Origin of the sequence: Lentzea sp. NPDC006480 (assembly GCF_040611995.1) — a bacterium.
Classification (GTDB): Bacteria; Actinomycetota; Actinomycetes; order Mycobacteriales; family Pseudonocardiaceae; genus Lentzea.
This window is the reverse complement of record NZ_JBEXPJ010000039.1, coordinates 1-55,602: the sequence shown is the minus strand read 5'-3', so window position 1 is coordinate 55,602 and position 55,602 is coordinate 1. Positions and strand designations below refer to the sequence as shown.

The following is a 55,602-nucleotide window of genomic DNA, read 5'->3' as shown; positions in this document are numbered from 1 at the left end:
GGTGGTGAGCTGGACAAGGTGGTGCTCGCCCACGACCTGGTGGCTTCCACGGATCGGCGCCTGGACCAGCGGTTCGTGCTGCAGGGGTTGGCCCGGCGGTATCCGGAGTGCTGGGCGTACGCGGTGGACGGCCTGGTGGGCGCGACGCCGGAGTTGCTGCTGCGCCGGACCGGGTCGGTCGTGGACTCGCGGGTGCTGGCCGGGACGACCTGGCCGCACGACGGGGTTTCGGACGAGGAGCTCGCTGCCGCGTTGATGTCGTCGGAGAAGAACCTCGAAGAGCACGACTACGCCATCACGTCGCTCGCGGACACGTTGCGGCCCTTTTGCACAACGATGTCAGTCGAGGGCCCTTCGGTTCTGCGGCTGCCCAACGTGTCGCACCTGTCTTCTGACGTGATCGGCACCCTTGAGTCGTCGGTGTCGTTGCTGCACCTCGGGGAGGCTGTGCACCCGACGGCCGCCGTGGGTGGGACGCCCCGGCTGGACGCGACGACGTTGATCTCGCAGCTGGAAGGCATGGACCGCGGCCGGTACGCGGGACCCGTCGGGTGGATCGACGGGAACGGGGACGGCGAGCTCGGGATCGCGTTGCGGTGCGCGCAGATCACCGGGTCGACGGCGCGGCTGTTCGCGGGGTGCGGGCTGGTGGCGGACTCGGATCCGGACATCGAGGTGCAGGAGGCGCACGCCAAGATGCGGCCGATGCGCGAGGCCCTGGAAGGCCTCTAGGGGTTCAGAACGCTTGCGATGAAGGCTGCCTTGCCTTCGGTGTAAGCCTCGCGGTCGTGTCCGCTGCGCTCGGACAGGTCGCGCTTCAGGTTCTCGTACTGGTGCGCGAGGTCCTGGCCGGCGCGGAGGGCGTCGCGGAAGCGGATCTGGTCGGCCCACCGCGGGTGGCCTGCCTGGATCAGGTGCAGGTGGGCTTCGCGGCGCTGTCCTGACTGGTCGGGCTTGACGAAGAAGCGGCGCCAGGGACGCTGGTCCAGCTCCGGAGGCACGTACGCCCAGCCGTTGGCGATCAGGCGATCGGACGCTCGCGCTGCGACGGTGTCCAGATCGGTCACGGAGGCCTGGAGGTCCACGATCGGCTTCGCGGCGAGGCCGGGTACCGAGGTCGAGCCGACGTGCTCGACTCCGTCGACCAGCCACGGTGCGAGCAGGCTCTTCAGGTGGTCGCGCTCAGCCGCTGCCCGGACCGTCCAGCGAGGGTCGTGCGGACGAACTTCCGCCCGCTCGTACGCCCAGGCAGGCGCTTCCTCGCTCATCCAGCCCACCCGTTTTCGGTCCGGAACGCGCTGACGCAGGGGTCCCCCCTTGCTGGGAACCCCTGCGTCATAACGTACTCAGCAGGTCTGACAGTCAGGCGCGGTCAGACGAGCGGTTACTTGTGCGCGTCCAGCAGCTCGTGCGTCAGCTGGATCTTGGCGCGCGACTTCGGCTCAGCCGCCTTGGCCGGAGCAGAGGCCACGGACAGCGACTTGGCGGAGACGTCAGCGGTGCGGCCCGGAGCCTCGGCCGGCTTGCCCTTGGTGAAGAGCCACGTCTGGAACAGCTGGTCCAGCTGCTGGCCCGACACCCGCTCGGCCACCGCGATGAACTCCTCGATCGTGGCGTCGGAGTACTTCTTCTCCGCCGTCCACGTCTTCAGGATCTCGAAGAACTTCGCGTCACCCACGGCCACGCGCAGGGCGTGCAGGGTCAGGGCACCGCGGTCGTACACGGCGCCGTCGAACACCTTGTCGGCGCCGGGGTCGCCGGGCAGGACCTGCCAGAACGGGTCGTCGGCCGGGTACAGGTCGTAGGTGAAGTCGGCGTTCTCCTGGGCCGTGCCCTCACCGATGTGCTCGGACCAGAGGAACTCCATGTACGACGCGAAGCCCTCGTTCAGCCAGATGTCTCGCCAGTGGTGGACCGACGTCGAGTCGCCGAACCACTGGTGGCCGAGCTCGTGGGCGATGACGTAGGTGTTGGCACCGCGGCGGAAGAAGGCCGTGTCGTAGTTCGGGCGGGTCTGGTTCTCCAGCGCGTAGCCCAGGCCAGGGGTGGCGACGCCGCCCTGCGCCTCGAACGGGTACGGGCCGACGTTCTCCGCGAGGAACTCGATGACCTCGGGGGTGCGCTCGATGCTGGCCTTGGCGGCGTCGGCGTTCTCGCCGAGGCGCTCGGAGTACGCGTTGTACACCGGCTGGCCGTTCGGTGCCGTGGACTGGCGGATCTCGAACTGGCCGATCGTCAGGAACGTCAGGTAGGTCGCCTGCGGCTTGGTGCTGCGCCAGTTCCAGCGCGTGTAGCCGTTGATCTGGCGGGTCTGGCCGACGAAGGTGCCGTTCGAGATCGCCTCGACGCCGTTCGGCACGGCGACGTTGACGTCGAAGGTGGCCTTGTCGGTCGGGTGGTCGTTGGACGGGAACCACCAGGAGGCGATCTCCGGCTCACCGATGGCCAGGGCGCCGTCGGGAGTCTTGGTCCACGCCGTGAAGCCGTTGCGGTCCTTCACCGTGGAGGGCGAGTCCGCGTAGGTGACGACGATCGTCAGGTCCTGGCCCTTGCGCACGCCGCCGCGCGGGGTGAGGGTCAGCTCGCCGTTGTCGGAGACGAACGTGGACGGCACGTTGTTCACCCGGACCGACTTCACCTTGAGCAGGAAGTCGAGGTTGAACTGCGTGAGGTCCTCGGTCGCCTTGGCGAGGATCGTCGTGGTGCCCGACAGCTGGTCGCCGTTCGGGTTGTAGTTGAGCCTGATGTCGTAGTGGGAGACGTCGTATCCGCCGTTGCCGTACGTCGGGTAGTACGGGTCGCCGGCACCGGGTGCACCCGGAGACGCCGCCAGCGCCGTCCCCGCGAAGAGCGTCATCGCGGCCGCGGACGCCACCGCGGCCGTCGCCTTGGATCTGATCGACATGCGCGGGACGCTATCCACAGCTCGGGGTGCGAACCACCGACTTACGTAGGTTTCCTACCTGCTGAAAATGGTTGACACAGTCGACTTGAGACGTTGGTGCAACGCGCGCAGTTCGTCTCTTTTTGCCTGCACTTCCACCACTTGGAGGCCTTTTGGCCGCGCAAGTGCGCTACGGAACTCCTCCGGCCCGTCCACTGTGGAGTGCGGAATTCGGTAGCCCGCGCACAAAGCGGCCAAATCCGTCCCGTGCGGGGTGCCGAATATCCTTTCGAAACTTCGGCTGTGCTCGGGTGCTCCCTGTTCCAGCAATGAAAAGATCCCGCCGCCGTCGTCGTTGAGGACGACGATCGTGAGGTCCGGCCGGTGGTCGGCCAGCAGGCCGTTGCTGTCGTGCAGGAACGTCAGGTCGCCCATCAGCGCATATGCCGGACCGTCGTGAACCACAGCGAGCCCGATGGCCGTGGACACGCTGCCATCGATGCCCGCCGCACCCCGGTTCGCGTGGATCGTGATGTCCGAACGGCGCTCGCCCGCGTGGTCGACGTCGCGGATCGGGTTCGACGAGCCGACGAACACCAACGCACCCGATGGCACCGCCTGCGTGAGGTCGCGCGCAACGTGCAGACCGGTCGGCCACGGTTCAGCGTCCAGCAGGTCGTCCACGGCCTCGCTGACGCTCTTCACCGCGCTCTGCCACGCCTGCAGCCACTCCCCGTCGTGCTCCGCCGGTTCAGGCAGCCAGGTCGAGGCACGCGATGCGGTGAACTGCGTGTCCGGCCACTGCGCCTGGTCACCGACGGCGTGCACGATCGCGGTCTGCTTCAGCACCGACTGCTGGCCGCGCGACAACGTCACCCGGCCCACGACGAGCACCGCGTCCGGCCGCAGGTGCGCCGGCAGGCCCGCGCTGAGCAGCAACGAGCCGTGCCGCAGGCCACCGGGTGCGGTCGGCTCGGCGATCACCGGCCAGCCGAGCTGAGAGGCCTTGAGCAACCGCTCCGGGCGGTCGTCCCCGAGCAGCACCAGTGTGCGCGGCGGCAGTTCGGAAGGCCTGGTCTCGACCGTGAACGTGCGGTCCGTCGCGGTCCACGGAGTCCGGTCCGACGACGGCCACGAGGAGTCGTCCGGGGTCAGCGGCGGCCGGAACGGCACGTTGACGTGCACCGGACCGGGAGTCGCGATCGCGCGGCAGACCAACGAGCGCGTGGTGGGCTCGTCGGCGCCCTCCGGCATGTGCAGCGTCGGGATGCCGAGCAGGTCGTGCTGGTTGATCGTCTGGCTGGCCCCGGTGCGGTAGAGGTCGACCGGGCGGTCGGCGGTCAGCGCGATCAACGGGACGTTCGTCAGCTGCGCCTCGACGACCGCGGGGTGCAGGTTCGCGACCGCCGTGCCGCTGGTGCAGGTCACGACCGCGGGCCGGCCCGTCTTCGCGAGGCCCAGCGCCAGGAACCCGCCGCTGCGCTCGTCGATCCGCACGTGCACCGTGAGCAGGCCTTTCTGCTCGGCCTGGTGCAGCGCGAACGACAGCGGGGCGTTGCGCGAACCGGGGCACAGCACGACGTGCCGGACGCCGTTGCGCACCAGCTCGTCGACGATCACCCTCGCGTGCGCACTTGACCCGTTCATCCGTCGATTGTCTCAGTGGCCGTCGCTACGCTGCTGAGAACCAGGGGGTGGGGAATGACCGAAGCGCCTGAACCGCGCAACGAGGTCAGCGGCCAGGTCTCAGGAAACGCGTGGCAGATAGGTCACGTGCACGGTGACCTCAACCACACCGTGCACAACACCAAGCACGCGCCGGCTCAGCCCGAAGAGGCGGAGCTGGACATCTGGCTCGTGCTCGCGGGTGTGCTCGCCGTCGTGAGCGGCCTCTTCCTGATCGGCGGAGCTCTCCTCTACGGGGATCAGCCGCCTCGACTGGTCGGCGTGGGCGTCGTGCTCGACGGCGGCGGCTTGACCGGACCGGCCAGGGGCGCCGCCTGCTGGCTCGGGATCTGGCAGGTGTGGACGGCGTCGGACCTGTTCTCCCGCAAGAAGCAGGTGCGCCGGCGCGATCGGCACCCTGCCCAGATCGCCCTGTGGCTGTCGTACGTCCCGATCTGCCTGGCGCTCGGCACGCCGGCCCAGTGGATCTGGTGCTGCCTCATCTCGACCGCCGCGGCGCTGATCTGCCTGCTGCGCCGTCCACGAGCGCCGCGTCCGGGTCGACGACTGATCGCCGCGGTGGTCGGAGTCATCGCGTTCGTCACGTGGTTCCTGCCCGAGGCGCGCGGCCTCTGGAGCAACGAGGTCGACGCCTCGGTGCTGGGCGCGCTCGCGGGCACGCCGCTGTTGCTCGTGATCATCGCGGTGCCGGTGCACGCCGTGCTGACCGCTCCCGCGGTGAACGCCGGTCGCACGTTGCGCAGCTGGTCGATCTGCCTGCTCCTGAAGCTCGCGGTCACGTGGGTGGTCATGTCGCAGTGGCACGTGCAGGTCCCGGCCGGGTCAACCGTGTTCTCGTCGTTCCTGCCCACCATCGGAGTCGTCGCGATGCTGCTCGCGTCGTCGAGCATCCGGGAGCGGGTCTCAGCGCCGGACGCCTAGAGTCTCGGACCGTGGCAGATCAGGAGCTCTTCGACCCGTCGCTGTGGAAGCCGATTGAGGGCTTCGACTTCACCGACATCACCTACCACCGCGCGCTCGACCAGGGCACGGTCCGCATCGCGTTCAACCGGCCGGAGGTCCGCAACGCGTTCCGGCCGCACACCGTGGACGAGCTGTACCGGGCGCTCGACCACGCGCGGATGTCGTCCGACGTGGGCTGCGTGCTGCTGACCGGCAACGGGCCGGCGCCGAAGGACGGCGTCTGGGCGTTCTGCAGTGGCGGTGACCAGCGGATTCGCGGGCGCAGCGGGTACCAGTACGCGTCCGGTGAGACGGCCGAGACGGTGGACCCGGCGAGGGCGGGGCGGCTGCACATCCTGGAGTGCCAGCGGCTGATCAGGTTCATGCCGAAGGTCGTCATCGCGGTCGTGCCCGGCTGGGCCGCGGGCGGTGGCCACAGCCTGCACGTGGTGTGCGACCTCACGCTCGCCAGCCGGGAGCACGCCAAGTTCAAGCAGACCGACGCGGACGTCGGCTCGTTCGACGGCGGCTACGGCTCGGCGTACCTGGCACGGCAGGTCGGCCAGAAGTTCGCGCGCGAGATCTTCTTCCTCGGCCGCACGTACTCCGCCGAGGACATGTTCAAGATGGGCGCTGTCAACGAGGTCGTGCCGCACGCCGAGCTGGAGACCAGGGCACTGGAGTGGGCCCGCGAGATCAACGGCAAGTCGCCGACCGCCCAGCGGATGCTCAAGTACGCGTTCAACCTGATCGATGACGGTCTGGTGGGACAGCAGATCTTCGCCGGCGAGACGACCCGGCTCGCGTACATGACCGACGAGGCCGTCGAGGGCCGCGACGCGTTCCTGGAGAAGCGCGACCCCGACTGGTCGAACTACCCGTACTACTTCTGAGCGGGATCTGATGCTCGACGAACTGCGCGCGGCGCTCGACGGTGGCGAACCGCTGGTGGACGGCCCGCTCGACGGCTGGGAGAAGCGGGCCGTGCTCGGCGTGCCCACCTCCGGGTCGACGGGCGAGCCGAAGACCGTGCTGCTCGACGCTGCGGCGCTGACGACCTCGGCGGAAGCCACCCACGAGCGGCTCGGCGGCCCCGGCACGTGGCTGCTGGCGTTGCCCACCAGCCACATCGCCGGGGTCCAGGTGCTCGTGCGGTCGATCGTCGCGGGCACCACACCCGGCGTGCTCGACATGTCGAAGGGCTTCCGCGCCATGGGTTTCGCGCAGGCCGCCCGGCCGGTGCTGGCCCAGCCAGGACGCCACTACACCGCCCTGGTGCCGACGCAGCTGTCCCGGCTCGTGGTGACCGAGGGGCCGGGGCTCGAGGCGCTGCGGCAGTTCGACGGCGTGCTGATCGGCGGCGCCGCCACACCGCCGAAGCTGTTGCAGCAGGCGCGCGCCCTCGGCGTGCAGGTCGTCACCACGTACGGCATGAGCGAGACGGCCGGTGGGTGTGTGTACGACGGTGAGCCGCTGCGGGACGTCTCAGTGCGCACGGACGACCTGATCGAGATCAGCGGACCCGTGCTGGCGCTGGGATACCGGGGCACCGCGGAACCGTTCGGCGAGTGGTTCCGCACCGGCGATCTCGGGCGGCTGCGCGACGGGCGGCTGGAGGTGCTGGGCCGCGCGGACGACGTGATCGTCACGGGCGGCGAGAAGGTGCCGCCGATCCTGGTCGAGCGGGCTCTGGCGAACGTCGAGGGCGTCCTGGAGGCGTGTGTCGTCGGGGTGCCGGACGACGAGTGGGGCATGGTCGTCGCGGCCGCCGTGGTGGTGCGCGGTGACGAGCCGGCGCTGGATGCTTTGAAGGCCGCTGTCGTGGACGGCGTGGGCCGCGCCGCCGTGCCGAAACTGGTGCGGTTCGTGTCCGAGCTGCCGTTGCGCGGACCGGGCAAAGTCGACAGAACAGCGGTTCTCGACTCTTTTAGGTGAACCTTTACCGCTGAGGACAACTCTCCCCCGCGAAGCGCGCGGACCCAGCCGCGTGCGCTAGCGATGGGGGTTTTCTCATGCGCTACCTGTTACCGCTGGTCGTCGGCGCCTGCATGGTCGTCGGACTGGCGTCCCCTGCCCAGGCGGCCGGCAACGAGTGGTCCGCCGACCTCGGCTACCAGCTCGTGTCGTGGGGCGGTTCCCCGCGGACGGGCCTGATCGAGCTGGAACCGCACAGACTCGCCCAGCCCGCCAACACGGTCACGGCGGCGGTGACCGGCGACGGCGTGGCCGACGTGCGCGGTCTGCGGCCGGACGGCCAGTGGACCGAGTGGCTGGAGGCGCCGGCCACGTTGCCGGTGACCACGGACACCATCCAGACGCGCGTGGTGCTGAGCAGTGGCAAGGCAGAACGCGTGAAGCTGACGGCGTCGAACAAGCCTGCGGCGGCAGAAGACATTTCCATTGCCGCTGCTGGACGTGCGTACCGCGTGTACGCGACGCGTGAGGGCCTCGTCGGCGGCAACACGGCCAACGGCCACACGATCCGTTCGCGCGACCACTTCGTCGCGTTGCCGTCGCGCCGTGGCTTGGCGCCCAACAACTCCGGCAGCTACAGCGTGCAGGTGTGTGCCTCGAACGGTCGTTGCGAGTGGGCTCCGGTGTGGGACGTCGGCCCGTGGAACACCAAGGACGACTACTGGAACCCGTCCACCACGCGCGAGATGTGGAAGGACCTGCCGCAGGGCAAGCCGGAAGCGCAGGCCGCGTACGAGAACAACTACAACGGCGGCAAGGACCAGTACGGCCGTGAGGTCGCGAACCCGGCCGGCATCGACCTCGCCGACGGCGTGTTCTGGGACGGCCTCAAGCTGACCACCAACTCCTGGGTGACCGTGACGTACCTGTGGACCGGCTCCGGTCCTGTCGGGACGGTCCGCACGGCCGCGGCGAACGGCACGGTGAACGTCCGCAGCGGCGCGAACTCCTCGACGGCGCAGGTGGGTCTGGCCGCGAACTACGCCCAGGTGCGGGTCACCTGCCAGCTGACCGGCGAGTCCGTGACCGGCACGCAGGGCACGTCGAACATCTGGTACCGCGTCGCGTCCGGCAAGCACGTCGCCAAGGCGTACGTGGCCGGTGTGTCCGGAGCGCCCACCTGCTGATAGGCCCGTTGGCGGGTCCTCAGTAGCCATAGCGGAGGATGGAGGCATGGCCTCAGTCGTCCAGTGGATCCAGGGGACCCGCCCGCGCACCCTGCCGAACTCGATCGCGCCCGTGATCGTGGGAGCGGCGGCGGCACACCACATCGACGAGTTCAACGCGCTCTACACCGTGCTCGCCCTGGTGGTCTCGATCGCGCTGCAGATCGGCGTGAACTACGCCAACGACTACTCCGACGGCATCCGCGGCACCGACGACAACCGGGTGGGGCCGTTCCGCCTCACCGGTTCCGGTGCCGCCGAGCCGGCCAAGGTCCGGCTGGCGGCGTTCATCTCGCTCGGTGTCGGCGCGCTCGCGGGAATCGCCCTGGTGGCCCTGTCCGGGCACTGGTGGATGATCGCGTTCGGTGCTGTGTGCATTGCCGGAGCGTGGTTCTACACCGGCGGCAAGCGTCCGTACGGCTACGCGGGACTCGGCGAGATCGCGGTGTTCCTGTTCTTCGGACCGGCCGCGGTGCTGGGCACGCTGTACGTGCAGACCGGTGAGATCACCGGCATCGGCATCGGCGCGTCCATCGCGATGGGGTCGATCTCGGCGGCCGTGCTGGTGGCGAACAACCTGCGCGACATCCCAACGGATGCCGTGTCGGGCAAGCGAACCCTGGCCGTGGTGCTGGGCGACAAGGACACCCGCAGGCTCTACCTCGCGCTGGTGGCGGTGCCGTTCCTGATCGCGCTGGGGATGACCGTGCGGGTGCCGTACGCGTTGCTCGGGTTCCTCGCGGCGCCGATCCTGCTGCCCGCGGTGCGCCGGGTAGCAGCCGGGCGTAGCGGGCGCGACCTGATCCCGGTGCTGCAGTTCACCGGGATCGCGATGCTCGCCTGGGCCGTGCTGGTCAGCGTCGGGTTGTTCCTCGACTGACCGCGCTCACCAGGCGTCCTCGGTGAACTGGGTCGGCTCGTCGTCTTCGGAACGCGCGGGCTTGCGCGGCGGTGGTGGCGGTGCCGTCTCGCCCTTGATCAGTGCGTCGAGCGTGGCCCGGTCGGCCTCGAGTGCTTCGCGCACAAGGGGATCGTGGCTCGCCTCGCCGGTGAGGACCTGACGCCAGCTGAGCCCGGCACCCCGGGCGATGCGGTCGGCCAGCTGCCGCATCGCCGGTGACGCGTCGCTCGACTTGGCGAACTGCATCACCCTGCGAACGTCCTCCGTGGACGGTTCTCTGGTCTTCAGGCTCTGCCGGGCAGACCGCATGGCGCGGTCCACGTCGGCGACCGCACCCGTCAGGAAGTCCTCCGCCGCGGCGATGTCCGGTGTCCGCCAGGCCGTCATCACCACTTGTCCTCCGCGAAGATGTCGGGGTCGTTCTCGTCGCCGTCGTCACCCCTGCCTCTGCGCGGCTTCTGCGCGTCCATGATCTCGTCGGCGGTCATGCCCTCCTGCAGCATCTGGAACGCCTGCTTCATCTTCTTGACGTTCTCCTGCTGCATGGCCTGCACGTCGGGGTCCTGGGCGGCCTTGCCGGAGACCACGTCCTCCCAGGAGAACTCTCCGGAGTCCACCTTGCGCTTCAACGCTTTCAGCTGCGGCGGCGCGTCCTTCTCCTGCGCCGCGCGCTCGACCTGCTGGGCGATCGCCTTGAAGTCGACCGGCGGAACCGGCGGCAGCGGCGTGTCCTTCAGCCTGGCCGCGAGGTCCTGCGCCTCCTTGAAGCGCGCGTCGACCTGGGCCTCGGCCGCGCGCAGCTCCGCGGACTTCCAGCTGTCGTTGGGGGTCGTCATCAGTTCTCGCTCCCGAAAAGACCACGCCGGACCTGCCGGACCTCGTCGCGGACGTCGCTCAGCTCGGCGCGTGCGGCGACCGCACGCCACTGCCGGTAGTCCACTTCGGTCAGTCCGAGCTGGTGCGCCACCTCGTAGTTCTCGCCGAGGTAGTGCAGGACGGCCTGGTCGGCCTGGATGCCGATGATCTCGAACTCCGCGTTCCTGAAGGTGCAGAGCTTGCGCAGGTAGGCGAGCTCCTGCACCGCGGCGTCCGGGACCTCCAGCACGCCCTCGGTGAAGTCCGGCGGTGCGGGCTGGCCGGCGAGCGGGTGCAGCGTCAGGAGGCCGGGCCGCGGCCCGAAGTCGACGTCGAAGCCCTGCCCGCGGAAGCTCGCGACCAGTCCACGCCGGACCGTCGGCCGCAGCGGAACCGGTGCCTGCCAATACCTTCCGGGACCGAAGGCGACGTCGCCGATCGGGTACCAGCCGATCTGGCGGTTGATGTACTTGCCGACCGCCCTGCCGTCACCGTTGGGGTCGAACCGCCAGAGCTCGGTGCCCGCCGGCAGCTCGCTGAGCTCCATGACGTACTCGGGGATCGGCTCCTCGCTGGGCGTGTAACCGGTGCCGGTGAACGGCACGGGGTAGACGCGGGTGGTGCCCATCTTCTGCGCGCCTTCGAGCGTGGGACCGCCGAAGCTGGTCTCGAAGATCTGCGTGGTGTGGGCGAGGAACCGCAGCACGTACTGGCTGCCCTTGGGCCAGCCCTCGACCTTGTCGACCCCGAACTTCTCCGCGAACTGGTCCGCGGTGCCCTGCGGGAAGTCCTGACCGCGCGTCACGAACCCCGCGGTGCGGTGCGGCTCGAACCGGCCGGGCACCACGACGTTGCCGAGATGGAGCTGCGCGATCGCGGGGTGCACGATCTTCTGCAGGATCGTCTCCGGCCCGATACCGGCCGCCTTCTGCACGGCCTGTGGGGTGCTCATCCGGGGTTCTTCTCCTTCCACCGCGCCAGGTGGTCGATGCGGTCGACCTGCACGTCCTCGAGCTCGTCCGGGCTGAAAGTCTTGCGGAAGCCGTTGTACTGGTCGCCCTCGAGCCCGTTGTCCTCCGCCCAGACCTGCGACGGCCCGACGTAGTCCGCGCCCATCGTGCCGTCCCGGTTCGGGTACAGGACGAACGGCTGGCCACGCCACTTCCCGGTGAACTCGTCGCGGTACCAGGCGTCGATCTCGGCGATCGGCACCCGCTTGACGCTCAGGTCCTCGTAGTGCGTGAACCCCTCGTCCGTCGCGTACTTCTCGCCGGGGATCTTGACGATCTCGATCGTGCCCCGCGACTCGACGCCGGCGAAGTAGGTTTCGCCCTGGTACTCGACTACTTCACGGGTGTGCTGGACCACGACGCCTCGCTCTCCCCGAGCTGGTACCAGCCGCGGCCTCGCTCGTACACGGCGTGCAGACGTTCCTGGCCGTCCTTGACCTCCCAGATCTCCGCGCGGTCCGGCAGAGCAGCGGGCTTCGCGACCCACTCCGGCACACCGCCACCGGTCGACCCGGTACCGGTGAACGGGTCCCGCCCACGCTTCACCTCGGTGGCACCGCCCGCGTCCGCCATCGTCTGGGCAGCCTTGTCCCAGCGCTCCTTCTCGCCCGGCTCCTGGTAGTACCGGTGCTCCTGGCCAGGCCTGCCTTCCGCCTCCTCGCCGAAGTCGCGATCGGTCTTCTCCGGGCCACCGTAGGGAACGGTCGCGGTCTTCGCCTGGTCGTCCGTCATGTGGTAGCGCAGCTGCATCGCGGACTCGGCCTTGTCCTTGATCGGCGTCCAGCCCTCGCCCTTGTCGTCGAGCGCCAGCCCCTCGCGCAACCCCATCGGCTTGTTGATGTCGTGCACGTCCTCGGCCCTGGCGATGCTGCCGGCGACCGTGTTCTGCCGCTGTGCGTCCGTGGACGTCGGGTCGTCGTGGTGCTTCAGGTACCCGTCGACCGCGTTCGGGTGCAGCACCTTGGTGACGAGGTCGCCGGACTCGACCTTGATCTGGTTGCGGACGCTGGCGACCTCGTGCGCCTCGGCCGGGGTCAGGTCCGCGGACAGCTTCTTGCTGAGGTCGATGTAGCGCTCGCGGTCCGCCGGGTCCGGGTAGATCTGCTCCAGCTGGTGCTTGTACCCGTCACCGGATGCCGCCATGGCCGCGTGGTCGAAGGCGGGCGTGAGGTCGTGCCCCTTCGGCGACCGCGGCGTGTCGTCGCCCGACCCGCCGTCGCCGCTCCCGGTCCCGTCCTGGCCGTCGTGGCTGCCGTGGCCGTTGGACGCGTCGGTGTCGTGCTTGGGGTCGGCGTCGTGCCTGGAGTCGGCGTCGTGGTCGGCGGGGGTGGTGTCCGGGTGGTGGTCGTCATGGGTCTTGGCACCGTCGGCGTCGCTGGCGGCGGTGTCGTGGCCCTTGTCGTCGTGCGGCTTGCCGTCAGCGTCGTGAGGCTTGTCCTGGCCGTCGTGCGGCTTGCCGTCGGCGTCGTGCGGCTTGCCATCCGTGTCGTGCGGCTTGCCGTCCGCGTCATGGGGCTTGGGCTGGCCGTCGTGCGGCTTGCCATCCGTGTCGTGCGGCTTGGTGCCGGCGTCATGCGGGGTCGTGTCGTGGGGCTTGGTGTCCGTCGAGCCGCTGGGCGTCGTGTCGTGCGGACGCGGACCCGACTGGTCGTGCGGCGTCCCGTCGTGGGGATGGGTGCCACCGTCGTGAGGGGTCGTGTCGTGCGGACGCGGACCCGGCGACGAGTCGTGCGGCGTGGTGCCGGACGGGGTCGTGTCGTGGGGGCGCGGCGTGGACGGGTCGTGCGGCGTCGTGCCACCTGAGCCGTTGGGCGTGGGGTGGTCCGTGCCCGTGGTCGGGCTCTGGTGTCCCGGAGGCGAAGGCAAGCCGCCACCGCTGCTCGGGCTCTCGTGCCCAGGAGGCGACGGAAGACCGCCACCGGAGCTGGGAGACGCGTGCCCGGGAGGCGAAGGCAGGCCGCCGCTCGGACTCTGGTGCCCAGGAGGCGACGGGAGGCCGCCGCCGGAGTTCGGGGTGGTGTGGCCGGGAGGTGTGGGGAGGCCGCCACCGGAGTTCGGGGTGGTGTGGCCGGGAGGTGTGGGGAGGCCGCCGCCGGAGTTCGGGGTGGGGTGGCCGTTGCCGGTGCCTGAGGGGGCCGGGGCCGTTGCCGTGCCGCTGTTGGCGGTCGGGTGGGTGGGCAGGCTGCCGGAACCGCCCGGTGTCGGGTGGGTGCCGCCTGTGCCTGGCTGGTGGTTGCCCGAGTTCGGGGCCGTGGGCAGGCCGCCGGAGTTCGGGGTCGGGTGCGTGCCCGCCGAACCTGGCGTCGGGTGCGAACCCGCGGACCCCGAGCCCGTGCCCGTGCCGCCTGGGCGCGAGCCGGGAGCGGTCGGGGTGCCGGAGTTCCCTTGGCCCGGCGCCGTCGGCAGGCCCGAGCCGTGGCTGGGAGGCGTCGGAAGGCCGGCAGCCGGCTTGGGCTGGCCCGAAGGCGCGCCCGAGGGAGTGGTCGGCCAGGCCGAGCCTGCGGAGGAGCCTGGACGGGAACCAGAGCTGCGGGAGGAGTCGCCACCACCGGCGCCGCCCATCGGGGGTGCGCCCATGGGCATGGCGCCGCCCATCGGGGTCTGGTGATGCGACGGCGGGGCGGCTGCGGGGGCAGCGCCGGCCGCGTGGGTCGTGTCGACGCGCGGAGGAGCGGCAGGACCGCCGTGACTGCCCGCAGGCGAGCCGGCCGAACCAGCGTGACCGCCGGTCGGAACGCCACCAGAGCCGCCACCCGTGGGCACTCCGCCAGAGCCCCCGCCCGTGGGCACTCCGCCAGAACCGCCGGAACCGGCCCCGGAACCCGAGCCCAACGTGGGCGGCGCGGACACCGACGGGCCCGCGGTGGCGGCGTGCGTGGCGGGCGCGTCCGGACCGCCGTGCACGGTCGGCGTCGCCGCGACCGGGGCACCACCGGGAGCAACGGATGTCACGGCTGCCGGCTTCGTGCCGTCGGAGCCTGGCGGCGCGGAGACCTCACGCACCTTCGAGCCGATGTCGTGGCCCCGGTCCGCGATCTCCGAAGCGGAGTCCTTGATCGACGTCATGTCGTCGCGGATGTCGTTGATCGAGTTGCGGACGTCGCGGCCCGCCTCCGCCACCTCCTGGGTGGCGTTCATGGCCTCGGCCAGCGAGTCGGCGTCCTTCAGCTTGCCGATCGCCGAGAAGACCCGGCCCACGGCGTCGAACAACGACTTCACGTCGGCGATGAGCTTCTGGACCGTGTCGATGATGTCCATGACACGGCGGTAGATCTGGTAGGCGTTCCAGACCATCTCGGCGGCCTTGATCCAACCGGCCACCGGGATCCAGACGGTGGCGGCCGCCTCCAAGAGCTTGTTGACCAGGTAGTCCAACAGCCGTGCGGCCTGCTTGCCCAGCGCCTCGGCACCGGAAGCGACCGTGTCGAAGCCCTTCGCGATCAGCTGCGCGACGCCCATCTCCGCGAACAGCGCGGCCTTCCAGCCCAGCGCGATGTACTTCTCGTGGGCACGAGCAGCGTCGCCGTCCCAGTGCGAACGAACCTTGCCGACCGCGTCGGTCAGGTTGTACGAGACGTCGTTCATCGCGTTGCCGACCATGCGCCACGCGTCGCCGTCGGCCCGGATCTTCGTCCAGTCACCGGTGATCGGCGTGATGATCGTGGCGACCAGCGACTCGCCGGTGACGGCCTCGAAGACCCAGTTGACCGCCTGCACGCCCCAGCCCTGGTCGGCGAGGACGTCGTTCAGGGAGGCCTTGTCGATCTCGGGCTGCTTCAGGGACGCGGCGACCGGCCGCGGGTCCTGGTAGGTGGCGGTCACGTGAGGATCCTGTTGAAGATCGCGAGCTGGGCCCGCTCGACGGCGTCGTAGACCTCAGCGGTCGAGTCCACCGCGGACGCCGTGCCCTCCAGCTTGGACTTGCCGAAGTCGAGCGTCTCGTCGAACAGCGCGCGCACGACGTCGACGCCCGGTTGCAGCAACGTCAGCAGGCCGGTGAAGCCCGCCTTGTCGCACGCCGTGGCGTGGACGTACTTGCGGATCGTCTCGAACTCCTGCGCTTCGGTGCGCAGATACTCGGCGTACGCGCGCAGCTCGGCTGCGTCTGTGAACAGCGACGACACGGGGTCCCCCTGCGGACTCAAGTGCTCAGGTCACGCTGTGACGCAGGACTCCCGTCACCAGTTCCCCGTGCGGTGGAAGTTGTTCAGGCGTTCAAGACACGGGTCGAGATCCATGTCCTGTGCGGATACCCATGAGTCGTCGTAGTAGGTGTTCGCGTAACGCTCGCCACCGTCGCACAACAAAGTCACCACGCTCCCGCGCGTGCGAGACTGCCGCATCTCGGCCACGATCTGGAACGCACCCCAGAGATTTGTTCCGGTCGACCCGCCCACGCGCCGCCCGAGCAGGTCCTCCACGTACCGGGCGGTCGCCACGGACGCCGCGTCCGGCACCTTGATCATGCGGTCGATCACCTGGCCGATGAACGACGGCTCCACCCGCGGGCGTCCGATGCCCTCGATCCGTGAGCCGCGCGTGCCCACCAGTTCCGGCGCGCTGTCCCGCCACGCGTCGAAGAACACCGAGAACTCGGGGTCGACGACGGCCAGCCGCGTGCCGAGCTTCTGGTAGTGGATGTACCGGCCGATCGTGGCCGACGTGCCGCCCGTGCCCGCCCCGACGACGATCCAGTCCGGCTCCGGCGAGGGCTCGAGCCGCATCTGCTCGAAGATCGACTCGGCGATGTTGTTGTTGCCGCGCCAGTCCGTCGCGCGCTCGGCGTGCGTGAACTGGTCCATGAAGTGCCCGCCGAGCTCGGACGCCAGCCGCCGCGACTCGTCGTAGATCGCCGACGGCTCGTCGACGAAGTGGCACCTGCCGCCCTGCCGCTCGATCAGCACGACCTTCTCGGCCGAGGTCGAACGGGGCATCACCGCGATGAACGGCAGTCCCAGCAACCGCGCGAAGTACGCCTCGGAGACCGCCGTCGACCCGGACGACGCCTCGATCACGGGCGTGCCACCGGTGATCCAGCCGTTGCAGATCGCGTAGAGGAACAACGACCGCGCCAGCCGGTGCTTCAACGAACCGGTGGGGTGCGTCGACTCGTCCTTCAGGTAGAGGTCGATGCCCCAGTCGAGCGGCAGCGGGTAGCGCAGCAGGTGGGTGTCCGCGCTGCGGTTCGCGTCGGCCTCGATGATCGAGACGGCTTCGCGCACCCAATGCCTGGTCCTGCTGCAAACACGGTCAACGGAGGTACTCACAGCGGCACGATAACCGCGCGAACGTCCTAAGCCTGGGTGAGAGGACCTTCGTCACCACGCAGCTCGGCGCGCAGCTTGTCGCGCTCGGCCTGCCGCACCGCCTGGCGCTCGTTCAGCCCGACCGCCACCCGCTGCCGCAGCCCCTTGAACAGGAACAGCGACGCCGGCAGCGCCACGACCACGCCGACGGCCAGCGCGGGGAGCAAAGGAACCTTGAACAGCAGGAGCGCGCCCGTCACCACCGCGACGACGCCGAGGCGAGCGAGGACGTAGAGCGTCACATCTCGAGCGAGCACCCGTTCAGGTTACGTCGGCCTCTTCGTCGCCGGTGTTCGGCCGCCCCTCGAACCGCGTGGACAGCACGACGGTCGTGCGCGTACGGGCCACGCCGGGGATGCGCCGCAGCCGGCCGAGAGCCCGTTCCAGGTCGTCCACCGTGGCCACCCGGACCTTCACGATGAACGACTCGTCGCCCGCCACCCGGTAGCAGGACTCGACCTCGATGAGCTCGCCCAGCGCGACCGCGACCTCGTTGTCGTCCGCGATGTCGGTGGGGTGGATGCCGATCAGCGCGGTCACGCCCAGACCGACCGCGCTGGGGTCGACGACCGCGTGATACCCGACGATCACGCCGCTGGACTCGAGCTTGCCGACCCGCTCGTGCACGGCGGAGGCGGACAGGCCGACCTGCCTGCCGAGCTCGGCGTAGGTGGCCCGGCCGTTGGCCCGCAGTGCGGCGATGATCTGTCGATCAAGAGCATCCACCCGCGACACCCTATGCCCTGGCCGCACGCGGGGGCCCCGCGTGTCCCTGAGGGTAACGCGGGGCTCCCGCGTTACCTCAAGCATGTCCGGTTTGGCGTGGTCGTCCCTTACTACCTCTTTACCAAAAAACAAGCGTTCGAGTACCTGATGGGTCAGATGCCACGATCAGACCGGAACGTCTGATCTGAGGAGGACGAGTGACTGCAGCCACCGAGCGGCTCTTGACGCCTGGGGAAGTCGCCAATCTGTTCCGGGTCGACCCGAAGACCGTGACCCGATGGGCCACCGCTGGTCGCATCGGCTCGATTCGCACGCCTGGAGGACATCGCAGGTTCCGTGAGACCGAGGTGAAGGCTCTGCTTTCGGAGCTCACCACCGAGGCGACTGAACCCGTCCGCCACTGAAACCGTAGTAATCCCTGTGCCGCGGGTAATCTCGTGGCAAAGGGAGGTGGCGACCAGATGATCTACCTGCTGGCGGTGATCGGTGCGCTCACCGTGGCTGTGCTGGTGTGGCGAGCCTTCGCCCCACAGCATTCGGAGTACACCCCGGGCCGCAAGGTGATCGCGCCTGACGACGACCCGGAGTTCCTGCGCAAGCTCGACGAGCAGCGCAAACGCGACGAGTGACCGGAAAAGGGGCCCTGAGCTCAGGGCCCCTTTCGCCGTGTCGCGCAACCGCCTGATCAGGTGTTCGGGAAGTCGTCCGCCACGACGGCGCCGAGCTCCAGCAACGCCAGGCGGGTCTCCGGCGCGAGCCGGTCCAGCGCGATCTCCGCGCCTTCTTCGAGGTGCTCGTCGAACGGCAGCCGGACAACCGCGCGGCATCGCTGCTGGAAGTGCGCGGCGAGCTTGTCGAGGTCGACCTTGCCCGACTTCGGGCGCACCGAGTTGATCACGCAGACGGACTTCGCGACCAGGTCGCGGTACCCGTGCGCCTCCAGCCAGTCGAGCGTGGCCGCGGACGTCTGCGCGCCGTCGACCGAGCCGGACGACACCAGCACCAGCTGGTCCGCCTCGTCCAGCACGCCCCTCATCGCGGAGTGCATCAAGCCGGTGCCGCAGTCGGTGAGCACGATGTTGTAGAAGTGCTCCAGCAACGCCACGGTGCGGCGGTAGTCGTCCTCGCTGAACGCCTCCGACACGGCCGGGTCCTGCTCGGACGCCAGCACCTCGAGACGGGCCGGTGACTGCGAGGTGTAAGCGCGGATGTCGCTGTACTTCGTGATCCGCGAGGCGTCGCGCAGCAGGTGCCGCACGGTCGCCGTGGTCTCCCGCGGGATCTTCAACGCCAGCGTGCCGCGGTCCGGGTTCGCGTCGACCGCGATCACCCTGTCCCCGCGCAGCGACGAGAACGTCGAGCCCAGCGTCGTGGTCGTCGTGGTCTTGCCGACGCCGCCCTTGAGCGACAGCATCGCGATCTTGTAGCACCCGCGCAGCGGCTGGTTGATCCGCGCGATCAGCTCGCGGCGGCGGATGTCGGCAGCGCTCTCACCGAGGTTGACCGCACCACCGGTGATCGAGTGCAGGGACTTGCGCCAGCCGGACGCCGGCGGCCGCTTCTCCTGCTTGATCAGCTGCTGCGACGACACTTCCTGCGCCTGCGAGCGGTACTGCTGGTTCGGGAAGTTGTTCGGGTACTGCGCGCCGGCGAACTGCCCGTACTGGGCCGTGTTCGGGGGCATGTTGTGAGGTCCGGACGGACCGCCGCCGACCGGATGAGCACCCGACTGGCCGCCGCCCACCTGGTACGGCCCGGAGCCGTCCACGGAGTACGCGCCGGACTGCGTGCCCGGCACCGGGTACGGGCCGCTGGCGTTGCCGGGCACCTGGTAGGAGCCGGACGCGTGGCCGGGCACCTGGTACAGGTCGGGCTGGTACTGGTCCACCTGGGGACCACCCACGTGGTGCGGGCCTGATTGACCGCCGCTGACGTGCTGCGGACCGGACTGCTGCGGGTCGAGGTAGGCCGTCTGCGGGTCGACGTACTGCGGGCCGGAGCCCTGTTCCTCACCCGGTGGTTGCCAATTCACCGCTGTGGCCCTCCCTGAGCAAGAGGGACCAGGACTTCCCCGACCCCCAGGTTGCGACGGTACGCAACCAGCACCGGTTCCATCGACCTGGGGGCTAACTCGTTAGAGACCCGCGTAAGAATGCAACCCGCTGGTGACCAAGTTGATGAAGAACAGGTTGAACACGTTCAGCGCGAAGCCCGCGATGTTGATCCAGGCGGCTCCGCGACCACGCCAGCCCGCCGTCGCGCGCGCGTGCAGATACGCCGCGTAGACCACCCAGCAGACGAACGCGACCGTCTCCTTCGGGTCCCAGCCCCAGAACCGGCCCCACGCGGCCTCGGCCCAGATCGCGCCGCAGATGATGCCCGCGGTGAACAGCGGGAACGCCAGCACCGTCGTCCGGTACGACATCCGGTCCAGCACGTCGGCCGATGGCAGCTTCGGGAAGCGCTCGCCGTCGGTGTCCTTGAGCAGGTAGAGGATCGACGTCACACCCGGCACGAGCAGCACGCCGGACGAGATCGAGATCACCGAGACGTGGATGACCAGCCAGTACGACCGCAATGCGGGCTGGACCGGCGCCGACTCGGCGTAGAGGACGGTGCCGCCGAGGAACAGCAGGACCAGGATCGGCGTCAGCACGAACGCGCCGAGGCGGCGGATCGGGAACTTCGCCATCAGCACGATCCACGTCACGACCGCGGCGAGGCACAGCAGCGACATGTACTCGTACATGTTGCCCCAGGGCGCGCGCCCGGCGGACAGACCGCGCATCACCAGCGAACCCAGGTGCAGCAGCGCGCCGAGCACGGTCAGCGCGGCGCCCATGCGGCCGATGCGTTCAGTGCGGGACAGCTCGCTCTTCGGCTGCTTCGGCTCGTCGGTGATGATGCCCGGGATCGGCGCACCGGCTCCGACCAGCGCCTCCGCCTTCTTGCGCGGCGCACGCGCGAACGCCTGCTCGACCGCGTACAGCATGATCGCGAAGAGGTAGACGCCCAGCGCGCTGCGGTACAGCCAGTCGCTGTAGGTCGCGAGGGTCTCGTTGACCGGCATCAGGACTTCTCCCCACTAGCGTCACTGCTCAGGACCGCGCGGGCCAGCCGCGTGAACTCCTCGCCGTATCCTGCCTGGTCAGTGCGGGCCAGCCCGCCGACCTCGACCAACGTACGCCCGTCTTCCTGAGGGGTCGCACGCACCCACACCCGGCGGCGCTTGACGGTCAGCGAGACCCCCAGGCCGAGGATGATCAGGATGGCGAACACCAGCACGTACCCCTGCGTCGGGTCGTGCGAGACCTGCAACGACACCCAGTCGTTCACGGAGTCGAACCGGACCTTGGTGCCGTCGTCGAGCGTGAGCTCCTCGCCGAGCGCGAGGTTCTTGCGCGCGACCTTCTGCAACCGGCCCTGGTCGACCATCTTCGTGTCGATCGAGAAGATCGACTGGCCGCGGCCGTCGTCCACGCCGAGGTCGCCGCGGTACACGTCGACCGCGACCATCGGGTTGTTCAGCGCGGGGAACTTCGAGTTCAGGATGCTGCCGTGCAGCAACGGCGTCGGCGCCAGCAGTCCGGTCACCGCGATCTGCCCCTTGCGGCGCTGCTCGGAGTCCGTGACGCCGGGCGGGTCGAACTTGGTCGCGCCTTCGGACGACAGCGTCAGCTGGTCCGTCGGCAGCCACTGGATGCCCTGGGTGCGCTTCTCCCCGTTCGGGAACGTCACCGTGAACGTCGGCGTGTACCCGTGGCCCAGCAGGTAAAGCCGGTCGCCGTCCGTCCGCAGTGGATGGTTGACCTGCAGCGTGTACGGCTCCCACTTGTTCGCCGCGAGGTCCTCGCCCGACTGGTACCTGATGTCCGCCTTGAAGCCGACGGGCTGCCCGTTGTCGAGGTAGTCGGCGGAGAACTTGCCGATCTCCACGCAGAACGGCGTGAGATCCGTGCCGTCCACCCGCAGCCCCGGCCGGAACTGGTCGTAGTTGAAGATGCCGCCGTTGCAGAACTGGCCGCCGTCGGCCTGGACGATGACCTGGCCCTCGTAGCTGAACATCTTGCCCAGCGCGAACGACACCAGCAGCCCGAGCAACGCGAAGTGGAAGAGCAGGTTCCCGGTCTCGCGCAGGTACCCGCGCTCGGCGCTGACCGTGCCGTCGCCGGTGTCCATCCGCCACCCGCGCATGGCCTTCCGCGCCCTGCCGACCGCCTCTTCCGGCGTCACGTCGAGCACGGCCTGAGCGTGGTGCGGCATCCGCGACAGGTTCCGCGGCGTCAGCACCGGCCGCGCGCGCATCTGCTTGAAGTACTCCCACAAGCGCGGCAGCAGACACCCGACGAGCGACGTGAACAGCAACAGGTAGATGGCCGCGAACCACGGCGTCGCGTACACCTCGAAGAACCCGAGCTTCTGCAGGAGCTCGCCCCACCAGCCGTGCTCGGCGACGTACTTGTCGACCTTGGCCGCGTTCAACGACAGCTGCGGCAGCAACGCCCCCGGCATGGCGGCGAGCGCCAGCAGGAACAGCAGAGTCAGCGCGGTCCTCATCGAGGTGAGGCCGCGCCACGTGTTGCGCAGGAAGGCGATCACTAGAGCGGCAACTCCACGACGTCGACGAACGAGTAGCGCAGCCACCCGACGAACTCACCCCAGAGCCCGGTGACCAATGCGATCCCGACTCCGATCAGCAACACGCCACCGAAGATCTGCACCTGCCTGGCATGCGCACGCAGCCACTTCGTCACCCCGAGCGCCCACCGCGCCCCGAGCGCCAGCACCACGAACGGCAACCCGAGCCCCAAGCAGTACGCGAGCACCAGCACGGCCCCGCGCACCGTCGACGACCCGGCCTCGGTGCTCCGCGCCACCGCCAGCACCCCGGCCAGCGTCGGCCCGAGACACGGCGTCCACCCCAACGCGAACACGGCCCCGAGCAACGGCGCCCCGACGAGCCCCACCTTCGGCTTGGTGTGGAACCGCACGTCCTTCTGCAGCGCCGGCACCAGCCCGATGAACACGAGCCCCATCAGAATCGTGACCACGCCACCGATCCGCTGGAACAGATCAGCGTTGAGCACCAACGCGTCCGTGACCCCGAGGATCGTCATCGAGGCCAGCACGAACACGACCGTGAACCCGAGCACGAACAGCAGCGAGGCGCCAGCCACGCGCATCCGCCCGGCCTTCGCCGGTTCGTTCGCGTCAACCCGAGGCGCCTCGGCTCCAACGAGCCCGGCGAGGTACGCCAGGTATCCGGGCACGAGCGGCACCACGCAAGGCGACGCGAACGAGATGAACCCGGCGAGCAGAGCAACCCCGGTGGCCAGCAGCAACGGCCCGGAGATCGCCAGATCGGTGGGGTTCACACACCTCAGAGTAGGTAGTTGCCCAGATCACCCGCCCACCGGCATCACCTTTTGCATCCACCACACCTGCTCCGAAGTACCGACGATTGCCGCCTTGTGGGTGACATCACGGTTGCTTAGCGTCAGCACATGCATCGTTCCCGGCTGCTCCTCCCTGCGCTGACCGTGACCGCGCTGGCCCTGTTCGCCCAGTCGCCGGTCGGCGGCGCAGCCCCGGCAATGGAATGGCGCGAGGTCTTCAACGAGGACGGCTCCATCACCCAGGCCCTGTCCCCGAAAGCCCCTGCCGAGAAATCCTCGGGCTTCAAGGCCCTCGCCGCAGCCGAGGTCATCCAGGTCCACACCGCCACCGCGACCAACGGCGACCCGAACAACTCCTTCGACCTGGTCTTCGTGGGCGACGGCTACACAGCGGCCGACCTCGACACCTACGCCGCCAACGTGAAGAGCAAGTGGGACGAACTCTCCTCCGTAGAACCTTTCGCGGAGTACAAGGAGTACTTCAACGTCTGGCAGGTAAACGTCATCTCGAACGAGTCCGGCGTCGACCACGACCCGACCAAAGGCCTCCTCAAGGACACCGCCCTGGACATGGGCTTCTGGTGCCAGGGCCGCGACCCGAACACCGAACGCCTCCTCTGCGTGAACGAAACCAAGGCCAAGGAATACGCCGCCTTGGCCCCTCAAGCCGACCAGGTGATCGCCCTCGGCAACACCTCGAAATACGGCGGCGCAGGCGGCTCAGTGGCCACCGCGGCGGGTTCCAACGCCCAAGCAGGCCAAATCGCCATCCACGAACTGGGCCATTCGATCGGCGGCCTGGCCGACGAGTACGACTACCCCTACGCCGCCTACACCGGCTCCGAGCCACGCGAAATCAACGTGACCAAGGACCCGACCGGCGCCAAGTGGGGCGAATACCTCGGCCAGCCCTCCCCGGACGGCGGCGTGATCGCCCCGGTCGAGGGTGCGCGCTACTACAAAACGGGCCTCTACCGCCCGACCGCGAACTCAATCATGCGAACCCTGGGCAAGCAGTTCAACTCGATCGGCCGAGACGCCATGATCAAGGCCTTCAAAGCCAAAATCCCGTCTTTGACCGCGGCCCCACCGGCCAACTAGAACCACGCGCAAGGCCCGGCTCACCAGCGAGCCGGGCCTTGTTCATTCCTCAGCCAGCTCATCCAGAACAGGCTGGACATCAGAAGCCAACACCGGCACCAAGAACACAGCCGCGACCTTGTGATCCTTGTCCACCACGAACGTGGACGGCACAGTATTAGCCGGCAGCCCCTTGAACACATTGATGAACGACCGCGACGACCCGTCATAAATGGACGGATACGTCAACGACCGATCCCGCATGAAGTCCCGCGGATGCGACTTCGCAGTCTCCTTGACGTCGACCCCGACAACCTGGGTCCCAGCATCAAAAATCTTCTGCATCTCAGGCGCCTCAGTCCGGCAAGGACCACACCAAGCGCCCCAAATGTTGATCACAACGGGCTTACCCGTGTAATCAGAGAGCTTGACGGTCTTCCCGTCCTCCATGAGGGACTCGCCCTCAAGCCCCTTCAACGGCTTCCGATCAGCCCCGGAGTACCGAATCTTCACCTGCCCACCAGGCGCAACCAGGTAGAAGTCTCCTGCCCCAACCTGAGCGGCGTCCTTGCCAACCGTGCACCCAGAAACCAGCAGCAGCAGAACCAGAAGCCGTTTCATGCCCCAGTCACCCGAGGATTGGTGGCCCCGACCGGCTCGGAGTAAGCAATCCGCACCAGCTGCTCACCCTCGAAGATCAGGGAAGTCAACGAGGCCAGCGAACACTCCCGCTTCCGAGGGTCGTGCCACATCCGCTTCCCCTCCAAAAACCGCCGCACCGTCCAAATCGGCAACTGGTGCGACACGCAGACGGCCTCGTGCCCCTCAGCCTCGGACCGAGCCTTCTGCACCGCTCCGAGCATCCGATGAGCGATCTCGATGTACGGCTCGCCCCAGGAGGGCTTGAACGGGTTGATCAACTTGGGCCAGTGCTGAGGCGACCGCAGGGCCCCGTCCCCGACCGCGACCTTCAACCCCTCGAACTGGTTGTCAGCCTCGATCAACCGCTCATCAGTGGCCAACTCCAGCCGGTGCGAGTCGGCGATGGGCGCGGCAGTCTGCTGTGCACGCTCCAAAGGCGACGCAACGACGTGCACGATGTCGTTCTCCGCCAACGACTCCGCCACGGTCAGCGCCTGCTTCACGCCGCGCTCGGACAACCGGAACCCGGGAATCCGTCCGTAAAGGATCCCGGTCGGGTTGTGAACCTCACCGTGACGGAGCAGGTGGACAACAGTGCGGGTCACTGGCGGGCCTCCTTGGCAGCGCGAGCCGCGAAAGGCAACGCGTCAGCGATCACAGCGAACTCCTCTTCGCCCATGGCGGCGTTCACGAACCAGGCCTCGAAGGCCGACGGCGGCGCGTAGACGCCTCGTTCCAGCAATGCGTGGAAGAACGGCGGGAAGCGCCACGTCTCACAGGCCTGCGCGCCCGCGTAGTCCTTCACCTCTGCAGAACCGAAGAACACGCTCACCAGGTTCCCGGCGAACTGCACCCGGTGCTCGACCCCGGCCTCGGTCAACGCCGCGGTGAACAGCGCGCCCAACCGGGTCGCGTTGCGGTTGAGCGCCGCGTAGACCTCGTCGTCAGCCGCACGCAGCGTCGCGAGCCCAGCCGCCACCGCGACGGGGTTACCGGACAACGTGCCCGCCTGGTAGACGGGGCCGGACGGCGCGAGGCGGGCCATCACGTCCGCGCGACCACCGAAAGCGGCCGCCGGCAGACCACCCGACATGACCTTGCCGAACGTGTAGAGGTCACCGCGCACGCGCTCCAGGCCGAACCAGCCCGCACGCGAGACGCGGAACCCGGTCATGACCTCGTCCATGATCAGCAACGCGCCGTCGGCGTCGCAGATCTCGCGCAGCCCGGCGTTGAAGTCCGGACCGGGCGCGACGGCACCCATGTTGCCCGCCGCCGCCTCGGTGATCACGCACGCGATCTCGCCGGGGTTCTCCGCGAAGGCGGCCCGCACGGCGTCGATGTCGTTGTACGGCAGCACGATCGTGTCCTCGGCCTGCGCGCCCGTGACACCTGGCGACGAAGGCAGGCCCAGCGTCGCGACACCCGAGCCGGCCTGAGCCAGCAGGGCGTCGACGTGACCGTGGTAGCAGCCGGCGAACTTGATGACCTTGCGCCGCTCGGTGAAGCCACGCGCGAGGCGGATCGCGCTCATCGTGGCCTCGGTGCCCGAGTTGACCAGGCGGACCTGCCGGACCGGTTCGACCCGGTCGATGATCTCGGCCGCGAGCTCGATCTCACCCTCGGTGGGCGTGCCGAACGACAGCCCGGACTCAGCGGCCTTCTGCACGGCGGAAACCACGGCGGGGTGCGCGTGGCCGAGGATCATCGGCCCCCACGAGGACACGAGGTCGACGTACCGATTGCCGTCCGCGTCCCACAGGTGGGGCCCCTCGCCGCGCACCATGAAGCGCGGGGTGCCGCCGACGGAGTGGAACGCCCGCACCGGGGAGTTGACCCCGCCGGGGATCAACTCGGAGGCGCGCTCGAACAGGGCCTGGGATCGACTCGCAGTCACGTACCCCAGTCTCACATGCCGGAGTCGGCGGCTTTCTGCGGCCGGGTGCGCACGGCCAGCACGACCTGCCGCACCGCGTCGAGCGCCAGGATCACGGCCAGCGTGACCGATCCGACGGCGGTGCCGAGCCAGTTGCCGTGGTAGCGCGTGGAGGTCAGGTCGTGGCCGTCGATCGGGTACGAGAGCTTGACCACGCCCCGGTTCCAGCACCACACGGCGAGCCACGCCAGCAGGACGATCGCGACGACCTCGCCCGCGGCGATCAGCCACCGCTTGGGCTGGTGCAGGCTCGGCCCGGCGGGCGGCGCCGCTTCCGGCTCCTCCACGACGGTCTCCTGCTCAGTCACGGCCTCTGTCACGTTGCTCACCCTCTCACGACCTGGCGCAGGGCTGCGAGCAAGGCTTCCGGATCGCGTGCCCATGCCAGCACCACGGTGCCGTCGAGCAGGCGCAACGGCACCGCCGTCGTCCCCTTCGGCACCGACCAGCCGCCGCCGAGCACCCGTGCACCGGTCGGCGCACCGACGTCCCGGCAGGCCTCGATCATCGCGACCGGCAGCTTCTCCCTGCCGAACTGGGCCTCGGAGTCCGTCAGCTCGATGCTGCCGGTCTTGATCCTGCCGTACACCCACAGCACCGCGCCGAGCGTCAGCCCGAGCCCCACGATCGTCCACAGGCCCGCCGAGGCCGGTCCGGTGCTCAGCTCGACCAGATACCCGGCGACGGCGAACGCCGGTCCCCACAGGAGCGGCCACCAGCTGCTGCCGGACTCGCGGTAGAGCGGCACTACCGCACGTACCTGTTCGACGGCGGCAGGAACTGCAGCACCACGGCCGCGACGGTCAGCCCCAGCACGACGATGCTGATCGCGGTACCCGGCTGCCACACCTGCGCCGCCAGCGCGAAGAACATGATCGCGAGCGTCGACAGGAACCCGATCACGCCGAGGACCGTGAGCAGGACGCGCGCCCAGTTCTGCCCGTTGCGCAGCACGATCGCGAACGCCACGTACGGCGCGGCGGCCACGAGCATCAGGAACCCGAAGATCAACGCCAGCGCCCGCACCCCGAACTCGCCGGCCGCGCGGTCCGTCTCCGGATCCTGGGTCAGGAAGAACTCGGTGTTCGTGAGGAACAGCACCGGGAACACCGCGACGGAGAGAACCGCGCCCGCGATCCAGATCCACATCGCCGCCGTGATCGTCGCCGGACGCTGCGGCGGGAGCTCCTGTGGCGCCAGAGGTGCGAGCGGCGGCATGGGAAACCCCATGTTGTTGACCGGGTGCACCTGGTACGCGCCGTGCGGTGGCGCGAACTCGGGCGCGGGCGGCATCGGCAGCCCCAGCTCGCCGACCGACTGCACCTCGTAGGCGCCGGGTGGCTTCGGTTTGTCCGGGTTCGCCCACGGACTGGGGTCCTGCGGATCGGTCACGGCTCACGCACCTCCGCGAACCACTGTGCCGTACGCGCCTGCCACGTGAAGACGACTGCGACCACGATGAGCAGCAGAGTGACCAGGCTCGCAGGGCTGATCCCGACCACCAGCAACCACAGCATGTGCACGATCGCGATGAGCGACAACGCGATCCGGGCCCAGTTCCGGCGCTTGAGGAACACCCTGGTCAGCCAGACGTAGAGGCCCGCGAAGATCACCGCCACGACGGTCAGCGCGACCAGGAACGTCGTCACCTCGCCCGGCGGCTTCTTGCTCAGCCGTTCGATCTCACCGCGCTGGAACCACAGCCCGGCAGCGGTGAACAGCACGAACACCGCGGTCGCGAGCCACACGCCGACCGCGATCCGGACCTGCCTCGGAGCATCGTTCACGACGTCTGCTCGCGCTCGGCCAGGTAGTCGCTCGACTGCCGGAAGTAGAACAGCACCAGACCCGCGATCCCGACCAGCACCGGTGCGATGGCGTAGGCGAACGGGTTCGCGACCATCTGGAAGAACAGGTCGATCAGCAACGCGATCATCAGGCCGGTCCTGCTCTTCTTCAGGCCACCTTTGACCTTGCCCGCGAACCACACGCAGAGCGCGGCGAGAACGACCGTCACGACCAGCGTGACGACCAGAATGCCGTTGAGCGCCGAGGCGATCGACTCCGGGCTGAGCTTCGGGTCCGTGTTGCGCTGGACGAAGGCGTCGATCAACTCCTGCTTGGCGAGCAACGCGTACAACGCGGCAGCCACACTCAACGCAACACCTGTCACAACGAGCCAGTAGCCCGCGGTGATCGTGCCGGGAGTGCCCGATTCCTTCGGAGACGTCACGGTCGGAACCTAGGGCCGCAGGAAGTCGCTGTCCACCGTGACGCGCCTCCTGAAGTGCGCCGACACGCGGTACATCAGCACGATCGCGGTGGTGTCCATCACCGTCGTGACGAACGTGACGCCGAGATCGACCGGCCGCATCTCCACTCCGACGGACGCCGCCACCCCGCTGCCGAACGCGACCAGGCGGAACAGTCCGAACGCGACGGACGCCGCACCCAGCACCGTCAGCACTACACGCGCCCAGTTCCGGCCGCGCGCCATGGTGTTCGCCAGCCGCGTGTACGCGACGAGCATCGCGACGGCGATCAGCAACCCGAACATGATCCCGCCGTTCACGCCGGCGTCGATCTGGTCCTGCCCGAGTGCCGGGTTCTGCCGGCGCGCCTCGGCGATGAGCGTCTCGCGGTCGAAGAGCTGCGCGACGAACCTGACCATCCCGATGCCCGCGCTGGCGATCCACAGCCAGCGCGAGACGTTGATCAACCTCGGGACAGCGGTGTCTACCTGTCCAGCCACCGCGCCGCTTCCACGGCCCAGTACGTCAGGACGATGTCCGCACCCGCACGGCGAATCGACGTGAGCGACTCCAGAATCGAGCGCTCGCGGTCGATCCAGCCGTTCTGCGCGGCGGCCTCGATCATCGCGTACTCACCCGAGATCTGGTACGCCGCAACGGGAACGTCCGAGATCTCGGCAACCGACCGCAGCACGTCCAGGTACAGCAGCGCCGGCTTGACCATGACCATGTCCGCGCCCTCGGCGAGGTCCAGCTGCACCTCGCGCAACGCCTCCCGGCCGTTCGCGGGGTCCTGCTGGTAGGTCTTGCGGTCGCCCGACAGCTGCGACTCGACGGCGTCGCGGAACGGGCCGTAGAACGCCGAGGCGTACTTGGCCGAGTAGGCGAGGATCCCGGTGTCCTGCAGGCCCGCCTGGTCCAGAGCGCCCCGGATGAAGGCGATCTGGCCGTCCATCATGCCGCTGGGACCGACGACGTGAGCACCGGCACGGGCCTGGGCCACGGCCATCTCGCCGTAGACCTCAAGGGTCGCGTCGTTGTCGACCGTGCCGTCGGCGGCGAGCACGCCGCAGTGGCCGTGGTCGGTGAACTCGTCGAGGCAGCAGTCGGACATCAGCACGGTGCTGTCGCCCAGCTCCGCGCGGAGATCGCCCAGTGCCGCGTTGAGAATGCCGTCCGGGTCGGTCGCGCCCGAACCGACAGCATCGCGCTCGGCGGGAACGCCGAACAGCATGATGCCGCCGACACCGGCCTGCACCGCCTCGACCGCGGCCTTCCGCAACGAGTCACGGGTGTGCTGCCGGACGCCCGGCATGCTCGCGATCTCCGCGGGCTCGGCCAGGCCTTCCTTGACGAACATCGGCAGCACGAGCTGCCTCGGGCGCACCTCGGTCTCGCTGACCAGGCGGCGCATGGCGGGCGTCGTGCGCAGACGCCGGGGCCGGTGCAGTGGGTACATCTCTGACTCCCTGACGGAGAGAGTCGAAGGGGCCACTCAAAGGATCTTGAGCGGCCCCGACGGCTTCACTTGTCTAGCTGCGGCGCAGACGCTTGGTCTTGCGCGGAGGAGGCAGCGCTCCCTCGGCGCGCAACCGGGCGGCGTGGGCGGCCAGCGCGTCGACCAGCGCGGGCACGTTCGCCTCCTCGGGCTGCACGTCGACCCGGAGGCCGAACTCCCGCGCCGTCTCGGCGGTCTGCGGGCCGATGCACGCGACGAGCGTGCGGGCGTGCGGCTTGCCCGCGATGCCGACCAGGTTCCGCACGGTCGACGACGAGGTGAAGCACACCGCGTCGAAGCCACCGGACTTGATCATCTCGCGGGTGTCGGCGGGCGGCGGGGCCGCACGCACGGTGCGGTACGCCGTCACGTCGTCGATCTCCCAGCCACGCTCACGAAGGCCCGCGGCCAGCGTCTCGGTGGCGATGTCGGCCCGCGGCAGCAGCACGCGGTCGACCGGGTCCAGGATGTCGTCGTACGGCGGGAAGTCGTTGAGGAGGCCCTCCGACGACTGCTCACCGGACGGCACGAGCTCGGGGATGATGCCGAACGAGCGCACCTTCGCGGCCGTGGCCTCACCGACGCAGGCGATCTTCACGCCGGAGAACGCACGGGCGTCCAGGCCGAACTCGCGGAACTTCTCCCACACGGCGCGGACGGCGTTGGTCGAGGTGAAGACGACCCACTGGTAGCGGCCGTCGACCAGACCCTTTACCGAACGCTCCATCTGCGCAGGGCTGCGGGGCGGCTCGACGGAGATCGTCGGCACCTCGACGGCGATCGCGCCGTGGGAGTGCAGCCGCTCGCTCATCGCGCCGGCCTGCTCCTTGGTCCGCGGGACCAGCACGCGCCAGCCGTACAGCGCCCGCGACTCCCACCAGGAGAGCTTCGACCGTGCAGCGGCGGCGGCACCGACCGTGACGACCAGCGGGCCGCTCAGCTCACCGGCGTCGGCGGCCAGCGAGGCCAGCGTCGTGTCGATGGTGCGCTGCTGGAAGCCGGTGCCCTCGGCGGTCACGGCGACCGGCGTCTGGGACGCCAGGCCGTTCTCGACCAGGTTGGACGCGGCCTCGGCGAGGTGCGAGCCGGTCGCGTGCAGGACGAGCGTGCCGGGCGCGCCGGCGAGGCCTGCCCAGTCGCTCACCGCGCGCACGTCGACCTCGGTGTGCACACCGCCGAGCGCGACACCCGCGTAGGCGGGAACCGCGGTACCGGAAGGCACGCCGGGAACGACGTCGAACGGGATCGTCGACTTCGCGACCGCCTGCGCTTCCTTCACGACCGAGTCGAGAGTCAGCGGGTCGCCCGCGACCAGGCGAACGACTGTCGCGCCGTTGCGCGCCTCGTTCACCAGGTCCTTGGCCACGTCGGCGGACTCCCCGACAGCGGGGCGGACCTCGACTCCCTCGGCCACGGTCGCGAGGACGTCCGAGGGGACGTCTGGATCGGTGACCACGAGCTCCGCACGGGTGAGCAAGTCGTGGGCCCGGACCGTGAGCAGCCCGGTGTCGCCTGGGCCGGAGCCCACGAAGGCGATGCGTCCGGGGGTCTTGCGTGCGCGGGTCATCAGGGCACTCCCCATCGATTACGCCTCTGGACCGCTGAGAACCGCGGCCCCGAGGTCGAGCAACTCGGCGGCCAGCGCCCGGCCGAGTCCCTCAGCTTCGGTCAAGTCACCGGTGGCGGACGCGCGGAGGAGATCGTTCTCCGGCGTCGCTGCGACCCCGCGCAGGGAAAGTCGGTACACGACCTTGCCCTCGTCATCGAGGTCTTCCACCACATCGGCCAGCGCGCCGACCGGCGCGCTGCAGCCCGCTTCGAGCGCGGCCAGCATGGCGCGCTCGGCGGTCACAGCGGCCCGGCTGGCCGAATCGTCCAAAGTGGACTGGATCAGGTGCTCGGCATCGACGTCGTCGATCCGGCACTCGACTGCCAACGCACCCTGCGCGGGTGCGGGAAGCATCTGGATGGGCTCCAGGTTCTCGGTGATCTCGCTCGTGCGACCGAGGCGCGAGATGCCGGCGCGAGCCAGCACCACGGCGTCGAGCTCGCCGTTTTTGACCTTGCCGATGCGGGTGTCCACGTTGCCGCGCAACGGAACGATCGTCAGCCCGAGGCCGAGAGCCTCCAGCTGGGCCGCGCGGCGCGGAGAACCGGTGCCCACAGTGGACCCCGGCGGCAGCTCGCCGAGCGTGAGACCGTCGCGCGCCACCAGGGCGTCACGCGGGTCTTCGCGCTGGGGCACCGCCGCCAGCACCAGCCGGGGGTCCGGCGCCGTCGGGAGGTCCTTGTAGGAGTGGACGGCGATGTCGATCTCGCCGGACGCGAGCGCGTCACGCAGGGCCGACGTGAACACGCCGATGCCGATCTGCGCGATGGGCGCGTCGGACAGGTCGCCCGGCGTCTTGATGACGACGATCTCGACCTGAGCTCCGGCAGCCTTGAGCGCCTCGGCCACGGTCCCCGTCTGCGCGAGCGCCAGTGCGCTGCCTCGGGTACCGATCCGTAGGGTGCGGGTCACCGCGTTTCACCATCCACAGAAGACTTCTTGGTCTGACTGACCGTCCCAGGCGTCTGGGGGTCGAGCCCGAACAGTTCGCGGAGAGCCTCCGCGTAGCCCGTACCACCGGGCGAGGAGGCGAGCTCCTTCACCCTGACGGTCGGCGTGTGCAGGAGCTTGTCTACAACGCGGCGCACCGTCTTGGCCAATTCACCGCGTGTCGCGGCGTCCAGTTCGGGAAGTCGCGAATCAAGGCGGAGCAGCTCGGCGTCGACCACCTCGGCGGCCCGCTTGCGCAGTGCCGTGACGGTCGGGGTGACCTCGGCGGACCGCTGGCTCGCGAGGTAAGCCTTCACCTCGTCGGCGACCAGCCGGGCCGCCATGCGCGCGTCGTGGCCCGCCGGCGCGTCCGAGAGGCGGCGCTGCAGCGTTTCCAGGTCCACCACACGAACGTTCGGCAGCTCGGCCGCGGCCGGGTCGACGTCCTTGGGCAGGCCGAGGTCGCACACGACGAGCGGCCGCTGACGGGCGCTGATCATGTCCGCGCGGACCACCGTGTCGACCGACCCGGTGCACGCGAAGACGATGTCCGCGAGATCCAGTTCGCCGGCCAGCTGGGTCAGGTCGACGGCTGTCGCGGGGACGCCCTCCGACCTCAGTGACGTGGCCAAACGCACACCGTTGGCCTGCGTGCGGTTGGCGATGACGACCTCGCCGACGCCCGCCCTGCGCAGGTGCGCGGCGGCCAGGCCGCCCATCGCTCCGGCGCCGACGAGCAGCGCGCGCTTGCCCACGAGGGTGCCCAGCGCGGCTTCGGCGTCACCGAGGGCCTCGGACACGACCGACGCACCCGCGTGGTCGATACCGGTCTCGGTGTGCACGCGCTTGCCGACGCGCAGCGCGTTCTGAGTGAGTTCGTGGACGGTCTTGCCGACGGTGCCCGCCTCGTCCGCCGCCGCGTACGCACCGCGCAGCTGGCCGAGGATCTGGGACTCGCCGACGACCATCGAGTCGAGGCCCGCCGCGACGGAGAACAGGTGTTCCACGGCAGCGGCGGCGTAATGCACGTAAAAGTGCTCGTAGAGCGACTGCGGGTCGACCTGGGCGTGCTGCGCGAGCACGTCGACGACCTCGGACATGCCGCCGTGGAACGACTCGACGACGGCGTAGACCTCGACCCTGTTGCAGGTCGACAGGACCATCGCCTCGGAGACGCTGGGGGCGGCGAGCAGCTGGCCGAGCACCTTGGGCAGGTTCGGCTCGGCCACGGTGACGCGTTCCAGGACCGGGACTGGGGCGGTGCGGTGCGACAGACCGACTACGAGCACACTCATGTACTCACCACGTCTGCCGGAGCCGTCTGGCTCACGCTCACGGGCGAATCACCATCCCGTCCACACCGAGTCCGTTGTTGCCGACCGAGACGCTGGCAGCTTCATCCGCACGTCGAGCGACGTGGAACGACAGGATCTGCATCTCGACCGCCAAGTCAACCTTGCGCACCTCGACGTTGTCTGGAACCTGAAGGACAACTGGTGCAAAGTTCAGAATGCACTGGACGCCCGCAGATACCAAACGGTCGCAAACCGACTGAGCGGCGGGCGGCGGCGTCGCGATCACGCCGATCGAGACCTCGCGTTCCAGGCAGACCGCGGTGATGTCGTCGATGTGGCTGACGGGAATGCCCCCAACAGGGATTCCTACGAGATCCTCGTCCACGTCGAACAGAGCGGTGACCGGGAAACCGCGGCCGGGGAACCCGCCGTAGTTGGCCAGAGCGTGACCAAGGTTACCGATGCCGACGACCGCGACGGAGTGGTTGCGGGTGAGGCCGAGGATGCGCTCGATGTGGCTCACGAGGACCTCGACGTCGTAGCCGACGCCCCTCGTGCCGTAGCTCCCGATGTAGCTCAGGTCCTTGCGGAGCTTCGCCGCGTTGACACCCGCGGCCTGACTGAGCTCCTCGCTGGAGACCGCCGTGACGCCCTGGTCGGCCATGCCGGACAGCACGCGCAGGTACACGGCGAGCCTGGCCACCGCCGCCTCGGGAATCGCGCGGGCGCGCTCCCTGTCGGCAGGCTCCGCAGGGGTGGTGGTCGTCTCACCTTCGCCCCGCTGTGATGCCACGCTCTCCGACCTCCGGGTGTGCTTCACCGCAGGGACCCCGCGGCATTGGTGACAGTCACACCGTACCGCTTGTGAACGCATGCACAAAGTCGGCGCCGCACACCCCCAGGAACGACGACAGCGCTGGTCACACGGCGTGACCAGCGCTGGATCGGTTCTTGATCACTACGGGGTGAGCACCTTGCCGATCACGAACACGGTGGCGTTCTTGGTCGGGATGTTGCCGCACAGGACCGGCGCGCCGTTCACCGTGAGGTTGTCACCGGATCCCGCGATGGTCACGTCGCTGCCGTTGAGGGTCTTGACCGACTTGGCCGCCTGCAGGCCCTTCGCGTCGTAGCGCATCGGCACCACGTGGTACTGCAGGATCGGCGTCAGGGCGGCCGGGTTGCCCGCCAACTCCTGGAACTTGGCGTCGCCCAGCGCGGCGAAGGCGGGGTCGGCCGGAGCGAACACGGTGATCGACTCCTGCGAGTTCAGCGTGTCGACCAGGTTCGCCGCCTTGACCGCGGCGACCAGCTTGGTGAGCAGCGGGTTGTTGCTCGCCGCCGTGGCCACCGGGTCCTCGGCCATGCCCTGCAGCGAGCCCTTGCCGTCCTGCGGCACGCCCGCACATCCCGGTCCGAAGACGTCGCTGGTCTTGGTCATGCCGTTGCCCATCGCGGCACTGCTGGTGGTGGTCGGCGTGCTCGCCGGGGTGCTCGTGGTGGTACTCGCCTGGTCCATTCCGCTGCACGCGGCGAGGCCTGCGATTGCGAACGCAAATACACCTGCGAGGGTCTTTCGCACTTTCGATCACTCCCTGAATGTTCTTTCGACCTGTCCGCTGAACATTCGGGGTGGATCTGCTTTCGGTTCTACTGAACTGTGAAAGAAATCGAGTGCCACCCGGTCGCGCCATCTGGAATCGGGTCCAGCCGCGCCTGATCCTGGGTGTAGCCGCTTTTGTCGGTCGCTCGGCACTCGACCGTGTGAGTTCCCGGCTTCAGATCGAGTTCCAGGCGCCACATCCGCCACGTGCTGTCGCTGACGTCCGCGCCCAGCTCGGCTTCCTGCCAGGGACCGCCGTCCGCCCTGACCTCGACCTTGGCCACGCCCTTCGGCTGGGCCCAGGCGGTGCCGGCGACGGTCGTCTTGCCCTGGATTCGGCTGAGGCCCTTCGGGCGGTCGATCCGTGACATTGTTTTGATCGGAGCTCTGGCGGCCCAGCCTCGCGGAATCCAGTAGCCCTGCTCTTTGGCGAACGTGGTCACGTTGAGGTCCGTCACCCATTTGGTGGCCGATACGTATCCGTACAGGCCGGGGACCACCAGTCGCGCCGGGAATCCGTGCTCGGCCGGCAGCGGTTCGCCGTTCATGCCGATGGCGATCAGGCCTCGTTCGAGCACGTAGTCGAGAGGGCTGCCCGCGGTGAAGCCGTCGTCGCTGGTGCTGAAGAGCTGGTCGGCGCCTGACTGCACGCCGGCTTCCCGCAGCACGTCGCCGATCTTGATGCCGATGAAGTTGGCATTGCTGATGTACGGGCCGCCCACCTCGTTGGAGACGCAGGTCAGGGTGACGGTTTCCTCGATCAGGTCCCGTTGGCGGATCTCGTCGAAGGTCAGGACCATGGGGCGGTCGACCATGCCGTGGACTCGAAGGGCCCACTCCTCGGCGCGGATCCTGGGCACGCTCAGAGCCGTGTCGATGCGGTAGAAGTCCTTGCCGCTGGTGATGAAGCCGGGGGTGCCGTCCCTGGCGAAGTCGGCGTTGATCGGGATCTCCGGCGCCTTCGTCTTCGGCGTGAGGTCGCCGATGGCCCTCCTGGAGCCCTCGACGTCCGTGCGGCTGCCGAGGAACTGACCTGCGACGCCCGCTGCCACCGCCAGTCCGGCCGTGATCAGGAACCCGCGCCGGGACTGGTCCTCCTGGACCTCTTTGTGCAGGTAGCGGAAGACGTAGACGCCCGCGGCGAGGCTGGCGAGCGGCGCCAGGACGCTGAGCTGGCCGACGTCCGGCCTGCTCAGGACGGCCGCGATGCCCGCCACGCCGAGGACGACCGCGACGACGGTTCCCGGGGTCGCGCTGTTGCGGCTGGCCAGACCTGCCGCGATGCCGATGCCGGCCAGGACGACCGCCATGCCCGTCAGCAGGACGAGCTTGTCGTTCGTGCCGAACGTGCTGACCGCGAACTCCTTCAGCCAGGACGGGGTCAGGTCGATCGCGGCGTTGCCGACGGCGAGGTACGGCGAGGCGCTCGGGCCGACGAACGCCGCCACCAGGTGACCGGCTGCCAAGGCGGCGAGGATGGCCAGCAGTCCGGTCAGTGCGGCCTTGGCGGGCTTCATGGTCCTTATTCGACACCGATTCGGTGTTGGTTCGCGTGAGCTGTAAGGCCCTGGTAATCAGTCCGGGTGACCAGCCGGGCGGCTGACTACTTCACGCGCCGCCGATACGCCAGCGTGGCGGCCACCGCGCCGGCCACGGCACCCGCGCCCAGCACCGAGGGAACGCCGATCTTGGCGGCCTTGCGCCCGGTCCTGAAGTCGCGGATCTCCCAGCCCTTGCGACGCGAGATCTCGCGCAGCTGCGAGTCCGGGTTCACCGCCACGGCCGTGCCCACCACGGAGAGCATCGGGACGTCGTTGGACGAGTCGGAGTAGGCCGTGCAGCGGCGCAGGTCGAGGCCTTCCTTGGCCGCCAGGGAGCGGACGGCCTGGGCCTTGGCCTTGCCGTGCAGGAGGTCGCCCACCAGGCGGCCCGTGTAGACGCCGTCGGCCGATTCGGAGACCGTGCCGAGAGCGCCGGTGAGGCCCAGGCGGCGGGCGATGATCTGGGCCAGTTCGACCGGGGTGGCGGTGACCAGCCAGACGCGCTGACCAGCGTCGAGGTGCATCTGGGCCAGGGCTTGGGTGCCCTTCCAGATGCGGTCGGCCATCAGCTCGTCGTAGATCTCCTCGCCGAGGGAGACGAGCTCGGCGACGCTGCGGCCCGCCACGAAGGAGAGGGCCTGTTCGCGGCTGGCTTTGACCGACTCCGGGTCTTCGCGCCCGCCCACGCGGAACTTCAGCTGTTGCCAGACGAAGCCGGCGAGGTCGGACGAGGAGAAGTACTTGCGCGCGGCCAGGCCGCGGGCGAAGTGGAAGATCGAGGCGCCCATCATCATCGTGTTGTCCACGTCGAAGAAGGCCGCGGCGGTCAGGTCTGTGGGCACCGCGAGCGACGCTTCGAGCTCCGGGGCCGCTGCGGCAGCCTGAATGGCCGCCTCGGCCGATGCCTCGCCGGCCAGCTCGGCCAGCCGGTCGCTCTCCACGTCACGCTTGCCTGCCATGTCCCAAGCCTAGCGATCAGGTCCGGCCGGAAACCCTCGACTCAGCCGAAGCTGATGCCGGGGAGCAGCGGAAGCGAGATGCTGGGCAGCGGGAGGGGCAGCGGGATCGTGATTCCGGGCTTGCCGGAGGTCGGTGGCGTGGTCGTGCCCGGCTTGCCCGCGGACGGCTGGGTCGAGGTGCCCGGCAGCAACGGCTGCGAGGGCGGCGTCGACGGAGTGGCCGAGCCGGACGGGACCGGCTGACCCGAAGGTGTCGGCTGGGCCGAGGACGGGTCGCCGTTCGGTGCGGTGTTCGGGTCGGTCACGACGGTGGCGCACTCGTCCTTGGACGGCAGCGGGCCGAGCGTGTCGGAGGAGCCGCTGACCACGGCGGCGCACCCGGCGCGGGCGGCCAGGTCGTGGGCTCGCTGGGCGATGCTCGCGAGCAGCCACATCGTGGTGTCGGCGTGGGCACCTGCCTCGCCGGGGAGGCGGGGGCGCAGGGTGCCGATCTTCACGTACTGGGCCAGGGCCCAGTCGCGCAGCGCCGGGAGCGCCTTCTCGTCGGACGAGGTGGCGTACGTGGTGAGCTGGCGCGAGCCCTCGATGGCGTCCGCGTTCAGGTCGGACAGGGCCGTGAGCTGCGCGGACTCACCGGAGGCGCGATCGGCCAGCGTCTCCATCTCGGTGGCGCGGGACGCGGCGAACTCCAGGTGCTTCAACGCGCGGGACTCGTCGTCGAACGTCAGGCCGAGCGAGGCGCCTTCCGCGGTGCGTTTGACGCCGTAGAGCGGGTCTCCCGGGAGCGCGTCACGGCTGAGCAGCACACTCATACCGGCGAGCGACATCAGCAGGCAGAGCACGGCGGCCGCGGCGACTGCTAATCGTGCGCGCGCTCCCACGCGTCTTACCGACGAGAGGACCAGCGGCTTCTCGGGCGGGGGCGCGGTGAGGATGCGCTGCTTCATGCGCGCGCGGGTCTCGGCGTCGGGGCCGACGTCCATGGCCCTGAGCATCTCGACGATCGCCAGGTCGTCAGCGAGATCGGAATCGCTGAAATGATCACTGGCGACCGGCTGCGGACCGCCTTCCACCGCACGGGCGAATCGCTCGTGCTCTGTGTGCCGCCACCGCGGTGTGCTTCCCTTACCGTCCATCTCAGCCCGAGTAACGAAGTTGATCTGCTTTGGGTTACGCGCTTGTCGTCGTGATCACCGCAACCAGGACGGAAGAATCTGCGCGAGCCGCCGAACGGCCCGGTGTTGCAGGGCCTTCACGGCTCCCTCGTTGCGGTCCATGAGCTGGGCGACCTCGGACACCGACTTGCCCTCGATGAACCTCAGCACGATGCACTCCCGCTGGTCGTCTCCCAACTGGGAAACGCACCGGAGCAGCTCCGCGTTGGTCGCCTCGGTCATGACTTCCTGCTCGGGGCCGCTCGTCTCCTCGCGGTTGTCCTGGAGCTCGGCGGTCGTGACCTCGAGCCGGTAGCGACTCGACTTCACGTGGTCGAACACGATGTTGCGGGCGATCGTGACGAACCACGCGCCCACGTCCCGGCCCTGGTAGCTGACCGAACCGATGCTCCGCAGCGCGCGCAGGAACGTCTCACTGGTCACGTCCTCGGCGAACGCGCGGTCGCCGCCCACCCGGAAGAGGACATAGCGGAAGACCATGTCGACGTACTGGTCGTAGAGCACGCCGAACGCCTCGGTGTCACCCTCCTGGGCGGCCTTGACGAGCTGCCACGGCTCGTCGGCGGTGTCGTCGTGCTGACCTCCCGTCATGGTCCGGGTGGTCCTGATCGTGTTCGGTCGTGCCCGCGCGGTCATCGGCTGGCGGCACCTCCACAGAGTCGCCGTGGCGGCAGCATACGTGTTGTTACTCCGTAGTAGGTAGCTGACGGGGTTGCGAACTGGAGACGCGCGAACCACGGCTTCGTGACGCTGGCCACGCGTGGAAGACTGCTCGAAGCGTTCAGTTGTTCATGAGGAGGCCATGTTGACTTCCGCTCGCAATGTCGCAGATCTGGTCCGTGCTTCGGCACAGCGGGGGCCGAGCCACGTCGCACTCGTCGACGTCGCGAGCGGTGTGAGCCTCACCTGGGAAACCATCGACGGTGCCGTCGATGCTTTCGCCCGCCGTTTGGCCGATTCCGGTCTCGAAGCGGGCGACCGAGTGGCGGTACGGCTGCCCACGTCGCCCGAGTTCGTGGTCGCGGTGTTCGGGATCCTGCGCGCGGGCGGCGTCGTGGTGCCCACCGGCCCCGGCAACCCGCCGCGTGAGCTCCAGCGCATCCTCGCCGACTCCGGCGCCACGCTGCTGGTCGGCGACGGCGAGGGCTCCGACGCCCAGGTCGTGGACGTGCCGGACGTCTCCGCTGCCGGGGAGCCGTTCGAAGCCGTGCGCGGAGGCGAGGACCTGGCCGTTCTCGGCTACACCTCGGGCACGTCCGGAGTGCCGCGCGGCGCGATGCTGTCCCACCGCGCGCTGCTCGCGAACGTCGCCCAGTGCGCCTCGCTGCGCCCCGCGCCGGTGACGGCCGGGGACCGGGTGCTGCTCGCGCTGCCGTTGTTCCACGTCTACGGCCTCGGTCCGGGGTTGCTGCAGGTGGCGGGTGCCGGCGCGACCGCAGTGCTGCTGGAGCGCTTCGAGCCCTCCAACGCGCTGGACGTCATCGAGCAGCACCGCGTCACCACGATGGTCGGCGTGCCGCCCATGTACCGGGCGCTGCTGGCGAACCCGATCGAGGTGCTGCGCGAGAAGCTGGCCACGGTCCGACTCTTCACGTCCGGTGCCGCCCCGCTTCCGGCGGGGGTCATCAAGGAGATGAGCACCGCCATCGGCATCCCGGTCTTCGAAGGCTACGGGCTCACCGAGACCGGCCCGGTGCTGACGTCCACGCTGGTGGGCGGCGTGCCGAAGCCCGGATCTGTCGGCCAGGCACTGCCGGGCGTCGAGATCCGGCTCGTGGACACGGACGGTTCGGTGCTCGACATCGACGAGGACGAGCCCGGCACCGGCCTGGTGTCCGCCCGCGGCGAGAACCTGTTCAGCGGCTACTGGCCCGACGGGGCTCATGGGCCGGACGCCTCGGGGTGGTTCCGGACCGGGGACGTCGGGTTCATCGACGCGGACGGGGATCTGCACCTCGTCGACCGCGCGGGCGACCTGATCATCGTGAACGGGTTCAACGTCTACCCGCACGAGGTCGAGCAGGTCATCGGCGAGATGCCGGCGGTTCTGGAGGCCGCGGCCGTCGGGGTTCCCGACGAGAAGACCGGTGAGTCCGTGAAGGTCGTGATCGTGCTGCGGGACGGGCAGCAGGTCACCTCCGAGGACGTGGTGGCCCACTGCGCGGCCCGGCTGGCGAAGTTCAAGGTGCCGACTTCGGTGGAGTTCGCGCCGGCGTTGCCGCACTCGCCCACCGGGAAGCTGGCCCGGGCCGTGCTGCGGAAGCCGTTGGGGGCGTCATGACGCACCACGTCACGGTGATGAGCCGGGAGACGTGCCACTCGTGTCACGAGGCCGAGGCCGAGATCTCGCGGATTTGTGGCGAGATGGGGGTCAGCTGGTCTGTTGAGGACGTGGACGCCGATCCGGAGCTGCGGGCCGAGTACGGGGACCGGGTGCCGGTGTTCTTGATCGACGGCGTCGAGCACGGGTACTGGAAGGTGGAGGAGGACCGCCTGCGGGCGGCCCTCGCCGGGTGATCGCGCGCCGTCCTCGCCCCGTGATCGCACGCCGCCTTCGCCCCGTGACCGCGGGCCGTCCTCACCCCGTGACCGCACGCCATCCTCACCCGCGACCGCACGCCATCCTCACCCCGCGACCGCGCGCCATCCTCACCCCGCGACCGCGCGCCATCCTCACCCCGCGACCGCGCGCTGAGTGGGGCCCCGCCCTCCCAGGGGGCTGACCGCCACACAGCCCTGAGACTCAACTTATCGGCGGATTCGTGCTGTCAAGGGCCCGTTCGGCGATCTGTGGACAACTCGGTTCGAGAAGCGAGTTGTCCACAGATCGCCAGGTGGAGGGCTTGACAGCGCTTTTCGCGGCTAGGGTCGACAGTGTGGCTGGTGTGGCCCCCTGGGTGGGCGGGGCCCAGCACGGCTAGCGATCTTGACTTGGCATCTGGTTCACCATGTGCGGGCTCGGGGCCTGTGTGCTGAAGGGTTCCCGGCAGCATCGGCGCTGTCGGCTCACTCGGCGCATTGGCCTTTCGTCCCGTTTTGGCGCGGCAACCCATCCGATGTGACGGGCGTCTCCTTCATGTCATGACTCCAATGTCTCGGGAGACGACATGAGGAGACTCATCGGAACACTTCTGCTGGTGATCACGTTCGTGGCGGGCGGAACCGTCGCGGCGAACGCGGCGCCGTTGCCCACGTGCAAGTCGGTCGACCTGGACATCACGTCCATCGACCGGGGCGTCGCCGCGGGGACGGCGTATCGGGAGATCAAGTTCACCATGCGCAGGCTTGGGGCCTGTGTGCTCAAAGGGTTCCCCGGCGTGTCCTATGTGGACCGCGCCGATGCCCAGGTCGGCAACCCGGCATACCGCAACGGACCTACCGGTGACCTGATCACGTTGGCGTACGAAGCTTCCGTGTCCGCCACCGTCGGGTTCGGGAATCCGGGCAACTACGACCCGGAGGTCTGCGAGCCGCAACCGGTGTGGGGCATCAAGGTCTACCCGCCGGACGAGTTCGTGCCGCTGTACGTCGGGTACGTCGACGAGGTGGGGTGTGGCAGCACTGCGGTCACGCCGCTGAGCGTCACGGCGGTCTACCGGAGCTAGTTTCGAGCCACACCACTAGCCGGAGAGGCCGAGCTCACGCCAGCCCTGCTCGCCTGCTGGTGTGAGCACGACCGCACGAGTGGTGCCGATGCGCTTGGTCCAGCCGCGAGTGAAGAACACGTCGCAGAGGTGCGCCCCGGCGGCCCCCGCCAAGTGCGGAACGCGTTCGGTCCAGTCCAGGCAAGCTCGGCTCACCTGGCGCTGAGAGGGTTCGAAGCCCAGTTCCTTCAGCCAGACCAGGCCGGACGGGGTGATGGCCAGTTCGGAGGTCACCACGCCCAGCTCCAGCAGGCCGGCCTTCAGGGCGATGCCGAGCTTCCCGGCCAGGTGGTCGTAGCAGGTGCGGCCGCGGGCCATCGCTTCCGAAGCCGACGTCGCGCGCAGACCGCGAGGAGAAGGACCTGGGCCCGCGAAGGCCGTCATCATCTCCAGCAGCTCCGCGACGTGCGGGCCCGCGAGAGAGACGTACCGGTGGCGGCCCTGGCGGTGTTCGACGAGCAGGCCGCCCTCGATCAGGCGCGTGAGGTGCTCGCTGGCGGTTGACGGGGCCACGCGGGCCACCTGGGCCAGTTCGGTGGCGGTCCACGCTCTGCCGTCCAGCAGGGCACCGCAGAACGCCGCTCGCGTCTTGTCCGCCAGCAGTGCGGCTACCTGGGCCAGAGCCTCCATGCGAACCATTCTGCGACCCCGACGCTTCGGCCCGCGCCGAAACGTTCCCGCCCTAGCGTCGACGCCATGACCGAAGAGCTGCTGAGCCTTCCCGTCCCGTCCGTGCCCGCCGCCGATCGCGGTGTGGCGTGGCTGCGAGCCAATGTCGTCCGTTTCAGCAATGGCGCCGAGCACGAACGCAGGCGCGCGCTCACGACCAAGCTCCTGGAGAACGTCCGCGCCACCACGCTCGAAGAGCTGGCCCAAGCGCTGAACCTGCCCGAAGCGCTCGACGACATCGCCAAGATCGCGCCCTGCTACCAGCCGCACGTGCCGATCACGGCCGAGGCGGACGCGGCGGCCGAACGGCTCGCGGGCGACCACGACGAGGAGACGGCGGCTCGGATCGGTCTGCTCGTGCAGGCCTGGGCGGCCACCAACGCGTTCGCCGAGCACCTCCGCACCGGGAACCCCGGGCCGCCCGTTCCGATCACGCGCAGGGCCACCCAGGACGGTGTGATCGAGGTCAGCCTCGAAGCGCACCCGTTCGGCCACGGCCCCCACGCCTGTCCCGGGCGGGCGCTGGCCACGAAGATCGCCAAGAACATGGCGTTCCGGGCCATGCACTTCCAGGACGAGCCGCTGGTGCTCCCCAACGCGTGGGACTACACCTCCGCTGCCGCCCTGCACGCCGCGGGCTTCACCGCCATCGGCACGACGAGCCTCGGAGTCGCCGCCGCGCACGGCATTCCGGACGGCATGGGACTGGCCGGGAAGCAGGCGATCGCACTGGCCGCGCTCCTGAAGGACCTGCCCTGCCCGGTCACCGTCGACCTGGAGTCAGGGTTCGGCCTGGACCCGGCCGAACTGGTCGCGGGACTGGACGCGGCTGGCGTGAACCTGGAGGACGGCCGCCCGCACGGGCTGGCGTCACCGGAGGAACAGGCCCTGCTCATCAGCAGGGTCAAGGAACGCGCGCCCGGAGTGTTCCTGAACGCCCGCATCGACACCCACTGGCAGGGCGTCGCGATCGAGGAGACCGAAGCACGCGCCAAGGCCTACGTGGACGCCGGAGCCGACGGGATCTTCGTCCCCGGGCTGACCGAGCCGCGCGACATCGAGAAGCTCGCGAACCTGGCGCCGCTCAACGTGCTCGCCCAGCAACGCACGCCGAAGGAGCTCGGGAACCTGGGCGTCAAGAGGATCAGCACCGGGTCGTTGCTGTTCCGGGCGGCGCTCCAGCACACCGTCGCGACCGCGAGGGCCGTTCGCGACGGTGGTGTGCCGGAAGCGTTCAGCTACGCCGAGGTGCAGGCCCTGATCTAGCCCAGGAACACGTTCCGGCGCTGCGTCAAAAGCCGGTAGAGGGTCTGCTGGATCGTCTCGCGGACCTGGTCGGTGAGGTTGAAGACCAGCATCGGGTCGTCGGCCGGGTTCTCGCCGAAGACGTCGGTGCGGATCGGCTCGCCGAACTCGATGTACCACTTCGACGGCAGCGGGATGGCGCCGAGCGGGCCGAGCAGCGGGAAGAACGGCGTCACCGGGAAGTACGGGAAGCCGAACAGCCGCGCGAGGGCCTTGATGTCGCCGATCATCGGGTAGATCTCCTCGGCGCCCACGATCGAGCACGGGATGATCGGCGTGCCGGTCTTCAGCGCTGCGGCGACGAAGCCACCGCGCCCGAAGCGCTGCAGCTTGTAGCGGTCCTTGAACGGCTTGCCGATGCCCTTGAAGCCCTCCGGCCACACGCCGACGAGCTCGCCGTTCGACAGCAGGCGCTCGGCGTCCGGGTTGCAGGCCAGGGTCTGGCCGGACTTGCGGGCCAGCGCACCGAGCAACGGCGTGCGGAACACGAGGTCTGCACCCAGCATGCGCATGTGGCGCTGGGCCGGGTGCTCGGACGCGATGCCGTAGGACGTCATCAGGGCGTCGAGCGGCAACGTGCCGGAGTGGTTCGCCACGATCAGCGCGCCGCCGGCCGTCGGGATGTTGGACAGCCCGATCGTCTCGACCCGGAACCACTTCTCGTAGAGCGGCTTGAGCGGCGGCATCAAGACGTTCTCGGTGAGGTCGCGGTCGAAACCGAACTCGTCGATCTGGTAGTCGCCCGCGATCCGCCTGCGCGCGAACGACAGCAGGTCGGCCAGCCTGCGTTCCCAGTCCGGTGTCGCGGACTGCTGCTGCTCGGGCTCGGGAACCACCTCGACGTGGCGCGATCTGCGCGCGGCGTCGCGCTCCGGGTCGTGCAGCGGGATAACGCGTGCTCCTGCCACTGCGTTCATCTCCTCAAAGGCAAAGATCAGCGGAAACGAGCGGCTGCGTCGAGGATTCCCCGTTCCGCAGCCTCGATCGTCTCTGGGTCGATGAACGGCTTGAGACCTCGGCCGTTCACGTAGTCGTCGAACGCCTGCTGGGTGGTCCACCGCGGCGTGAAACCGAACTCCTTGCGCAGCAGGGTGGTGTCGACCACGCGCCCCCAGTTGAGGAACCTCATCTGGTCAGGCGAGAAGTCGACGAGCCGGGCGCTCCGGAAGAAGCCGCCGACCGTGGGCACAGCCGCGCTGGGCACCGGCAGGTTCAGCCTGCCCGCCCGGCGAATGGCCTGTGACAACAGCAGCACGCCGTCGCCGCCCACGTTGTACACACCGGGCAGGTCGTGCAGCGTCGCGCGTTCGAGGACAGCGAGCGCGTCCTCGGAGTGCAGCAGCTGCACGCGAGCGTCGTAGCCCAGCACCGTGGGTACCACCGGGAGCGCGAAGTAACGCGTCAGCACGGTGTCGATGCGCGGCCCGATGAAGTTCGTGAAGCGCAGCGTGGTGACGTTGACGTCCGGCCTGCGGCGGCCGAACCCGCGCACGTACCCCTCGACCTCGACGGCGTCCTTGGCGTAGCCGGACGACGGCAGGTCCTTCGGGCCCATGTCCTCGGTGAACACCGCCGGGTCGCGCGAGCTCGACCCGTACACGGCGCTGGTGGACTTCACGACGAGCTTCTGCACCTTGGGCGACTTCTGGCACGCGGCCAGCAGCTGCATGGTGCCGATGACGTTCATCTCCTTCATCACCGTGCGGCCGGTGGGCCCGGCCGGGCTGGCGGTGACCGAGGCGTGGACGACCGTGTCCACGTTCGCGGTGGAGATGACCTTGCTGATCAGCGGGTTGCGGATGTCCGCCCGGACGAACTCCGCCCTGCCCATCCTGCGCAGGAGATCACGTGGCGGCGGCTCGGTGTCCACCCCGAGCACGCGCTCGATGTCCGGGTTGGCGGCGAACCGCGCGGCGAGATGGCCGCCGAGGAAGCGGCTGACTCCGGTGACGAGGACGACCTTGGGCGTCATGCGACTCCAAGCAGAAGGGCGTTGCGATTGGTCGATGCTACAAGCCCAATCGGAAACCGGAGGGGGCCGGAACGCCGTCTTGACGCAGGTCACGCAGGCTTTACCGGCTAATCACCCGATCGGCGGCGACCGTTCCCGTGTTTCACGCGGCTCGTCTCACTGGGTGATATTTGTGCCGACGCAACCACCTGGAAAACGCAACCGCCGCTGGCTCCCGGGAGGGAACCAGCGGCGGTGAGAGCGCAAGCGGGCTTACTTGCCGCGCTTCCTACGCTGAACCCTGGTCTTGCGCAGCAGCTTGCGGTGCTTCTTCTTCGACATGCGCTTGCGGCGCTTCTTGATGACCGAGCCCATGCGGGATCCTTAGCTCTAGACGTTGCTTTGACTGGCGCGCCCCAGCCTTGGCCGTGTCAAGCACGGCGCGCCGGTAAGCACGATCGGCCTACCAGTCTACCCGCTGGGGTTCGCCAGTCTTCAGCCACCGTCAGCCAGCGTCGAAGTACGCGTTCTCGAGGTAGGCGTGGACCGCCTTCTCGGGCACCCGGAACGACTTGCCGACCCGCACCGCGGGCAGCTCACCGGAGTGCACCAAGCGGTACACGGTCATCTTCGAGACCCGCATCATCGAGGCCACTTCAGCCACGGTCAGGAACTGGACCTGAGCGAGACCTGTTCGTTCGTTCTCCTTCGCAGGCATGTATCACCGCATCCTTCGACACGTGTCGTGCCGTCGGTCTTCCCCACCGACGGTTCGACACGCACGTGCTCTCTTGAGAGTAGCGGGACTGGTGTGACTCCTGCGACGTCCAACCAGTGCTGCTTTTGGAGCACGCGGGGCCCTTGCGTCCTGTCCTGCAGTACGAAAGCTCCCCGCGTACTGTTCAGTCTTCGTGCTGACGGCCCAGTTCGACGGAGCGGTCACGCGCGCTTTCAATGGCGGCCAGCAGGGCCGCGCGGACTCCGTGCCGCTCCAGCTCGCGGATGGCCATGATGGTCGTTCCCGCAGGTGAGGTGACCGCCTCACGAAGGATGACCGGGTGCGACGAGCCCTCGTTGAGCATCGTCGCGGCGCCCACGGCGGACTGGATGATCAACGTCGACGCCAGGTCGCGCGGGATGCCCAGCAGGATGCCCGCGTCGATCATCGCCTCGACCAGGAAGAAGAAGTAGGCCGGACCTGATCCGGACAAAGCCGTCACCGCGTCCTGCTGCGACTCCGGCACGACTGCGACCTTGCCCACGGTCGAGAGGAGCTCCTCGACGACCTTGAGGTGCTCGGGCGTGGCGTTGGAGCCGCCGGAGACCGCGCTCATGGCCTCACCGACGACCATCGGCGTGTTCGGCATGACCCGCACGACCGGGGTGCCGGCAGGCAGCCTGCGCTCGTACAGGGACGTCGGCAGCCCCGCGCACAGCGAGACGATCAGCGTGCCGGCGCGCAGCACCGGTTTGAGCTCGGTGAGCAACGGCTCGATGTCCTGCGGCTTGACCGCGACGACCAACACGTCGGCCGCGGCGGCCGCGCCCGCGATCGTCGTGCCTTCGATGCCGTACTGCTCCGTCAACGAGCGAGCCCTGGCCTCGTGCTTCTCGGTGAACATCAGATCGGCGGCCGCACGACCGCCCTGCAGAAGCCCGGACAGCAGCGCCTCACCGATCTTGCCCGCGCCGAGCACCGCGATCTTCGTCATCGGTCAAGTCTCACACAGTGCTCAAACCGCAGGTGTCAACGCCAGCTGCCTCGCCTGACACACCAGCCGGCCCGCCGAGTCGATCACGGTGGCGTCCTCGTCGAACCACTGCCCGTGCACCGCCTGGCAGGTCACGTGGATGCGCAGCCACCCCGGCGCCGGCCTGGCCCGCAGCAACGCCGTCAGCTGCACCGTCGGCGACCACCCGAACCGGCCGAGGTTGAACGTCACCGGCATCGACAGGTCGCCCGCGAGCAGCGCGAAGTACGGGTCCGGCTGCTCGTCGATCGGCCGGGCCCACAGCTTCAGCGTGAGCGGCCCGTCCGTGCGCCGGTCGAGGAAGCTCGCGGACTCCCGGTCCACCCGCAGGTCGCACAGGTTGCCGACCTTGTAGACGCCGCCGGTCGGGAACGTCGCCAGCTCCACCGCGCTGGGCGGCGGCGCGGCCGGGATCGACGGCAGGTTCGCGTAGTCGGCGCGGTGCTCGGGAATCCGGCCCGTGGTGACGCTGGCCTCGACGCACACCTGGCCGCGTTGCTCCAGCGACACCGCGACGACCGTTGCCGTCCGCCCTGCCTTGCGAATGTCGGTTCTGACCAGCACCGGACCCACTTCGGGCGCGCGGAGGAACTGCGCAGAGACCGCGAGCGGCTCGCCGTCCGCGACCTGGGAGGCCGCGCGCGTCATCACCGCGAGGAGGAAGCCGCCGTGGGGTTTGGGGCCGACGGTCCACTCGGCGGGCAGGGACGCCGTGAAGGTTCCGTCACCGAGCGACCGGACCGCGCTGGACTTGGTGAAGGTCATGAGCGGCTGGCCAGCGACCGCAAGAAGAAAGTCACGTTGGCAGGCCGTTCTGCTAGTCGCCGCATGAGATATCCGTACCACTGCTCGCCGTAGGGGACATAAACCCGAGTGCCCAGACGCCGCTGTTCCTCGGGCCGGATGCCGTAGAGCATCTGGTACTCGAAGTCAGTTTTGTCATACCAGCGCGCCCGCTCGCCGATGATCTCGATCAGCCGCGGGTCGTGCGTGGCGAACATCGGATAACCCTCTCCAGCGAGGAGAACGTTGAGGCACCGCACGTAGTTCAGATCGACCTCGTGGGGGTCCTGGATCGCCACCTCCGGCGGCTCCGCGTAGGCCCCCTTGACCAGGCGAACCCTGCTGCCGGGCCCCGCGAGCTGCTTGCAGTCGTCGAGCGTGCGGTGCAGGTACGTCTGCAGCACCGCGCCCACCCACGGCCAGCTGCGCCGCAGCTCGTGCAGCACCCGCAAGGTCGAGTCCGTGGTGGTGTGGTCCTCCATGTCGAGCGTCACAGTCGTCCCGCACTGCTCGGCCGCGGCACAGATCCGGCTGGCATTCGTCAGGGCGAGGGACTCGTCCAGCGACTGTCCAACTGCGGACAACTTGACGCTCACTTCGGCGTCGTTGGACAGCCCAGCGGCGTGCAGGGCGTCGAGCAGCTCCAGGTACGCCTGGACGGTCTTCTCCGCCTGCGCCTTGTCCTCGGTGTCCTCGCCCAGGTAGTCGAGGGTGACCGGCAGGCCGAGGCCCCGCACGACCTCGACGGCGTCGCGGGTGGTCTCGCCCGCGACGAATCTTTTGACCACATCTCGGCTGATGGGCGCGTTGGCGACGAGGTGGCGGACAGTCTCGTTGCGAGACGCGGCCATGATCAACGCTCGCAGCGGGTTCACACCACGAACCCTAACCCGGACTCACCGCGGCAGTGCCGAACGACCCTTGCCGGAACCGCCCTCGGTGGACCAGTCCAGGTGCAGCCGCGCGAACAGCAACGACTCGGCCAGCATCTCCCGCCGCGCCGCCGGAGTCGCCGCCCGCCGGGTGTTGACCTCCAGCACGACCTGGCCGTCGAACCCGCCGCGCGCCAGCATCTCGCACAGCTCCGCGCACGGCTGGGTGCCGCGCCCCGGCACCATGTGCTCGTCCTTGGGCGCACCGGACCCGTCGGCGAGGTGGATGTGCCGCAGCCCGTCGCCCATCCGCTTGGCCAGCTCCAGCGCGTCCACGTGCGCGGCGGCCGAGTGCGACAGGTCCAGCGTGTAGTTGCGGTGGCCCACGTCGGTCGGGTCGATCGAGGGCTTGAACGCCGTCATCTGCACCGAGCGCCCACGGCCCAACGGCCGGCGCACGGGGAACATGTTCTCCACGGCGATAGCGATGCCGCTCTCGTCTTCGAGTGACGACACCAGGTCAGCGAACCCGTCCGCGTACTTGCGCTGCCACCGGAACGGCGGGTGCAGCACGACGGTCGGGGCGCCCAGGTCCTGAGCGGCCTGCACCGACTTGCGCAGGCGCTCGACCGGGTCCGGCGACCAGACCCGTTGCGAGATCAGCAGACAGGGGGCGTGCACGGCGAGCACCGGCAGGCCCGATCGGGACGACAGGCGGTCGACCGCGCGGATGTCCTGCGACACCGGGTCGGCCCACACCATCAGTTCGACGCCGTCGTAGCCCAGATCGGCGGCGATCTCGAACGCCGCTCCGGCGGGCTGCGGATAGACCGACGCCGTGGAAAGCCCGACCGGGATGCGCGCGGTCAACTCTTCACCAGCAGCATCGCCGCTGGTGAGACGGTCACGATGAGGCCCACGAGCACGGCCAGGACGGTGGTCTGTAGGTCGTCCGCTCGGCGGATCTTGCGAACCAGCAACACCAGGCCCACGGTAACCGCAAGCGCCACGACGAGTGCCGCCGCGGGTGCGGAGCGCCACAGGAAGTTGAAGGCGAGCCACAGGGCCGCGCCGCCGAGCACGCCGACGGCGAGCTGGCCGATCATGATCAGCCATTCCTTGGCGGGCGAGCGGTTCGGCTCCTCCTCCGGCTCCTCCGTGACCTCGTCGGCGTCGTCGAGACCGGCCGGACCCTCGTCTTCGTCCTCTTCGTCGTCGGAGAGGTAGTCGTCGTCCGCGCGGTAGACGGCGTACTCCTGCGAGTCGTCGTCCACGTACGGGCCGGGGTGGGCCGCGGTCGACTCCATCGGCGCCATTGACAGGTCGGTCTTGACGTCGTCCTCGTCATCGCCGAACCAGGCGTCGGGCACGTTGCCCGGCAACGGCTCCGGCAGCTTCGGCGGGGCGGGCGGCACGATCAGCACGGACTCGGTCTCGAGCGCGGCGATCTGGTCCACCGGTGCCTTGGCCGGGATGCGCGGGAGCTGCTCCGTCATCGCCTCACGCGGCGGCGGGCCCTGCGGACCCGGCTTGTGGACCGGCACCGGCATCTGCACCGACGGCGGCACCGGCTTCGGCGGCCGGGTGATGTTCGTGCGCGACGGGGCCGCCGGCGGAGCACCGGCGTCCAGGCGCGAGCTCACGTCGGGGCGCGGCATGTCCGAGCGCGAGGGCGCCTCGGGACGGGCGGCCTCCGGACGAGGCATGTCGGGGCGCGACGGCTGGTCCCTGACCTGGTCGCGAACCTGCGGCACCTGCCGGGTCTGCTCGGCGGCGGCGGCAGGTGGTGCGACGGGTGTCGCGGCAGGCCCGGGTCTGCGCACCTGCGGCGGTTGCGCGGGCGGTGCCACCTGCGGTTTCGGCTGGTAGGCGGTGCGCTCGGCAGCGGGCGGGGGGCCGGCTGGAGGCTTCGCGACGGGAGGGGCGGGAGGTTCGGGAGCCGCGCGACGGCCGGTCGGCGCCTGCTCGTCGTCGCGGATCGCCATCAACCGGCCGCTGTCGGACAGGACCCGCTCGATGATCGTCTGGGGCGCGGTCTCCGGCTGCTGGACGTCGTCCTCGTCGTCAGCCGCCCGGCGGCGTCGCCGACGTGGCGCACTCTCTGCGCTGCCCCCGTACTGGGCGAGCAGCTCAGCGACAGTGCGCTGCGTCTGGTCCGATCCGCTCTCTCGACTCATCAACTCCACCGTGCCCCGTGCTGGCCAGTACGTCCAGTATCGCTCTGGTCCGTCCCATCAGTGTGATCCAGCCGCCTGAGGATGACACCCTCACGGAGTGCCCAGGGGCAAATCTCCAGCTGCGTGAGTGACAGGGCTCGCATCGTCGCCTCCGCGACCAACGCACCCGCGACGAGCTGATGCGCGCGAGACGTGCTCACGCCTTCCAGCTCGGCCAGGTCGTGGGCCGACATCCGGGAAATGAACGCGATCAGCTGCCGCAGGCCCGCGTCGGTGAGCACACGACGTGCCCTGGGCCCGGCAGACGATGGCGCGGCCCCGGTGAGCCGCGCCAGTGTTCGGAAGGTTTTGGAGGTCGCAACCACCCGATCGGGTTCACCCGCGCGTTTCAGCTTCCGCGCGACGGGCGCGAGCTGCTCGGCGAGCCATTCGGTGGTCTCGCGGACCTCCGAACGCCGCGGCGGGTCCTTCTTGAACCGGGTTCGAGTCAACCGGCCCGCGCCCAGCGGGACGGAGAACGCCAGCTCGGGGTTCTCGTCGCGACCGATCGCGAGCTCCAGCGAGCCACCGCCGATGTCGAGGCTGAGCAGCTTGCCGGCGGACCAGCCGTACCAGCGGCGGACCGCGAGGAAGGTGTACTTCGCCTCGTCCTCGCCGGACAGGACCTTGAGCTCGACCCCGGTCTCGGTGCGCACCCGGTCGAGCACCTCCGAGGAGTTGCCCGCCTCGCGCACCGCCGAGGTCGCGAACGCCATCAGGTCGTCGCAGCCGGACTTCTTGGCCGACGCCTTGGCGCCGGCCACCGCGCGGACCAGCTGGTCAGCGCCCGCCTTGGACAGCTGCCCGTTGGGGTCGAGCTGCTCGGCGAGACGCAGGATCGTCTTCTCGGACGTCATCGGAATCGGGTGGGCACCACGATGCGCGTCCACCACCAAGAGGTGGACGGTGTTGGACCCCACGTCGAGAACGCCCAGGCGCACGCCGGGAACGGTACCTGGTCGTGTCCGTCAGGACTCGAACTTGTAACCGAGACCCCTCACGGTCACCAGGTGCCGCGGGGCCGACGGGTCCGGTTCGATCTTCGAGCGAAGCCGCTTGACGTGCACGTCCAGCGTCTTCGTGTCACCGACGTAGTCCGCACCCCACACGCGGTCGATCAGCTGGCCGCGGGTGAGCACCCGGCCGACGTTGCGCAGCAGGTACTCGAGGAGGTCGAACTCCTTGAGCGGCAGGCTGATGTCCTGGCCGCTGACGGTGACGACGTGACGCTCCACGTCCATCCGCACCAGACCGGCCTCCAGGATCTGCGGGAGCAGGTCCTCGGACTCGCCGCCGCGGCGCAGCACCGCGCGGATGCGGGCGATGAGCTCACGGGCCGAGTACGGCTTGGTGACGTAGTCGTCGGCGCCCAGTTCGAGGCCCACGACCTTGTCGATCTCGCTGTCGCGCGCGGTCACCATGATCACGGGGACGGCGGAGCGCTGCCGCAGCTGCTTGCAGACGTCCGTGCCGCTCATGCCGGGGAGCATGAGGTCGAGCAGCACGATGTCTGCACCGTTGCGGTCGAACTCCTCCAGCGCCTCCTGGCCGGTGGCCGCGAGCGCCGCGGTGAACCCTTCCTTGCGCAGCAGGAAGGCGAGCGGATCGGCGAAGGACTCCTCGTCCTCCACGATGAGCACCCTGGTCACAGCTCTCCTCCTGAGTCACCCGCGCCAGTCGGCACGAGAGTCGGGTTGGGCTCGGCCGCCGCGGCCGGCAGCCGCAGCGTGAAGGTGGACCCCGTTCCTGGCAGGCTCCACAGCTTCACCTCACCGCCGTGGTTGGCGGCGACGTGCTTGACGATCGCGAGCCCGAGACCGGTGCCTCCGGTCGCGCGCGATCGAGCCTTGTCCACGCGGTAGAACCGCTCGAAGACCCGTCCCTGCTGGTCTTCCGCGATGCCGATGCCGCGGTCGGTGACGGCGATCTCGACGTGCCCGTCGACCAGCCGGCGGCTGACGCTCACCGGGCTTCCCGGCGGCGAGTACGCGACGGCGTTGTCCAGCAGGTTCGTGAGTGCCGTGACCAGCAACGAGCGGTCGCCCGGCACGACGAAGCCGCTCGGCTCGTCGGTGGTGATCGAGATGTTGACCGACTCGGCGGCGAGCTTGGACCGCGAGAGCGCCTCGTTGATCACGACGTCGATCTCGGTGTCGGACAGCTCCGGCAGCTTCTCCGCGCCCTGCAGGCGGGACAGCGCGATCAGCTCGGTGACGAGCACGCCGAGGCGGGTCGCCTCCTGCATGATCTTCGCGCTGAACCGGCGGACCTCGTCCTGGTCGTCGCTCGCGTCCAGCACGGCCTCCGCGAGCAGGGCGAGGGCACCGACCGGGGTCTTGAGCTCGTGGCTGACGTTGGCCACGAAGTCGCGGCGCGTCTTCTCCAGTCGCACGGCCTCGGACTCGTCGCTCGCGTCCACGACCGTGAAGCCCTCGGTGAGCAGCCGGACCTCGGCGTGCACCGCGGCGGGCTGGCGGCCCTTGGAGCCCTCCGGCGGCGAGATGTCGACGTAGACGACCTCGTTGCTGTTGCGGACGGCCTCCGCGGCCTTGCGCGCGCGGTCGTCGACGCGGTTGTTGCGGACGACCCCGAGCTCTTCGGCTCTCGGGTTGTGGAGCACGACGTCACCGAAGTGGTTCAGCACCACGATGCCGTCGTGGGAGTCCTGGACGATCCGCTGCATCAGGTCGGCGACCGTCAGGCCCTCCGGGGCCTTCGGTGTCCGAGGAGCGGTGAACCGGCCGATGAGGAAACCGGCGAGCACGCCGATGAGCGCGACGCCGATCGACACAGCGAGGTAACCCGTTGTGGTCACGGGCGAATGGTAAGCATCTTTCCGGTGTCCTGGCCTAGTGCGGAAGCGTGAACCGTGATACCCGCGACACCTCAATGGACGGTTGTTCCGTCCCTGGTCAGCCCGCGTTCACCCAACCGTGACGAGAAAGCCTGTTTCGGAAAGTCACGCGGGGGCCCCGCCGTCGCGCTTGATGGTGACTTTCGCGGAGCCGCCGGTGAGATCGACGGACGCGGGGGAGACCGACCAGC

61 protein-coding genes (1 of these 61 only partly in view) are annotated in these 55,602 nt (G+C 69.2%); 13 read left to right on the top strand and 48 right to left on the bottom strand.

The window, feature by feature from the left end; translation table 11 throughout:
- Positions 1-732, top strand: the 3' portion of a protein-coding gene (locus ABZX92_RS18030) for an isochorismate synthase (protein ID WP_355560149.1). The gene continues 501 nt to the left of window position 1, outside the view; 732 of the gene's 1,233 nt are visible here — the last part of the coding sequence; its start codon lies beyond the left edge, outside the window; it ends in the stop codon at positions 730-732.
- Here ABZX92_RS18030 and ABZX92_RS18025 read toward each other — a convergent pair.
- The 3 genes from ABZX92_RS18025 to menD all read right to left on the bottom strand — a co-directional run bounded on the left by ABZX92_RS18025 (position 729) and on the right by menD (position 4,531).
- On the bottom strand, positions 729-1,268 hold the full coding sequence (locus tag ABZX92_RS18025) for a GrpB family protein (protein ID WP_355560146.1): 540 nt from the start codon (positions 1,266-1,268) through the stop codon (positions 729-731). The two genes, ABZX92_RS18030 and ABZX92_RS18025, sit on opposite strands and share 4 nt — an antisense overlap.
- A gap of 116 nt (positions 1,269-1,384) precedes the next feature.
- Positions 1,385-2,905: a M1 family metallopeptidase gene (locus ABZX92_RS18020; protein WP_355560145.1), complete on the bottom strand. Its 1,521-nt coding sequence runs from the start codon at positions 2,903-2,905 to the stop codon at positions 1,385-1,387.
- Between the two features lie 54 nt (positions 2,906-2,959).
- On the bottom strand, positions 2,960-4,531 hold the full coding sequence (menD, locus tag ABZX92_RS18015) for a 2-succinyl-5-enolpyruvyl-6-hydroxy-3-cyclohexene-1-carboxylic-acid synthase (protein WP_355560143.1): 1,572 nt from the start codon (positions 4,529-4,531) through the stop codon (positions 2,960-2,962).
- Positions 4,532-4,585: 54 nt separating this feature from the next.
- On the opposite strand from menD, the gene ABZX92_RS18010 reads away from it, so the two are divergent.
- The 5 genes from ABZX92_RS18010 to ABZX92_RS17990 all read left to right on the top strand — a co-directional run bounded on the left by ABZX92_RS18010 (position 4,586) and on the right by ABZX92_RS17990 (position 9,532).
- The gene (locus ABZX92_RS18010) at positions 4,586-5,491 is read left to right on the top strand and encodes a hypothetical protein (RefSeq protein ID WP_355560140.1); all 906 of its coding nucleotides are present in this window, start codon (positions 4,586-4,588) and stop codon (positions 5,489-5,491) included.
- An 11-nt stretch (positions 5,492-5,502) separates the two neighbouring features.
- Positions 5,503-6,405 (top strand): 1,4-dihydroxy-2-naphthoyl-CoA synthase, encoded by a 903-nt coding sequence (locus ABZX92_RS18005; protein ID WP_355560138.1) that lies wholly within the window; start codon positions 5,503-5,505, stop codon positions 6,403-6,405.
- A gap of 10 nt (positions 6,406-6,415) precedes the next feature.
- Positions 6,416-7,447 carry an o-succinylbenzoate--CoA ligase gene (gene menE, locus ABZX92_RS18000; protein WP_355560135.1) on the top strand — a complete coding sequence of 344 codons (1,032 nt, stop codon included), beginning with the start codon at positions 6,416-6,418 and terminating at the stop codon, positions 7,445-7,447.
- Between the two features lie 77 nt (positions 7,448-7,524).
- A complete protein-coding gene (locus tag ABZX92_RS17995) occupies positions 7,525-8,613 on the top strand; it encodes a hypothetical protein (RefSeq protein WP_355560132.1) in 1,089 nt (362 codons plus the stop codon).
- Between the two features lie 46 nt (positions 8,614-8,659).
- Complete coding sequence (locus ABZX92_RS17990) at positions 8,660-9,532, top strand: 1,4-dihydroxy-2-naphthoate polyprenyltransferase (RefSeq protein WP_355560130.1); 873 nt, start codon at positions 8,660-8,662, stop codon at positions 9,530-9,532.
- 6 nt (positions 9,533-9,538) lie between these two features.
- Here the strand turns inward: ABZX92_RS17990 and ABZX92_RS17985 are convergent, their stop codons facing one another.
- The 9 genes from ABZX92_RS17985 to ABZX92_RS17945 are packed head-to-tail and all read right to left on the bottom strand — an operon-like array spanning position 9,539 to position 17,450.
- Entirely contained in the window at positions 9,539-9,940 is a 402-nt protein-coding gene (locus tag ABZX92_RS17985) for a hypothetical protein (protein WP_355560127.1), read from the bottom strand.
- Positions 9,940-10,389 (bottom strand): hypothetical protein, encoded by a 450-nt coding sequence (locus ABZX92_RS17980; protein WP_355560125.1) that lies wholly within the window; start codon positions 10,387-10,389, stop codon positions 9,940-9,942. Before ABZX92_RS17980 ends, ABZX92_RS17985 begins: the two co-directional genes overlap by 1 nt.
- Positions 10,389-11,360 (bottom strand): hypothetical protein, encoded by a 972-nt coding sequence (locus ABZX92_RS17975; protein WP_355560123.1) that lies wholly within the window; start codon positions 11,358-11,360, stop codon positions 10,389-10,391. Before ABZX92_RS17975 ends, ABZX92_RS17980 begins: the two co-directional genes overlap by 1 nt.
- Entirely contained in the window at positions 11,357-11,776 is a 420-nt protein-coding gene (locus ABZX92_RS17970; protein ID WP_355560120.1) for a hypothetical protein, read from the bottom strand. The genes ABZX92_RS17975 and ABZX92_RS17970 overlap by 4 nt, the downstream gene beginning before the upstream one ends.
- A complete protein-coding gene (locus tag ABZX92_RS17965; RefSeq protein WP_355560118.1) occupies positions 11,752-15,240 on the bottom strand; it encodes a hypothetical protein in 3,489 nt (1,162 codons plus the stop codon). Before ABZX92_RS17965 ends, ABZX92_RS17970 begins: the two co-directional genes overlap by 25 nt.
- On the bottom strand, positions 15,237-15,542 hold the full coding sequence (locus tag ABZX92_RS17960; RefSeq protein WP_355560116.1) for a hypothetical protein: 306 nt from the start codon (positions 15,540-15,542) through the stop codon (positions 15,237-15,239). Before ABZX92_RS17960 ends, ABZX92_RS17965 begins: the two co-directional genes overlap by 4 nt.
- Before the next feature lie 54 nt (positions 15,543-15,596).
- Complete coding sequence (locus tag ABZX92_RS17955; RefSeq protein WP_355560113.1) at positions 15,597-16,685, bottom strand: PLP-dependent cysteine synthase family protein; 1,089 nt, start codon at positions 16,683-16,685, stop codon at positions 15,597-15,599.
- A 26-nt stretch (positions 16,686-16,711) separates the two neighbouring features.
- Positions 16,712-16,981, bottom strand: coding sequence for a DUF4229 domain-containing protein (locus ABZX92_RS17950; RefSeq protein WP_355560110.1), 270 nt, complete (start codon positions 16,979-16,981; stop codon positions 16,712-16,714).
- Between the two features lie 4 nt (positions 16,982-16,985).
- Positions 16,986-17,450 (bottom strand): Lrp/AsnC family transcriptional regulator, encoded by a 465-nt coding sequence (locus ABZX92_RS17945; protein ID WP_045309690.1) that lies wholly within the window; start codon positions 17,448-17,450, stop codon positions 16,986-16,988.
- 197 nt (positions 17,451-17,647) lie between these two features.
- On the opposite strand from ABZX92_RS17945, the gene ABZX92_RS17940 reads away from it, so the two are divergent.
- Together ABZX92_RS17940 and ABZX92_RS17935 are read left to right on the top strand one after the other, a co-directional pair.
- Positions 17,648-17,854 (top strand): BldC family transcriptional regulator, encoded by a 207-nt coding sequence (locus ABZX92_RS17940; protein ID WP_030473853.1) that lies wholly within the window; start codon positions 17,648-17,650, stop codon positions 17,852-17,854.
- A 57-nt stretch (positions 17,855-17,911) separates the two neighbouring features.
- Positions 17,912-18,079, top strand: a complete 168-nt coding sequence (locus ABZX92_RS17935; protein WP_086667950.1) for a hypothetical protein — start codon at positions 17,912-17,914, stop codon at positions 18,077-18,079.
- Positions 18,080-18,135: 56 nt separating this feature from the next.
- On the opposite strand, the gene ABZX92_RS17930 is transcribed toward ABZX92_RS17935, so the two are convergent.
- The 4 genes from ABZX92_RS17930 to ABZX92_RS17915 form a co-directional block, all read right to left on the bottom strand.
- Complete coding sequence (locus ABZX92_RS17930; RefSeq protein WP_355560107.1) at positions 18,136-19,482, bottom strand: AAA family ATPase; 1,347 nt, start codon at positions 19,480-19,482, stop codon at positions 18,136-18,138.
- A 102-nt stretch (positions 19,483-19,584) separates the two neighbouring features.
- On the bottom strand, positions 19,585-20,520 hold the full coding sequence (gene ccsB, locus ABZX92_RS17925; RefSeq protein WP_355560105.1) for a c-type cytochrome biogenesis protein CcsB: 936 nt from the start codon (positions 20,518-20,520) through the stop codon (positions 19,585-19,587).
- Entirely contained in the window at positions 20,520-22,007 is a 1,488-nt protein-coding gene (locus ABZX92_RS17920; RefSeq protein WP_355560187.1) for a cytochrome c biogenesis protein ResB, read from the bottom strand. The genes ccsB and ABZX92_RS17920 overlap by 1 nt, the downstream gene beginning before the upstream one ends.
- Before the next feature lie 41 nt (positions 22,008-22,048).
- Positions 22,049-22,825 (bottom strand): cytochrome c biogenesis CcdA family protein, encoded by a 777-nt coding sequence (locus tag ABZX92_RS17915; protein WP_355560102.1) that lies wholly within the window; start codon positions 22,823-22,825, stop codon positions 22,049-22,051.
- A gap of 165 nt (positions 22,826-22,990) precedes the next feature.
- On the opposite strand from ABZX92_RS17915, the gene ABZX92_RS17910 reads away from it, so the two are divergent.
- Positions 22,991-23,947 carry a M64 family metallopeptidase gene (locus ABZX92_RS17910; RefSeq protein WP_355560099.1) on the top strand — a complete coding sequence of 319 codons (957 nt, stop codon included), beginning with the start codon at positions 22,991-22,993 and terminating at the stop codon, positions 23,945-23,947.
- Positions 23,948-23,989: 42 nt separating this feature from the next.
- Here the strand turns inward: ABZX92_RS17910 and ABZX92_RS17905 are convergent, their stop codons facing one another.
- The 19 genes from ABZX92_RS17905 to ABZX92_RS17815 all read right to left on the bottom strand — a co-directional run bounded on the left by ABZX92_RS17905 (position 23,990) and on the right by ABZX92_RS17815 (position 39,957).
- Entirely contained in the window at positions 23,990-24,547 is a 558-nt protein-coding gene (locus ABZX92_RS17905; RefSeq protein WP_355560097.1) for a TlpA disulfide reductase family protein, read from the bottom strand.
- Positions 24,544-25,173, bottom strand: coding sequence for a histidine phosphatase family protein (locus ABZX92_RS17900; RefSeq protein WP_355560094.1), 630 nt, complete (start codon positions 25,171-25,173; stop codon positions 24,544-24,546). The genes ABZX92_RS17905 and ABZX92_RS17900 overlap by 4 nt, the downstream gene beginning before the upstream one ends.
- On the bottom strand, positions 25,170-26,465 hold the full coding sequence (gene hemL / locus ABZX92_RS17895) for a glutamate-1-semialdehyde 2,1-aminomutase (protein ID WP_355560091.1): 1,296 nt from the start codon (positions 26,463-26,465) through the stop codon (positions 25,170-25,172). Before hemL ends, ABZX92_RS17900 begins: the two co-directional genes overlap by 4 nt.
- An 11-nt stretch (positions 26,466-26,476) precedes the next feature.
- A complete protein-coding gene (locus ABZX92_RS17890; protein WP_355560088.1) occupies positions 26,477-26,824 on the bottom strand; it encodes a hypothetical protein in 348 nt (115 codons plus the stop codon).
- Positions 26,825-26,829: 5 nt separating this feature from the next.
- Positions 26,830-27,252 (bottom strand): DUF3093 family protein, encoded by a 423-nt coding sequence (locus ABZX92_RS17885; RefSeq protein WP_355560086.1) that lies wholly within the window; start codon positions 27,250-27,252, stop codon positions 26,830-26,832.
- The gene (locus tag ABZX92_RS17880) at positions 27,252-27,896 is read right to left on the bottom strand and encodes a hypothetical protein (protein ID WP_355560083.1); all 645 of its coding nucleotides are present in this window, start codon (positions 27,894-27,896) and stop codon (positions 27,252-27,254) included. The genes ABZX92_RS17885 and ABZX92_RS17880 overlap by 1 nt, the downstream gene beginning before the upstream one ends.
- A complete protein-coding gene (locus ABZX92_RS17875; protein WP_355560081.1) occupies positions 27,893-28,291 on the bottom strand; it encodes a hypothetical protein in 399 nt (132 codons plus the stop codon). Before ABZX92_RS17875 ends, ABZX92_RS17880 begins: the two co-directional genes overlap by 4 nt.
- Positions 28,288-28,737 (bottom strand): hypothetical protein, encoded by a 450-nt coding sequence (locus ABZX92_RS17870; protein WP_355560078.1) that lies wholly within the window; start codon positions 28,735-28,737, stop codon positions 28,288-28,290. The genes ABZX92_RS17875 and ABZX92_RS17870 overlap by 4 nt, the downstream gene beginning before the upstream one ends.
- Before the next feature lie 9 nt (positions 28,738-28,746).
- Positions 28,747-29,256, bottom strand: coding sequence for a hypothetical protein (locus tag ABZX92_RS17865; protein ID WP_355560077.1), 510 nt, complete (start codon positions 29,254-29,256; stop codon positions 28,747-28,749).
- Positions 29,241-30,215 (bottom strand): porphobilinogen synthase, encoded by a 975-nt coding sequence (gene hemB / locus ABZX92_RS17860; protein WP_355560075.1) that lies wholly within the window; start codon positions 30,213-30,215, stop codon positions 29,241-29,243. Before hemB ends, ABZX92_RS17865 begins: the two co-directional genes overlap by 16 nt.
- Positions 30,216-30,288: 73 nt before the next feature.
- On the bottom strand, positions 30,289-31,821 hold the full coding sequence (locus tag ABZX92_RS17855) for a bifunctional uroporphyrinogen-III C-methyltransferase/uroporphyrinogen-III synthase (protein ID WP_355560073.1): 1,533 nt from the start codon (positions 31,819-31,821) through the stop codon (positions 30,289-30,291).
- 18 nt (positions 31,822-31,839) lie between these two features.
- Positions 31,840-32,775 (bottom strand): hydroxymethylbilane synthase, encoded by a 936-nt coding sequence (gene hemC, locus ABZX92_RS17850; RefSeq protein ID WP_355560071.1) that lies wholly within the window; start codon positions 32,773-32,775, stop codon positions 31,840-31,842.
- Positions 32,772-34,088, bottom strand: a complete 1,317-nt coding sequence (locus ABZX92_RS17845; protein WP_355560069.1) for a glutamyl-tRNA reductase — start codon at positions 34,086-34,088, stop codon at positions 32,772-32,774. Before ABZX92_RS17845 ends, hemC begins: the two co-directional genes overlap by 4 nt.
- 37 nt (positions 34,089-34,125) lie before the next feature.
- Complete coding sequence (locus ABZX92_RS17840; RefSeq protein ID WP_355560184.1) at positions 34,126-34,806, bottom strand: redox-sensing transcriptional repressor Rex; 681 nt, start codon at positions 34,804-34,806, stop codon at positions 34,126-34,128.
- A gap of 240 nt (positions 34,807-35,046) precedes the next feature.
- Positions 35,047-35,607: a fasciclin domain-containing protein gene (locus ABZX92_RS17835; RefSeq protein WP_355560066.1), complete on the bottom strand. Its 561-nt coding sequence runs from the start codon at positions 35,605-35,607 to the stop codon at positions 35,047-35,049.
- 131 nt (positions 35,608-35,738) lie between these two features.
- Positions 35,739-37,208, bottom strand: a complete 1,470-nt coding sequence (locus ABZX92_RS17830) for a molybdopterin-dependent oxidoreductase (protein WP_355560063.1) — start codon at positions 37,206-37,208, stop codon at positions 35,739-35,741.
- An 86-nt stretch (positions 37,209-37,294) separates the two neighbouring features.
- Positions 37,295-38,191 carry an HAD-IB family hydrolase gene (locus ABZX92_RS17825; protein ID WP_355560060.1) on the bottom strand — a complete coding sequence of 299 codons (897 nt, stop codon included), beginning with the start codon at positions 38,189-38,191 and terminating at the stop codon, positions 37,295-37,297.
- 41 nt (positions 38,192-38,232) lie between these two features.
- Positions 38,233-39,327, bottom strand: a complete 1,095-nt coding sequence (locus tag ABZX92_RS17820; RefSeq protein WP_355560057.1) for a DUF5667 domain-containing protein — start codon at positions 39,325-39,327, stop codon at positions 38,233-38,235.
- 54 nt (positions 39,328-39,381) lie between these two features.
- Positions 39,382-39,957, bottom strand: a complete 576-nt coding sequence (locus tag ABZX92_RS17815; RefSeq protein ID WP_355560181.1) for a sigma-70 family RNA polymerase sigma factor — start codon at positions 39,955-39,957, stop codon at positions 39,382-39,384.
- A gap of 211 nt (positions 39,958-40,168) precedes the next feature.
- On the opposite strand from ABZX92_RS17815, the gene ABZX92_RS17810 reads away from it, so the two are divergent.
- The 3 genes from ABZX92_RS17810 to ABZX92_RS17800 all read left to right on the top strand — a co-directional run bounded on the left by ABZX92_RS17810 (position 40,169) and on the right by ABZX92_RS17800 (position 42,971).
- Positions 40,169-41,647, top strand: coding sequence for an AMP-binding protein (locus ABZX92_RS17810; RefSeq protein WP_355560054.1), 1,479 nt, complete (start codon positions 40,169-40,171; stop codon positions 41,645-41,647).
- Positions 41,644-41,883, top strand: coding sequence for a glutaredoxin family protein (locus ABZX92_RS17805; protein ID WP_355560052.1), 240 nt, complete (start codon positions 41,644-41,646; stop codon positions 41,881-41,883). The genes ABZX92_RS17810 and ABZX92_RS17805 overlap by 4 nt, the downstream gene beginning before the upstream one ends.
- Positions 41,884-42,473: 590 nt before the next feature.
- Positions 42,474-42,971, top strand: coding sequence for a DUF4232 domain-containing protein (locus ABZX92_RS17800; protein WP_355560049.1), 498 nt, complete (start codon positions 42,474-42,476; stop codon positions 42,969-42,971).
- Positions 42,972-42,986: 15 nt separating this feature from the next.
- On the opposite strand, the gene ABZX92_RS17795 is transcribed toward ABZX92_RS17800, so the two are convergent.
- On the bottom strand, positions 42,987-43,640 hold the full coding sequence (locus tag ABZX92_RS17795) for a winged helix-turn-helix domain-containing protein (RefSeq protein ID WP_355560047.1): 654 nt from the start codon (positions 43,638-43,640) through the stop codon (positions 42,987-42,989).
- Positions 43,641-43,706: 66 nt separating this feature from the next.
- Here ABZX92_RS17795 and ABZX92_RS17790 point away from each other — a divergent pair, with 66 nt between their 5' ends.
- The gene (locus ABZX92_RS17790) at positions 43,707-44,945 is read left to right on the top strand and encodes an isocitrate lyase/phosphoenolpyruvate mutase family protein (RefSeq protein ID WP_355560045.1); all 1,239 of its coding nucleotides are present in this window, start codon (positions 43,707-43,709) and stop codon (positions 44,943-44,945) included.
- Here ABZX92_RS17790 and ABZX92_RS17785 read toward each other — a convergent pair.
- The 12 genes from ABZX92_RS17785 to ABZX92_RS17730 form a co-directional block, all read right to left on the bottom strand.
- Complete coding sequence (locus ABZX92_RS17785) at positions 44,942-45,901, bottom strand: lysophospholipid acyltransferase family protein (RefSeq protein WP_355560042.1); 960 nt, start codon at positions 45,899-45,901, stop codon at positions 44,942-44,944. The genes ABZX92_RS17790 and ABZX92_RS17785 overlap by 4 nt on opposite strands.
- Positions 45,902-45,918: 17 nt before the next feature.
- The gene (locus ABZX92_RS17780; RefSeq protein WP_355560039.1) at positions 45,919-46,956 is read right to left on the bottom strand and encodes an NAD-dependent epimerase/dehydratase family protein; all 1,038 of its coding nucleotides are present in this window, start codon (positions 46,954-46,956) and stop codon (positions 45,919-45,921) included.
- A gap of 252 nt (positions 46,957-47,208) precedes the next feature.
- On the bottom strand, positions 47,209-47,310 hold the full coding sequence (locus tag ABZX92_RS17775) for an AURKAIP1/COX24 domain-containing protein (RefSeq protein WP_015105422.1): 102 nt from the start codon (positions 47,308-47,310) through the stop codon (positions 47,209-47,211).
- A gap of 130 nt (positions 47,311-47,440) precedes the next feature.
- Positions 47,441-47,653, bottom strand: coding sequence for a helix-turn-helix domain-containing protein (locus tag ABZX92_RS17770; RefSeq protein ID WP_030477960.1), 213 nt, complete (start codon positions 47,651-47,653; stop codon positions 47,441-47,443).
- Positions 47,654-47,837: 184 nt separating this feature from the next.
- Positions 47,838-48,647: a pyrroline-5-carboxylate reductase gene (gene proC / locus ABZX92_RS17765; RefSeq protein ID WP_355560036.1), complete on the bottom strand. Its 810-nt coding sequence runs from the start codon at positions 48,645-48,647 to the stop codon at positions 47,838-47,840.
- Between the two features lie 21 nt (positions 48,648-48,668).
- Complete coding sequence (locus ABZX92_RS17760) at positions 48,669-49,451, bottom strand: thioesterase family protein (protein ID WP_355560033.1); 783 nt, start codon at positions 49,449-49,451, stop codon at positions 48,669-48,671.
- The gene (locus ABZX92_RS17755; RefSeq protein WP_355560031.1) at positions 49,448-50,344 is read right to left on the bottom strand and encodes a proline dehydrogenase family protein; all 897 of its coding nucleotides are present in this window, start codon (positions 50,342-50,344) and stop codon (positions 49,448-49,450) included. The genes ABZX92_RS17760 and ABZX92_RS17755 overlap by 4 nt, the downstream gene beginning before the upstream one ends.
- A gap of 21 nt (positions 50,345-50,365) precedes the next feature.
- Positions 50,366-51,211 (bottom strand): sugar phosphate isomerase/epimerase family protein, encoded by an 846-nt coding sequence (locus ABZX92_RS17750; RefSeq protein WP_355560028.1) that lies wholly within the window; start codon positions 51,209-51,211, stop codon positions 50,366-50,368.
- Positions 51,208-52,518, bottom strand: coding sequence for a hypothetical protein (locus ABZX92_RS17745; protein ID WP_355560026.1), 1,311 nt, complete (start codon positions 52,516-52,518; stop codon positions 51,208-51,210). Before ABZX92_RS17745 ends, ABZX92_RS17750 begins: the two co-directional genes overlap by 4 nt.
- Complete coding sequence (locus ABZX92_RS17740) at positions 52,518-53,498, bottom strand: Ppx/GppA phosphatase family protein (protein ID WP_355560023.1); 981 nt, start codon at positions 53,496-53,498, stop codon at positions 52,518-52,520. Before ABZX92_RS17740 ends, ABZX92_RS17745 begins: the two co-directional genes overlap by 1 nt.
- 27 nt (positions 53,499-53,525) lie before the next feature.
- A complete protein-coding gene (locus ABZX92_RS17735) occupies positions 53,526-54,206 on the bottom strand; it encodes a response regulator transcription factor (protein WP_355560021.1) in 681 nt (226 codons plus the stop codon).
- A complete protein-coding gene (locus tag ABZX92_RS17730) occupies positions 54,203-55,372 on the bottom strand; it encodes an ATP-binding protein (RefSeq protein WP_355560018.1) in 1,170 nt (389 codons plus the stop codon). The genes ABZX92_RS17735 and ABZX92_RS17730 overlap by 4 nt, the downstream gene beginning before the upstream one ends.
- Positions 55,373-55,602 lie beyond the last annotated feature (230 nt).

Excerpts from the sequence above, each read along its gene's own strand:
- ABZX92_RS18010 (WP_355560140.1), top strand. The coding sequence starts at position 4,586 with ATGACCGAAGCGCCTGAACCGCGCAACGAGGTCAGCGGCCAGGTCTCA.
- ABZX92_RS17785 (WP_355560042.1), bottom strand. The coding sequence starts at position 45,901 with ATGAACGCAGTGGCAGGAGCACGCGTTATCCCGCTGCACGACCCGGAG.
- ABZX92_RS17835 (WP_355560066.1), bottom strand. The coding sequence starts at position 35,607 with ATGGACCAGGCGAGTACCACCACGAGCACCCCGGCGAGCACGCCGACC.
- ABZX92_RS17775 (WP_015105422.1), bottom strand. The coding sequence starts at position 47,310 with ATGGGCTCGGTCATCAAGAAGCGCCGCAAGCGCATGTCGAAGAAGAAG.
- ABZX92_RS17805 (WP_355560052.1), top strand. The coding sequence starts at position 41,644 with ATGACGCACCACGTCACGGTGATGAGCCGGGAGACGTGCCACTCGTGT.
- menD (WP_355560143.1), bottom strand. The coding sequence starts at position 4,531 with ATGAACGGGTCAAGTGCGCACGCGAGGGTGATCGTCGACGAGCTGGTG.
- ABZX92_RS17760 (WP_355560033.1), bottom strand. The coding sequence starts at position 49,451 with ATGACCTTCACCAAGTCCAGCGCGGTCCGGTCGCTCGGTGACGGAACC.
- ABZX92_RS17845 (WP_355560069.1), bottom strand. The coding sequence starts at position 34,088 with ATGAGTGTGCTCGTAGTCGGTCTGTCGCACCGCACCGCCCCAGTCCCG.
- ABZX92_RS17820 (WP_355560057.1), bottom strand. The coding sequence starts at position 39,327 with ATGGACGGTAAGGGAAGCACACCGCGGTGGCGGCACACAGAGCACGAG.
- ABZX92_RS17815 (WP_355560181.1), bottom strand. The coding sequence starts at position 39,957 with ATGACGGGAGGTCAGCACGACGACACCGCCGACGAGCCGTGGCAGCTC.
- ABZX92_RS17920 (WP_355560187.1), bottom strand. The coding sequence starts at position 22,007 with ATGAGGACCGCGCTGACTCTGCTGTTCCTGCTGGCGCTCGCCGCCATG.
- ABZX92_RS17905 (WP_355560097.1), bottom strand. The coding sequence starts at position 24,547 with ATGAAACGGCTTCTGGTTCTGCTGCTGCTGGTTTCTGGGTGCACGGTT.
- hemB (WP_355560075.1), bottom strand. The coding sequence starts at position 30,215 with ATGTACCCACTGCACCGGCCCCGGCGTCTGCGCACGACGCCCGCCATG.
- ABZX92_RS17995 (WP_355560132.1), top strand. The coding sequence starts at position 7,525 with ATGCGCTACCTGTTACCGCTGGTCGTCGGCGCCTGCATGGTCGTCGGA.
- ABZX92_RS18020 (WP_355560145.1), bottom strand. The coding sequence starts at position 2,905 with ATGTCGATCAGATCCAAGGCGACGGCCGCGGTGGCGTCCGCGGCCGCG.
- ABZX92_RS17990 (WP_355560130.1), top strand. The coding sequence starts at position 8,660 with ATGGCCTCAGTCGTCCAGTGGATCCAGGGGACCCGCCCGCGCACCCTG.
- ABZX92_RS17935 (WP_086667950.1), top strand. The coding sequence starts at position 17,912 with ATGATCTACCTGCTGGCGGTGATCGGTGCGCTCACCGTGGCTGTGCTG.
- ABZX92_RS17855 (WP_355560073.1), bottom strand. The coding sequence starts at position 31,821 with ATGACCCGCGCACGCAAGACCCCCGGACGCATCGCCTTCGTGGGCTCC.
- proC (WP_355560036.1), bottom strand. The coding sequence starts at position 48,647 with ATGACGAAGATCGCGGTGCTCGGCGCGGGCAAGATCGGTGAGGCGCTG.
- ABZX92_RS17745 (WP_355560026.1), bottom strand. The coding sequence starts at position 52,518 with ATGAGTCGAGAGAGCGGATCGGACCAGACGCAGCGCACTGTCGCTGAG.
- ABZX92_RS17830 (WP_355560063.1), bottom strand. The coding sequence starts at position 37,208 with ATGAAGCCCGCCAAGGCCGCACTGACCGGACTGCTGGCCATCCTCGCC.
- ABZX92_RS17800 (WP_355560049.1), top strand. The coding sequence starts at position 42,474 with ATGAGGAGACTCATCGGAACACTTCTGCTGGTGATCACGTTCGTGGCG.
- ABZX92_RS17980 (WP_355560125.1), bottom strand. The coding sequence starts at position 10,389 with ATGACGACCCCCAACGACAGCTGGAAGTCCGCGGAGCTGCGCGCGGCC.
- ABZX92_RS17790 (WP_355560045.1), top strand. The coding sequence starts at position 43,707 with ATGACCGAAGAGCTGCTGAGCCTTCCCGTCCCGTCCGTGCCCGCCGCC.
- ABZX92_RS17825 (WP_355560060.1), bottom strand. The coding sequence starts at position 38,191 with ATGGCAGGCAAGCGTGACGTGGAGAGCGACCGGCTGGCCGAGCTGGCC.
- ccsB (WP_355560105.1), bottom strand. The coding sequence starts at position 20,520 with ATGCCGGTCAACGAGACCCTCGCGACCTACAGCGACTGGCTGTACCGC.
- ABZX92_RS17795 (WP_355560047.1), bottom strand. The coding sequence starts at position 43,640 with ATGGAGGCTCTGGCCCAGGTAGCCGCACTGCTGGCGGACAAGACGCGA.
- menE (WP_355560135.1), top strand. The coding sequence starts at position 6,416 with ATGCTCGACGAACTGCGCGCGGCGCTCGACGGTGGCGAACCGCTGGTG.
- ABZX92_RS18025 (WP_355560146.1), bottom strand. The coding sequence starts at position 1,268 with ATGAGCGAGGAAGCGCCTGCCTGGGCGTACGAGCGGGCGGAAGTTCGT.
- ABZX92_RS17985 (WP_355560127.1), bottom strand. The coding sequence starts at position 9,940 with ATGACGGCCTGGCGGACACCGGACATCGCCGCGGCGGAGGACTTCCTG.
- ABZX92_RS17780 (WP_355560039.1), bottom strand. The coding sequence starts at position 46,956 with ATGACGCCCAAGGTCGTCCTCGTCACCGGAGTCAGCCGCTTCCTCGGC.
- ABZX92_RS17770 (WP_030477960.1), bottom strand. The coding sequence starts at position 47,653 with ATGCCTGCGAAGGAGAACGAACGAACAGGTCTCGCTCAGGTCCAGTTC.
- ABZX92_RS17975 (WP_355560123.1), bottom strand. The coding sequence starts at position 11,360 with ATGAGCACCCCACAGGCCGTGCAGAAGGCGGCCGGTATCGGGCCGGAG.
- ABZX92_RS17810 (WP_355560054.1), top strand. The coding sequence starts at position 40,169 with ATGTTGACTTCCGCTCGCAATGTCGCAGATCTGGTCCGTGCTTCGGCA.